This window comes from Lacinutrix sp. WUR7, assembly GCF_016864015.1.
Lineage (GTDB): Bacteria > Bacteroidota > Bacteroidia > Flavobacteriales > Flavobacteriaceae > Oceanihabitans.
The window spans coordinates 2,987,399-3,045,069 of record NZ_CP045067.1 but is presented as its reverse complement, the minus strand read 5'-3'; the positions used below and the strand labels follow the sequence as shown (position 1 = coordinate 3,045,069).

Here is a 57,671-nt window from a genome sequence, read left to right as displayed (position 1 = left end):
CAGAAGGTGGTGCCATTTGCTTAAACCTACCTAAACCTTTTGTTAACCAAGAAGAATATAACTACTTACGCTGTTTCTCCTTAAACGGACAAACAAAAGATGCGTTTACAAAATCTAAAGCTGGTGGTTGGAGATATGATATTATTTATCCTGGATTAAAAATGAATCTTCCAGATTTACTTGCTGCTGTTGGCGTAGCGCAGTTACCCGAATATTTTGAAACTATTTTAGGAAAACGAAAAGAAATCTTTACATTTTACCAAGAGTATTTTGCAACCAAAGAATGGGCAGTATTACCGCCTTTTCAAAACGATGAAAAAATATCTTCTTGTCATTTGTATGCCTTGCGAATTAAAGATGCTTCCGAAGCACAACGCGATGCTATTATAGATAAAATTTCTGCAAACGGTGTTGCTGTCAATGTACACTTTCAGCCATTGCCGTTATTGACTTTATTCAAATCTTACGGTTATAAAATAGAAGATTACCCAAAAGCCTTTAATAATTACAAAGCAGAAATATCTTTACCTATTTATCCGCAGTTAACAGAAGAAGAATTACATTATATTATAGCCACAATTGCAAATGCTGTAGAAACCACACTATGATAAAAAGAGTATTCGATCTATTTTTTTCTCTATTAGGATTAGCAATACTCCTACCAATATTAGTGGTAATTGCGGTTTTAATCCAAATAGAATCTAAAGGTTCCATTTTTTACAGACAAACAAGAGTTGGTAAAAATAGTCAAGATTTCAAGATTTTTAAATTTAGAACCATGTTTGTAGGATCCGACAAAAAAGGACTATTAACCCTAGGTGACAACGATTCTAGAGTAACAAAAGTTGGCTATTTCTTGCGAAAATATAAGCTAGACGAAATGCCACAACTCATAAACGTTTTACAAGGCTCCATGAGTTTTGTTGGCCCGAGACCAGAAGTTCGTAAATATGTAGATTATTATTCTAAAGATGATTTACAAATACTTCAAGTAAAACCAGGTATTACAGACTATGCCTCTATTGCATTTAGAGACGAAGCAGAACTTTTAAAGGATACAGATAATCCCGAAAAGCTTTATATTGAAGATATTATGCCGAAAAAAATCGCGCTAAACAAGAAGTATATTGCTAATCCTTCGGTATTTACGGATGTAAAAATTATTCTGAAGACATTTCAAACCATATTAAAATGAAACTAGATCAAGGACATTTAGTGATTTCTTTAGACTTCGAATTATTTTGGGGTGTTTTTGATGTTCGTACGCTGGAAAGTTACAAATCACAATTAGAAAAGGTTTCCGAAATTGTTCCAAGATTACTACAACTAAGTGACACCTACAATATCAAACTAACCTTTGCTACTGTTGGGTTTCTATTAGCAAAAAATAAAGAAGAATTACTTCAGTATAGCCCAAAAAAGAAACCGAATTATAGCGATGCCAATTTTAGTCCGTATAGATTATTTGATGCTATTGGGAACAACGAAACCGAAGATCCTTATCATTACGCAACGTCATTAGTAGAACAAATTAAGCAAAATGACAATCACGAAATAGGAAGCCATACTTTTTGTCATTACTACTGCAACGAAGTAGGACAAACAGCAGAACAATTTGAAGCAGACTTGCTAGCCACTATAAACATTGCGAAACAACAAGACATAAATATAAAAAGTATTGTTTTTCCTAGAAACCAAATAAACGAAGTCTATATTAAAATTTGTGCAAAACACGGCATCTTAAGTTATCGAGGCATTGAAAACCACTGGATGTACAACACCAACGACACCAAACAATTAGGAAACACAAAACATAGAATATACAGATTACTGGACGCGTATCTCAATATATCTGGACATAATACGCATGATCTACAAATGCATCATGGATTGGTGAACATTGCATCTAGTAGATTTCTAAGACCTTACAGCAGTAAACTACGTTTTTTAGAAAACTTAAAAATAAACAGAATAAAAAAAGGAATGACATATGCCGCAAAGCAAAAACAAGTTTATCATTTTTGGTGGCATCCTCATAATTTCGGACAAAATACAGAGGAAAATTTCAAAGCATTAGAAGAGCTATTTAACCATTATAAAACGTTAAATAAAACGTATAATTTCAATAGTAAAACCATGACAAACTTAGTACAATACTTTTAAGTATAATTAAATCGAAAAACACGTAAACAATTTAAATACAACCACTTACTATGCTTTATTTAGTTTTTTAATTCAAATAACACATTTAACAATAATTCTTCAGGAATTGAAATTATTCAACACAAAAATTATTCATCTAAAAATAAAAACACATGTACCAAATTGAAGTAAAAGTGTTTAAAAAAAACTGGACATTCTTTACAAAACAATTAATAGCTTCCACGAAACAACTCCTTTAAAAAACATATCGAAACTAGTCACCTCATAAAAAACAAAAACAAGTAGCTATATTCTTATATTTTCGTATATTTAACTACATCTATAACAAACAGTTATACACACCTTCCCCTAACACTTTGATCTAGCAAAAAGTAATTGAAAATTTTTACAATTGTTATATAAATAATTTAACCTTAAAGCGTGTTTAAATTTAGATAAAACTTAATACCTTTATTAATTAAATCAAAGAACGTTTAAATGGGTTCTTTGTCGTATTTTTTTGATTTATACTCTAAAAACAACAATATTTATATGGCTATTAATGAATCTAAACTGAATTCTAAAATCTGGTTATCTCCACCGCACATGAGTGGACACGAACAGGAATTCATTACAGAAGCATTTAAATTAAATTGGATTGCTCCCTTAGGACCAAACGTAAACGGCTTTGAGAAAGATATTGAAACATATCTAAGTCAAGAAAGCTACGCAACGGTTTTAAGCTCTGGCACCGCAGCAATTCATCTTGCATTAACCCTTTTAGGAGTTAAACAAGGTGACGAGGTTATATGCCAAACAAAAACGTTTGTAGCATCTGTAAACCCAGTGGTTTATTTAGGAGCAACACCTATTTTAGTAGATAGCGAAGAACAAACATGGAACATTTGTCCTGTGTTATTAGAAAAAACAATAAAAGATAGAATTAAAAAAGGAAAAAAACCAAAAGCTATTATAGCTATTAATTTATACGGAATGCCATATAATGTAAAACAAATTCAAGCAATATCTAATCAATACAACATTCCTGTTGTAGAAGATAGCGCGGAATCATTTGGCAGTCAGGTTAATGGTCAGAAATGTGGCACATTTGGTGATTTTTCCATTCTTTCGTTTAACGGAAATAAAATAATAACAACCTCTGGTGGTGGCGCTCTAATTAGTAAAACCGAAGCTTTAAAGAAAAAAGCAATTTTTTTAGCTACACAAGCAAAAGAAGACGGCATAGAGTACGAACATAAAAACATTGGCTACAATTACAGAATGTCAAATATTATTGCAGGAATTGGCCGAGGACAAATAAAAGTTCTGGACAACTATGTCGCTTTAAGACAAAGAAACCATAGCTATTACCACAAACAATTACAGCACATTGATGCCATTACATTTTTAAAAGAACCAGAAGGATACACTTCCAACAGATGGTTAACCTGTATTTTACTAGACACAAAACAAACAAGAGATAGCTTACTAGAATTATTAAATAAAAACAACATTGAAGCAAGACCTTCATGGAAACCAATGCACTTACAACCTTTATACAAAGATGCTCCTGCGTATTTAAACGGAGTTTCTAATAATTTATACGAAAAAGGTTTGTGCTTACCAAGTGGATCTTGTCTTACAGAAGTAGATTTAAACCGAATAACAAAATTAATTATATCACACTTTGATTAATTATAACGACATATTAAGAAAACTAACAGATAGATACGCATCCAAATGGCTTGTGTTACTGTTTGATTCTTGTATTGTGCTCCTCACCTTCTTTATAGCGTATATAATTAGATTCAATTTTGAAATAGATTTTAATTTTTACACTTTCTTAAAACAACTTCCATTTGTATTTGCAGCAACCGTAATTAGTTTTTTAATAGTTAGCTCACATAAAGGTGTTGTACGTTTTACAGGAGTAAAAGATGTTGTAAATGTGGTAATTGGCTTAAACATCTTAGCAACCATACTAATTGTCACCACCTACATAAGTAGAAAATATAATTTTGATAGTGTTTTTGATATTCCTGGATCTATTATATACATCCATTTACTACTAAATATCTTCTTTTTAATAGGTGCGAAGTTTTTTATTAAACACATGTATAAAAGCTTGTTCCATGATTTAGAAAGTTTAAAAACGGTACTTATTTACGGCGCAGGAAACTCCGGAATGGTAACTTATGATGCTATTACAAATGATGCTAAAAGTAATATTAATGTTTTTGGATTTTTAGACGATAAAGAAGGTAAAATTGGAAAAAAAATAAACATGCTTAATGTTTATAATCCAAAAAAAATAGACAGAGCATTTGTAGAAAAAAACAACATAGACGAAGTAATTATATCCATTCAAAACATAGATTCTAGCAGACTTTTAGAAATCTCAGGTTCGTTCTTTGCTTTAAATTTAAAAGTAAAAATTGTTCCAGATGTACAACATTGGATTGATGGCGACTTAAGTATTGGTCAAATTAAAGATATCAAAATTGAAGACCTCTTAGGAAGAGAGCCAATCAGAATTGATAATCCGTTATTAATAGACGAATACAACAATAAAGTGCTCTTAGTAACCGGAGCTGCAGGGTCTATTGGTAGCGAGTTGGTTAGAAAATTAAGCAATTTCCAATTTAAAAAACTAGTAATTATAGATAATTCTGAATCTGCTTTATACGATTTACAGCAAGAACTCAAAAGAAACAACATAACAAAGGTTGAGACGATTATTGCAGACGTAAGAAACAAACAGCGATTAGATCAAATTTTCAACACATATAAACCTGAAATTATATTCCATGCCGCAGCATACAAACACGTACCTTTAATGGAGAACAATCCATTCGAAGCTGTCAGTGTAAATGTTTTTGGCACATATAATACAGCAGAACTTGCCATGAAACATGGCGCAGAAAAATTCATATTAATATCTACAGATAAAGCCGTAAACCCAACCAATGTAATGGGAGCAACAAAGCGAATTGCCGAAATATGCATCTTCTGTCAAAAAAACATAGTAAAGGGAAAAACGAAATTTATTATCACAAGATTTGGTAATGTTTTAGGATCTAACGGCTCTGTAATTCCATTATTCAAAAAACAAATAGAAACTGGAGGGCCTTTAACTGTAACACACAAAGATATTATTCGTTATTTTATGACTATACCAGAGGCTAGTCAATTAGTACTAGAAGCAGCTGCAATGGGGCTAGGTGAAGAAATATTTGTTTTCGACATGGGAAAACCAGTTAAAATAATAGACTTAGCCAAGAATATGATAGCGCTTTCTGGATTAAATTACCCAGAGGATATTGATATTAAGATAATTGGACTTCGACCTGGTGAGAAAATCTTTGAAGAATTGTTAATAGATGGTGAAAACACAAAACCAACTTATAACGAAAAAATAATGATTGCCCAATGTAGAAACGTTAATGCAAGTCAATTAGAAAAAATTAAAAAATTACTAATGCTAGACTCTACTTCTTCCAATATAGAAATAGTATCTTTAATAAAGGACATAGTACCAGAATACAACCCTAACAATACCAAATACGATGTTTTAAACATAAAATAAATTTAAAAACGCTATTAATCATGAAACCAATTTTTAACCAACCAAAAACTAGTATTGTTGCTGCGCTATTAGCAATTTTTCTATTTGCATCTTGCACATCAACACAAGAAATAACTTACTTTCAAGACGAAACACTTGAAAACTATGAGCCTATCGATTTTAATACTGATGTAGTTTATAAAACGAACGACAAGATATCAATAATTGTGTCGTCACTAGACCCAGAAGCAGCAAGACCATTTAACCTTCCTACAATATCTGAAGGTCAATCTGCAATTGTAACACAAGGAAGCACCAAAATGCAGACTTATTTGGTAGATAAGTATGGTAATATTGAATTCCCTGTGCTAGGACAAATAAAAATAGGAGGCTTAGGAAGAACAGAAGCAACCGAATTACTAAAAACTAGATTAAAAGAATACTTAAAAAACCCAATTGTAAATATTAGACTAATAAACTTTACAATCACAGTTTTAGGAGAAGTTCGCAATCCAGGAACATTTGTTCTAGAAGACGAAAAAATATCATTATCTGAAGCTTTAGGTTACGCCGGAGATTTAACTATTCACGGAAGAAGAGATAATGTTTTACTAATTAGAGACAATAATGGTACAAAGCAGTATTCTAAATTCGATTTAACATCTATTTCTGTATTAAACAATCAAAGCTATTACTTGGCTCAAGATGATGTTGTATACATATCACCAAACAAAGCTAAAGTACGCTCTTCATCATACAATCAAAACACTGCAGTTGTAATTTCTGCACTTGCAGTAATAGTTTCATTAACTGCAATTATTGTAAATTAAAAAACCTACAAATGAATAATAACGCTGCAAATCAAAAAGAGCATTTTAGAGATTTAGTAGATCCATATTTAAGTAAATGGAAACTAGTAATCTTTTGCGTAATTGCCGCATTCGCATTAGCTCATTTATACTTGAGATATGCTACCTACCAGTACAAAGCAAGCGCAACAATACAAATAAAAGACGAAAGACAAAGTACAAAACTACCCGAGATTTCTTCTTTGCAAAATTACGGTTTATTCAAAAAAGATCTTAATAATGTTTTAGATGAAGCCGAAATTATTGGATCCAGAGAATTAATAGAACAGGTAGTTAAAGATTTAAAATTCAATATTCAATATTATGTAGAAGGTAGAATTCAAAATCACGAAGTTTACGCTAACCCTCCTTTAAACTTAAATTTTAGCGCACCAGATTCTATTCTCTTTCTAGCAGACACTATAATGAATGTGAAAATACATTCAAAAACACAATTCCTACTTAAAGGAATAACAGAAGGTGAAAAAATATGGAAATCTAAAGACCAAAATATTGAAGACCAAGGTACACTACACAGTTTTGGCCAACCTATAAAAACAGGCTTTGGTGATATTATTATAACTCCAAACCTTGGACAATATGCAGCTAAAATTGGATCTAATATTACTATCCAAATTTCTCCAATCAGTAAAGTAACCGGAATTTTTAAAGGCGCTTTACGTATTGAAACAAAAGAATACTCTAGCATCATCAAATTATCTATCACAAATAACAATAGAGAAAAAGCATCTTTGTTTTTAAGTAGACTAATAGAGGTTTATAACAATGATGTTGTTAAAGATAAACAGCAAGTAGTAGAAATTACTTCCGACTTCATTAACAGTAGACTTGAAATTGTTTCCAGAGAATTAGGTCAAGTAGATTTAACAGCAGAAACCATTCAAAAAAGAAACAGATTAACAGATTTAGCAACCCAGTCTAATATCTTTTTACAAACAGAAAGAGATAATGAATCCCAGATAGTAAACACAACGAATCAAATTCAGCTAATTGATTACATGAAAGATTTCGTGGATGAAAATAGTGAATCTTCCGATTTATTACCGGCAAATATTGGTATTGCGGAAAACTCCATTAGCGAAATCACAAGAAGACACAATGATCTCGTTATAGAAAGAAACCGATTATTAAAACACTCTAGTGAGAAAAACCCAACCGTTGTAAATCTAACTAATCAGATTGATGAGCTAAAAGGGAATCTAAACCAAAACTTGAATAACATTAAATCTTCTAATGAAATTACATTAAATGCACTAAGTGAAAAAGCAAGTAAGATAAGCGGTAAAATTTATACGACACCTACAAAAGAACGACAGTTTAGAGACACACAAAGACAGCAAAACATAAAAGAATCCCTTTACCTATATCTACTTCAAAAACGTGAAGAAGCAGCTATTTCTCATGGCATCTCCTCTCCTAACGCTAAAATAGTAGACAAAGGATATGCTGGCGGAAAACCAATTTCACCTATAAAACCAATTATATATCTATCCGCACTTATTTTAGGAGCAAGTTTACCTATTGGATTAATCTATTTATTCCAATTACTAGATTCTAAAGTACACACAATTAAAGACATTAAAAAGAATATTGACGTACCATATTTAGGAGATATACCGAAATCGAACAACCGTAAAAAGTTAATCGATAAAGTAGACTACTCTTCAAAAGCAGAAGCCTTTAGAATGGTAAGAACCAATATAGATTTCATGCTTCAAGACATTACAGATAGAGCTAAGATTATTTTTGTAACCTCTACAACAAGTCAAGAAGGAAAGTCGCATACCTCAATAAACTTAGCTTCTTCCCTCTCATTTTCTGAAAAGAAAGTGCTTTTAATTGAAACAGATATTCGTGTACCAAAAGCTACTAATTACTTAAAAATTAAAAACGACATAGGAATCACTAATTTTATTGGCAACAAACAGCTTACCGCTAGTGAGGTAACAACAAAATTAGAAGACAATCCTTTTTTAGATGTAATTCCGTCGGGCGTTATACCTCCTAACCCTTCCGAGTTATTAATGAGTGATCGTGTTGGAGAATTATTTGAATCTGTTAAAAACAAGTATGACTACATTATTGTAGATACTGCTGCTGTTGGTTTAGTTACAGATACACTACTAATTAGTAAGTATGCAGATATGTTTGTGTATGTAGTGCGAGCTAACTACATCGATAAACGTCAATTACATATAGCACAAACCATGTACACAGAGAAACGCCTACCAAATATGGCTATTTTATTAAACGCTGTGGACCACAAAAAAGGTGGAAGTTACACCTATGGCTATGGCAAAGATCCTTCAAAGAAAAAATGGTGGAAAAGATCTAGCTAACACCTAATATGTCATAAAAAACCCCGAAAATTAAAGTTTTCGGGGTTTTTAAATTTATAATTAGAATCAGTAATCCAACGACCTAACCCTTTCTTCGTTGTTTTTCCTTCTTCAATAAAGTAAGTTCACGACCTGTTTGCCCTGCAACAGAGGTGTTTTCTTCTGCTCTACGAATAAGGTAAGGCATCACATCTTTAACCGGCCCGAAAGGAATATATTTTGCTACATTATAGCCATAATGCGCAAGATTATAACTAATATGATCACTCATACCATAAAGTTGCCCGAACCAAACTCTAGAATCATTATTCACTATGTTTTTGGCTTTCATTAAATCCATAACCAAATAACTACTATCTTCATTGTGTGTTCCTACAAAAACAGACATAATATCTAAATGATCTAAGGTATACGCAACAGCTGTATTAAAGTTTTCGTCTGTCGCTTGTTTACTAGCACAGATTGGCGTAGTATATTTTTTCTTTTCTGCTCGCTCATTTTCTTTTTCCATGTAAGCGCCACGAACCAATTTATAACCAAGGAAGTAATTGTTAGCTTTAGCTAAATCAGTTTCTTTTTTCAAAAAAGCCATTCTATCATGTCTATACATCTGTAAAGTATTATAAACAATAGGCTTTTCGGTATTGTACAATTGCATCATTTGGGTAACCAAATCATCTGCTGCGTCTTGCATCCAGCTTTCTTCACCATCAATTAAAACAACAACATCTTTTTCTTTTGCTGCTTTACACACGGTATCAAATCTTGCGACTACTCGATTCCATTCCTCTTGCTCTTCTGAAGTAAGCGTTGCTCCTTCTCCTAATTTCTGGTATAAATGAAATCTTCCAAAACCAGTTGGTTTAAAAACCACAATTGGCATGCTTTCTTTTTCATCAGCAAAATTTACAATTTTCAATATTTTCTGCATTGCTGCATCAAATTCTGCTTCACTTTCTTTTCCTTCCACCGAATAATCCAAAACAGAACTCACCCCTTTGGTATACATGTTCTCTATAACAGACAAACAATCTTCTTCGTTTACACCACCACAAAAGTGATCAAAAACAGTAGAACGTATCAAACCTTCAATTGGCAGATGCGCTTTTAATGCAAAGTTTGTAGCTGCAGTACCAATACGAACCAAAGGCTCATTAGAAATCATTTTAAACAAAAAATAAGCACGTTCTAATTGCGTATCTGTTTTTAACGCGAAAGCAATTTCTGTGTTTTCAAATATTTTACCTGTATGCATGATGCGATTATTAAATTTTATAGAACAAATATAATTGAAGTCTACCAAATTTGATTAATTTCTCCTTATTTTTACCCTAAAATAATTCTATAGTTAATGACACCTATTACCACCCAAGATTACAGTATCTATTTTAATGAAAGCGCTTATACTTCTTTAAATGAACACTTAAAAGCTTCAAATTATTCTAAAATTTTCTTTTTAGTGGACGAAAATACAAATGCAGATTGCCTCCCTTTTGTATTAGCAAATATAGACGCTGAAATAACGTATGATGTTTTAGAGATAGAATCTGGAGAAGAAAACAAGAACCTAGATATATGTTTAGGTCTCTGGGAAGCTTTATCCGAATATGGAGCGGACAGAAAAAGTTTAATGATCAATGTTGGTGGTGGTGTAATTACAGACTTAGGTGGTTTTGTGGCTTCTACATTTAAACGCGGTATTTCTTTTATAAATATCCCTACATCTTTGCTTGCCATGGTGGACGCCTCCATTGGCGGTAAGACCGGAATAGATTTAGGACATCTAAAAAATCAAATCGGAGTTATAAATACTGCAGAAATGGTGCTAATAGACACCGCTTTTTTAGCAACATTACCAGAAAACCAAATGCGTTCTGGCTTAGCCGAAATGCTAAAACACGGATTAATTTCAAACCAAACATATTGGAGCAAATTTCTAGATCTTTCTAAACAAACAACTAAAGATTTAGACGTGCTCATTTACGAATCTATAGTCATTAAAAAAGATATTGTAGAGCAAGATCCTCACGAAGAAAACGTTAGAAAAACTTTAAACTACGGACATACGCTAGGTCACGCTATAGAATCTTATTTCTTGAGCAATGCAGACAAAGAACCACTACTTCATGGGGAAGCAATTGCTGTCGGTATGATTTTAGCAAGCTTTATTTCCACCAAACTGGTTGGTCTTGATACGACTATAAACGAAGAAATAAAAGCAACAATCACAAGCGTTTTTGGTAAAGTGATTTTTAACGAAAAAGACTACACTCCTATCATTGAACTACTTATATATGATAAAAAGAACGAACACGGTAATATCAACTTTGTTCTTCTTGAAGCTATTGGAAAACCAAAAATCAACTGTAAAGTTTCAAACGAATTAATACTAGAAGCATTTAATTTTTACGCTTCGTAACTTTTTGGTTTAAAATTTTGTAACTTTAATTCGCTTGAATAAGAAAACACTATAGATTTATTAACTTAAATACTCTAGTTATGCGAAGAATAATTGTAAACTACAAAAAGTTAACTCCAGAACTTCTGGATTTGTTAACACAAAAATTTCCTGATGGTTATGGAGATAACGATATTATCGTTTTTGATAACCATAAAAATGAAACTATTGAAGCTGTTGAGGTAAAAACTGAAGACGCTATTTACCTTGTTAAGGTAAATAGCAAGCTACATTATACGATGACCAATTTTGATATTAATGATGACGTGCTTTTAAATGATTCTGGACACATCATCATTGATGAAGAAGAATAATTACAGATACCTCTCTTTAATTACTTGGCAATGATGCTTTTCATGACCTATATTAATAAAGCCAATTGCTCTAACAGACATATTTCCTCCACTTGCTTTACCGCTTTGTAAAAGCATATCGTTAGTAAGACTCTCAAACAAACTTATTGTCGATTTTCTAACATGCGTATATTCTTCTATAAGCGACGCCTTCGTTCTTCTGTTTGCTTCACTAGATGGTGTATATGCATCCTGATCATAACCTGGTAATTCGGTTTTGTCATTTCTAGAAAAACGCAAAGCACGATATGCAAACACACGTTCTGTATCTATTATATGCTGCACCACCTCTTTAATACTCCACTTACCTTCTGCATAAGCGAACTCCATCTTGTCTTCTGGTAAATTATTAAAGAAACCCAGTGTTGTATTAAAACTTTCATTTAAGCCATCTAACAAGCTTAAATCACCAGCCTTACCAATATAAGTGCCATAATAAGAATTGTATTCTGAAGGATTTAAATCTTTTACTTTCATAATTTTAAGGTATAAAAAAAGCCCTTTAAAAAAGGGCTTAATAAGTATCTATATGACTTCTATAATTCACTAAAAATAGAATGCATTAATCGTTTTTTATCGTTTATACTTTCCTCTAAAGAAATCATCGATTCTGTTCTGTAAATACCTTCAATATCATCTAATTGAAAGATAATATCTTTTGCATGCTCTGTGTTTTTTGCTCTAATTTTACAGAAAATATTAAATTTCCCTGTAGTAATATGTGCGACAGTTACATTTGGTATTTCGTTGATACGCTCTAATACAAATTTTGTTTGTGATGTATTTTGTAAAAACACGCCAACATAAGCAATAAAGGAGTAACCAAGTTTTTTATAGTCTAAAGTTAATGAAGAACCTTTTATTATTCCTGCATCTTCCATTTTTTTAACTCTTACATGCACAGTTCCAGCAGAAATTAATAATTTTTTTGCTATATCTGTAAAAGGAACTCTCGTATTTTGAATCAACATATCTAAAATCTGATGATCTATTTCGTCTAATTTAAACTTAGCCATTTTATTGTATTATTAAATTTTCTTCAAAAATAATACATTTTTATTGATTTATATATACTAAATTTCAAGATTTTGTTATTTTTAATGAAATTTCTTCATTTTTTAACTTTACTAAATCGTTTTCGTAACCTATAATTATTGCCTCTTTTTCCACCGTTTCTACCACACTTCCATTCGCTTCTATTTCTCTATGCGCAAAAAACTGATTTCGGCCTGTAAATTTTTCTATTTTAGGTATAAATTCAATAGTATCTGTAATTAATCGTTCTTGATACTGAATGGCTATATCCAATAAATCACCTCCTTGAACTACTCTAGCATTTCTAATAATAAGATCATAAAAGCACTTTTGGTTTTCTGGAATATCTAAATAAGGAAGATAAGCATCACCAGAAACCACATTGTTAGTTATATAGTTTAACGAAACTAACAAAGACTGAAAAATATACGCTCTCACATTTTCTCTTGCGTAGTCATCCTTATAATGACCAGCTTCAAAAAGAATTGTTGGAATATTTTGGGTCTGAAAGGTATCACCAACGCAATTAATATTAAAAGCATCATCATAAACACCAACTTGATTTGGTATTTGTTGCTGTAAATTAGCATTCATAACCGCAATAACTTCCATTGCTCTCTTTCTATTAGGAGTAATAGTACAGATTTCGTCTTGTGCTGGAGCTAAAAACGAAACTGTAGCAACGTTATCTGTGTTTCCTGCACTAAAAATAGTCCGTTGCCCATGTAGATTATAGCAAAAATGAGGTTTAAAACTCTCAAAACAGGTTTTAAGAATAATACTTTCTGGCTGCGTAAGATCTTGAGCATCTCTATTTAAATCCACCTGATTCGCATTAACACGTGTATATGCTTTTGCGCCATCGGGACTTAAAATAGGTATAATTTGTATCGTGCAAGTCTTTAAAATAGCTTCTGAAACTTCTTCACCACTTAATAAAAGGTTTATTAAATCGAAAATCGCCTTCGTTGTGGTACTTTCATTTCCGTGCATTTGCGACCACATTAATATTTTTTTCGATCCAGATCCAATGGTAATAGTATGAATATTTTCTTGAAGAACAGATTTTCCTACCACTAAAACTTCGCATTTTTCAGCTAATTTCTCCAGTAGAGGAGCTATGCTTTCCGAGTGAATATATCGTCCAAAAAGCTGTGCTTCTTTGTGTTCTTTATATAATGATTTTAAGGTTTCTAATTCCATATGTAACTTGTATTGATTACAAAGGTAAACAATTGATAATTTACAATTGTAAACAAGATTACACCGCTCTTTTGGTTACATTGTTAAACAAAAACAACAGCGTTTACAAGACGAAACATAAAACCGCTTAGAAAAATTTAACATAATTTAAATTTAACAATCAAATATCTTATTTTCAGTTAATTAACACATATTATATGAAGTAAAAAATCAACTATAATCAAATATAACAAGTAAATACAATAGTACTATCAAAATAATGTTTACATTTGTAACGTTATAAAAACAAAACAACTTGTTTACAATGATAAACATCGAAGGATTTACAAAAAGACTACAGAAAGTCATCGATTTTTACGGAGAAAGTGCTTCCTCTTTTGCAGAGAAAGTTGGTGTGCAACGCTCTACTATTTCGCATATTCTTTCCGGCAGAAATAAGCCTAGTTTAGATTTTGTAATGAAGGTACTCTCCCATTTTCCAGAAGTAGAATTATATTGGTTGATGAATGGAAAAGGAGTTTTTCCAAATGAAAATAAAACCGAAGAAAAAATTCCAGAAACTCCGAAAGTGGAAAAAGTGGAAAAAAAAATACTCCCTCCTAAAAATGAAAATGTAGGAATTCCGAATCCATCTTCTTCTAATTTTTCCTTAAACACTTCTTCCGAAAAAAAAATAGAACGCATTGTAATTTTTTATACCGATGGTAGTTTTCAAAATTTTAACAATTCATAAACTAGTGCCTAAAATTTTCAAATAAACGATTCTTACGACTTTTCATAAAAAGGTGTATTATAACAGAAAAGATTATTAATTTTGTACAAAAGATTTTTAATGAGATATTTTTTGATTGCCTTAGTACTTTTAAGTTTTTCTAGTTGTTACCAAGTAGAAAGAAATTGTACAGATTACAAAACAGGTAGTTTTTATAGCGAAGTTATAATTGACTCTGTGGTTTATAAATCTGATTTTACAAGAACTAAAGATTTACAAATAGAAGTGTACCAAGGTAAAACAGATTCTGCACAAGTACGATGGATTAACGACTGCGAGATGATCTTTAAGACCATTAATCCTAAAAACATGGCAGAACGTAAAGATGTGCATTTAAAAATCCTTACAACAACAGATAGCTCATATACTTTTGAGTATTCTTATGTTGGCGAAAAGTTGAAACAAAAAGGGAAAGCTTTTAAGAAATAGTTTTCTATCCCAATGTGCTCGACACATTGAGAAATAAATAACAAATAAATATGTTAGATTTTTTACTTACTAGTGATGCGTTATTCGCACTATTAACCTTAACGTTTTTAGAAATTATTTTGGGTATAGATAATATTGTATTTATATCTATTGCTGCAAATAAATTACCAGAAGAGCAGCGTAGCAAAGCAACAAACATTGGTTTACTACTAGCCATGGTACAACGTATTATATTGTTGTTCTTCGTTTCTTTTTTAGTTGGTTTAAGTAAGCCCTTTTTTCATTTTGAAAGTTCCTGGTTACAAATAGCAATAAGCTGGCAAAGCATTATACTGTTTGTTGGAGGATTATTTTTAATTTATAAAAGCACATCAGAGATTAGAGAAAAAGTAGAAACACCAAGTCATGATGAAGACGAAATAAAAGGAAAAAAGATAACCTCTTTATGGCAAGCCATTACGCAAATAATAATTATAGATTTTATTTTTTCAATAGATTCTATATTAACTGCTGTTGGTATGACAAATGGATTACATGAAAATCATTATTACAACCTAGTTTTAATGATTATTGCTGTTGTAATATCTATTGCAATTATGATTGGTTTTGCAAACCCAATTCGCAAGTTTATAGATGCACATCCAAGTATACAGATTTTAGGATTATCCTTTTTAATACTAATTGGTTTTATGCTAATTACAGAAGCAGCTCACCTTTCGCACACTAATTTATTCGGAAAAACGGTTGGAGCAATACCTAAAGGATATCTTTACTTTGCCATTGCATTCTCATTAATGGTAGAGTTTATTAATTTTAGAATTACTAGGAAGAAATAAAACATTCTTAAAGCAAGTCTAGATTTCCTGACAAACTTGAAATAAGTACATACTAAAAATGTCATTCCGGAACCAATCAAGGAATTTTAATAATAGATTTCTCGATGACACTCGAAATGACATTTTGATTTAAAAGGTCAAATATTTTTTTATCAATGTTGGTGTTTTCTACCAACAATAGCAGATGCATTATAATTATATAGATTCTGAAAACAAGTTCAGAATGACATAATATTAAAACAACGTTATTTGTCCGTCTCCTCCTTCCGGAAGCTCTTTATCGTCTTTAGGTTTTTCATCTTCCTTTTTAGAATCTTCTTTTTTGGAATCTTCTTTTTTAGGATTTTCTGGTTTTGGACTTTCCGCTGCTTTTTTTTCTATTTTTTCGTCTTTAGGCTTTTCCTCTTTAACTTTTTCAGCAACCGGTTCTTCGGCAACATTTTCTTCTTCTACAACTTCAATTTCTTCGGCTGGAACTTCTTCAGGAGCTTCATAAGGCAAAGGATCTAATAAACTTATTTGGTTTACTTTGTCTTTGGTAAGTTGATTTCCTAAAGCAGAAATTCCTTTTACTGCAATAAATTCTTCTAAATTTATTTCTACATTATCTTTTCTATCTTTTCCTCTTTCTTTTTTAAACTCAATATCTGCCATTGGTTTCCAATCTGTAGAAACAATTTCCAATTGCGATTTTGGGTGTTCTGAAATAAAGCTTTCTTCCTTGCCTTCGGTTTCAATTAAAAAACGTTTCACATAATAGCGTTCTTTTTCGCCATCAAAATAAATTGCCGAAATTGGTTTTTTAGGAATCCATTTTTCCAACACAATCATGTCTTCATCAAAATGCGCTGTGATTTCTGGAAGTATGGTTTTTACCACTCCAGATTGTGTGATGATTAACAACCTATCTTCTCCTCTAAATTCCCCAATCAATTCTCCTCTTCCATCCACGTTTAATCGTTGCACGGTATCATCGAACCAAATTTTACGAGGTTTTAAAGTAGAAACCCCTTTTTCTTTGAGCTCAATTTTCTTAACTGCATGTTTGGTAACGACGTTTCCTTTAGAAGCTCTTCCTTTTATTAATACATCTGAAAAATCTAAATCCCATTTCAGCTTTTTAACTCCTCCAACTTGACGTAATATTATGGAAACCACTTCTGCTTCTCCATTTGGATTTGCAGAAAAATATAAGGCTACGGAATTAGAATTTCCGTTGGTTAAATCATACTCTCTATCACGAGTTGTGCTAGTAACGGCAAATCGTTTTACATAAGAAGGTCCGCCTTTACCATCGCGATAAATCATATTATAAATAGTACGTTTATCTTTCTTTTTAAAGATGGCAACGTGAATAATATCTTTACCAATAAAAGTTTTGCTATCTACTTTGGTAACCATCATTTTACCCGATTTGGTAAAAACAATAATATCATCAATATCACTGCAATCGCCAACATACTCGTCTCTTTTTAACGAAGTACCAACAAAACCTTCTTCTCTATTGACATACAGTTTTGTGTTACGAATAATTACTTTTGTAGCATCAACGTCATCAAAAATTCTGATTTCTGTTTTACGCTCACGTCCTTCACCATATTCCTTTTTTAATCTTGTAAAATATGCAATAGCATAGTCAATAAGATTTGCAAGATGATGTCTTACTTCTGCAATTTGTTCTTCAAGTGCATCAATTTTTTGTTGTGCTTTATCGATATCAAATTTAGAAATACGCTTGATTCGAATTTCTGTTAAACGCGTAATATCTTCTACAGTAATAGCACGTTTTAAATGTTTTATATGTGGCTGAAGTCCTTTGTCAATGGCTTGAATTACACCATCCCAAGTTTCTTCTTCTTCAATATCGCGATAGATTCGTTTTTCGATAAAAATACGTTCTAACGAAGCAAAATGCCATTGTTCTTGAAACTCGCCAAGTTTAATTTCTAATTCTTGCTTTAAAAGCTGTACCGTATTATCTGTACTACGACGAAGCATTTCTGAAACACCAACAAAATAAGGCTTGTTATCTTCAATAACACAACCTAAAGGTGAAATAGAAGATTCACAATTGGTGAATGCGTATAGCGCATCAATGGTTTTATCTGGTGAAATACCGGAAGGCAAATGCACCAAAATTTCTACATTGGCAGCGGTATTATCTTCAATTTTCTTAATTTTTATTTTTCCTTTTTCATTCGCTTTTAATATAGAATCAATTAAAGACGAGGTATTGGTTGCAAAAGGAATTTCTGTAATTACTAATGTGTTTTTATCATATTGAGAAATTTTTGCTCGTACGCGAACTTTCCCTCCTCTTAAACCATCATTATAACTAGTAACATCTGCAATTCCTGCAGTAGGAAAATCTGGAAGAATGGTAAATCGTTTTCCTTGTAAATGTTTTACAGAAGCATCAATTAACTCGATAAAATTGTGTGGTAATATTTTGGTCGATAAACCAACTGCAATTCCTTCTCCTCCTTGCGCCAAAAGCAACGGAAACATTACCGGAAGATTTACTGGCTCTTTTCGTCTACCATCATAAGAAGCTTGCCATTCGGTGATTTTCGGATTAAAAACAACATCCAATCCAAATTTAGAAATACGCGCTTCAATATAACGAGAAGCTGCCGCTCTATCTCCGGTTAATATATTTCCCCAGTTTCCTTGCGTATCTATTAGCAAATCTTTTTGTCCGATTTGCACCATAGCATCTGCAATACTTGCATCTCCATGCGGATGGTATTGCATGGTATGCCCAACAATATTTGCTACTTTATTGTAACGTCCATCGTCTAGATCTTTCATGGAGTGCATGATTCTGCGTTGTACAGGTTTAAAACCATCTTCAATTGCAGGAACCGCACGCTCTAAAATAACATACGATGCATAATCTAAAAACCACTCTTTGTACATTCCAGTAACTCTGGTAATGGTTTCTTGCGGTTCTTGACTTTCGTTTTGTTCATTAATCAAATCGTCATTTTCTTCTATCATGAACTAGCTAATTTTTTATTGTTTTTAATCATTTTAGTTAAAGATTGTTTGATGTATTTTCGTTTCTTTTTAGAAACCAAAGTAACATTAAATCGTTCTTTTTTAGAAGTACCACTTTTATCCTTTACTAGCAACACCAAAGTATTGTACACTACATAGTTATTAAACTTAAAACCTTTTAAATCGGCTTTATTAAACTCTACAGTATGCTCTCTATAATTAAACCTATCAGACAATAATAAACCTTTATTAGTAACCACTACCTTCATGCCATCACTATCATACTCAAAAAATTTGGAGATAGAATGTACTGCAAAAAATAGTAAGCTAAAACTTAATACAATAATTAAGAAAACGACTAAAGGATTACTACTAATTTCATTAAACATTCTAAACATTATAGCAGAGATAATAGCAAATATTACAAGTATAAAATATATAGAAACTATGAAATTTTTTGTTTTATGATTGTTTGTTCTCATTTATGATTTTCTGTTTTAATGTAGAAATTATGCCTTATCTTCTTCTATAATATCTAATTCTACTTTAAGATTTTCGATAATAAACTCTTGTCTTGTTGGAGTATTTTTCCCCATGTAAAAACTAAGTAAATCTTCGATAGACATATCCTTATCTAGCATCACAGGATCTAAACGAATGTCTTCACCAATAAAATGAACAAACTCATCTGGTGAAATTTCACCAAGTCCTTTAAATCGAGTAATTTCAGGTTTCGGTTTTAGTTTTTCTACCGCATCCCTTCTTTCTTGTTCCGAATAGCAATACGCAGTTTCCTTTTTATTTCGGACTCTAAACAATGGTGTTTGTAAAATATAAAGATGGCCTTCTTTTATTATTTCTGGGAAGAATTGCAAAAAGAAAGTAATTAATAACAAACGAATATGCATACCATCGACATCGGCATCTGTTGCAATTACAATATTATTATAACGTAAATCTTCAATAGACTCTTCAATATTTAAAGCGGCTTGTAGTAAGTTAAATTCCTCGTTTTCATACACGATTTTTTTACTTAGTCCGTAACAGTTTAACGGTTTCCCTTTTAAACTAAATACTGCTTGCGTATTTACATCTCGTGATTTTGTAATACTACCAGATGCAGAATCTCCCTCGGTAATAAACAAGGTGCTTTCTAGGTTTCTTCCGTTTTTAATATCGCCAAAATGTACTCTACAATCTCTTAATTTTTTGTTGTGCAAACTCGCTTTTTTAGCTCTATCTTTTGCGAGTTTACGAATACCAGAAAGCTCTTTACGTTCGCGTTCTGCTTGTAATATTTTACGCTGAATACTTTCTGCTACATCTGTATTTTTATGTAGAAAGTTATCTAGGTATTTTTTCAGGAAGTCGTTAATATACGTTCGTACCGTTGGAAGCTCTCCTCCCATATCTGTAGAACCAAGTTTGGTTTTGGTCTGACTCTCAAAAACGGGTTCCATTACTTTAATAGCAATGGCGCAGACTACCGATTTACGTATATCGGAAGCTTCGTAATTTTTACCAAAATACTCTCTTATGGTTCGCACTAATGCTTCTCTAAAAGCAGCAAGATGCGTTCCTCCTTGCGTGGTATTTTGTCCGTTAACAAAAGAGTGATATTGTTCGCTATATTGTGTTTTACTATGTGTAAGGGCTACTTCTATATCGTCACCACGTAAATGAATAATTGGATAGGATCTATCGGTTTCGTTGATGTTTTCAGAAAGTAAATCTTTTAAACCATTTTCACTGTAGAATTTTTCGCCATTAAATACAATAGTTAAACCAGGGTTTAAGTACACGTAGTATTTCAGCATTTTTTCTACATACTCACTTCTATATTTGTATTTTTTAAATATAATTTCGTCTGGAACGAAAGATACTTTGGTTCCTTTTCGTCTTGAGGTATCTTCTAATAAATCTTGATTGATAAGGTTACCTTGTGCAAATTCCGCGGAAGCGCTTTTATTATCCCTTGTAGATTCTACTCTAAAAAAGGAAGACAATGCATTTACAGCCTTGGTTCCAACTCCGTTTAAACCTACCGATTTTTTAAAGGCTTTAGAGTCGTACTTCCCTCCTGTATTCATCTTAGAAACTACATCTACTACTTTTCCTAAAGGAATACCACGACCATAATCTCGAACAATAACCTTAGTACCATGAATAGAAATCTCAATGGTTTTACCGGCCCCCATTACATATTCATCGATGGAATTATCTAGTACCTCTTTTAAAAGAATATAAATACCATCATCTGCCGAAGAACCATCACCAAGTTTTCCAATATACATTCCTGGACGCATACGAATATGCTCTTTCCAGTCTAGTGAGCGTATATTATCTTCGGTATATTTGGTTTCTTGAGACATAGTTGAATAAAAATAGGATAAGTTGCTAAGATAGTATTTCGCAGGAAAAAATGAAATACAGAAGGCACAAAGTAATTAACAAGTTATTAGAAAATAAAAAGGAAGAGGTCATCGGTTTTTAATACGATGCGATTTCAGGAATTATTCAAATATTATGAAATAAAAAAGCGAGATGAAAATTCATCTCGCTTTTATTCTTTACTCTATTTTATCTATTCTTTTTTACACATTAAATAAGAAATGCATAACATCGCCATCTTTAACCACGTAATTTTTTCCTTCTACACGCATTTTACCAGCTTCTTTTACTTTCGCTTCACTACCATAAGTAACAAAATCTTCGTAAGCAATAACTTCTGCTCTAATAAAACCTTTTTCAAAATCGGTATGAATAACTCCAGCAGCTTGAGGTCCGGTTGCTCCAACATTAACTGTCCAAGCTCTTACTTCCTTCACTCCTGCAGTAAAATACGTTTGTTGTTTTAATAATTTATAAGCAGAACGAATTAATTTTGCAGCTCCAGCTTCCTCTAATCCTATATCTTGAAGAAACATTTGTCTTTCTTCATAATCATCCAATTCATTAATATCTGCTTCTGTACCAACTGCCAATACTAAAACTTCCGCATTTTCATCTTTTACAGCTTCTCTAACTAGTTCTACATAAGCATTACCAGAAACAGCAGACCCTTCATCTACATTACAAACATACATTACTGGTTTGTCTGTAATAAACTGACTAGGCTTTACAAATTCTAAGTAATCTTCATCGCTAAATTCTAAAGCTCTTACCGAAACACCAGCCTCTAAGTTTTCTTTTATTTTTAATAAAACAGCTTCTTCTTTTTGCGCTTCTTTATTTCCTGTTTTTGCAGCTCTTTTTACTTTATCTAATTTTTTATCTACAGTTTCTAAATCTTTTAACTGCAGTTCCATATCGATAGTTTCCTTATCTCTAATCGGATTTATATTACCATCCACATGAATAATATTATCATTATCAAAACAACGTAACACATGTAAAATAGCGTCGGTTTCTCTAATATTTGCAAGGAATTGATTTCCTAAACCTTCTCCTTTACTTGCTCCTTTTACTAAACCTGCAATATCTACAATCTCTACAGTTGCTGGTTGTACACGAACTGGATTTACTAGTTCTTCTAATTTTTCTAACCTAGGATCTGGTACATTTACAATCCCAATATTAGGTTCAATAGTACAAAACGGAAAGTTTGCACTTTGTGCTTTAGCATTAGATAAACAATTAAATAAAGTTGACTTTCCTACGTTTGGTAATCCTACAATTCCTGCTTTCATATTTGTTTTTCCGCGAATGCGGAAATCTTTAAATTAAACTTCTTTTTCCTGCTAAAGGAATGCACCTTTCCAGAAACTAATTTTTATTAGCGATTGCAAATATAAATTATACTTCTCAGTATTGATTAATTTTTAATAAATAAGTTAATAACTTAAAAACAAAACATCACTTAAATGTTTAATTTCCATATCTTTAAAATAACTAATCAAAAAAAATAGAACAAATGAAACACTTATTTTTATTTATGCTATCCCTTTTTAGCATCAGTTTTGCTATAGGACAAACCGTAACAGGTAATATTACAGATGCAGAAGGCTTGCCTTTACCCAATGTTAATATTATTGAAAAAAATACTTCTAATGGTGTTACCACCGATTTTGATGGAAATTACAGTATTGAAGTAAGTGAAAATGCGACACTTATTTTTAGCTATGTTGGCTATGACTCTCAAGAATTAGAGGTAAACGGACAATCTTCTATTCATGTTACCATGTCTGAAGGCGTAGGTCTAGATGAAGTGATTATTGTAGGATCTCGTAGCCCTAAAAGAACCGCTTTAGACACCGCTGTTCCTGTAGACGTTCTTGATGTTGCTGGAATTGCATCTACAACAGGAAAAGTCGAAGTTAATGAAATACTTCAATATGCGGCACCTTCCTTTAATGCCAGTAAACAATCGGGATCTGATGGTGCCGATCATGTGGTTCCTGCCTCTTTAAGAGGTTTAGGCCCAGATCAAACACTGGTTTTAATTAATGGAAAACGAAGACACCAATCTTCTTTGGTAAATGTCTTTGGAACAAGAGGTCGTGGAAATTCTGGTACCGATTTAAATGCTATTCCTGCTTCTGCAATTAAAAGAATAGAAGTTTTAAGAGATGGTGCTTCTGCGCAATACGGATCCGATGCCATTGCTGGTGTAATTAATATTGTACTTAAAGATAATACAGATGGTGTTTCTGGAGGTATTACTTATGGTGCTTATAGCACAGCCGTTGGAGATGGTTGGGAAGAAAAATCTGGAGAAACCTTATACAATGTAGAAGGAGAAAACAGATTAGATGGAAAAGACAGAAAGTATGATGGCGAAACTGTTAAAATCGATTTAAACTATGGGGTATCCTTAGGTGATAATGGAGGTTTTGTAAACTTTACCACAGAATTATTATCGAAAGACAACACACTTCGTCCTGGTTTTTCTTGGAGAAAAGGATATGGTAGTGCTGGTGTAGACGGATTTAATTTTATGGTAAATGCGGCAATTCCTGTAGGGGATAAAACTGAAATTTATGCTTTTGGTGGTCGTAACTTTAGAGATACCAATGCTTATGCTTTTTCTCGTGATGGTGAAGGAGATGATAGAACTGTCTTAAGTTTATATCCAAACGGATTTACACCTAGAATAACATCTAATATTACGGATGTTTCTGTTTCCGCTGGTGTAAGACATGAAATGAGTAACGGATGGCATTTAGACTTTAATAATACCTATGGTAAAAACAACTTCCATTATTATGTAAAAGATAGTAATAATGCTTCTATGCAAGATGGTTCTCCTACAGATTTTGATGCTGGTGGACATTATCTTTCTCAAAATACAACTGGAATAGATTTTAATAAGTATTTTGAAGATGTAGCTTCTGGATTAAGCATTGCATTTGGTATAGAATATAGAACCGAAAACTTCGGTATTTTTGCAGGAGAATTAGCTTCTTATTCTGTTTATGATGGTTCAGGTGCTGTCAATAATCCTTATGATGATATTGTTAGAGATGAAAATGGAGATCCAGTTTTAGATGGAGATGATGAACCGATAACGAATCCAAATGAAGATTTATTACCTGCCGGACCAGGAGGTTCTCAAGGTTTTCCGGGGTATAGCCCAGCTAATGAAATAGATAGAAGTAGAACCAATTATGGTATTTATTTTGATTCTGAAATCAATATTAGCGATGATTTTTTAATTGGAGGTGCTTTACGTTTTGAAAACTATAGTGACTTTGGAAACACTTTCAACTTTAAAATAGCAAGTAGATATAAATTACTAGACGATGCATTAGCAATAAGAGGTTCTGTATCTACCGGTTTTAGAGCGCCTTCTTTAGCGCAATTATATTACAACCTTATTTTTAATAATATTGTAGCTGGTGAATCTGTTCCTTCTTTATTATCTGCAAACAACAGTACAGTAACTAAAGCATTTGGTATTGAAGCATTAAAAGAAGAAAAAGCATTTAACGGAAGCTTAGGTTTTACCTTTAAGAAAAGCGGATTCTCTGCAACTATAGATGGTTATTTAATTAATGTAGACGACAGGATTATATTAACAGATAATTTTACAGATCAAGCCATTTTAGGCCCTCTTAATGTAGATGCTGCACAGTTTTTTGCAAATGGTGTAGACACACAAACAACAGGATTAGATATTGTTTTAGGTTATGAAATGTCTTTTGGAAAGGATAGTAAAGTAAATATAGGGGTTATAGGAAACATTAATAAGTTAAAAATTAAAAACATTAATACTCCAGAATTTGAAGGAAGTAGCATGACAGATGAAGAAGCAGAATTAAGATTTTTCGGTCCTTTTTCTCAAGCATATTTGCAAGCTGCTGCTCCAGATTATAAATTTGGCTTAAATCTTGGTTATACTAAATCTAAATTCAATGCCTTAGTATCTATTACTCGTTTTAGTGAAGTACAACTTCAAGATTTTCAATGGGTAGATTCTCCTCCTGTAACTTTTGCAGAAGCGGATGCTTTAAAACTAGTTGCAACAGATACCTATGAAGCAAGAAATATAGTAGACTTAAGTTTAGGATATAAGTTTACAGAAAGCCTGAGTTTAACTTTAGGAGCAAATAACTTATTTAATGAATATCCAACTTCTCAATTTGATGGCTGGACAGACCAAGGAGGATTAGCAGATTCTGTTCAAATGGGTTCTGATGGTAGATATATTTTTACAAGATTAGGGTTTAATTTCTAAAGTATTAAAATACAAAACAAAAAAAACCGAGCAATTGCACGGTTTTTTTTATTAAAATTATATGTAATATTTAATCTTCTGGATGCATAAATTTTTGCTTTCCTAAAAGTACTTCTTTGGTTTCTACGTGATCATCATCCGGTACACAACAATCTACAGGACATACTGCAGCACATTGTGGCTCTTCATGAAAACCTACACATTCGGTACATTTATCTGGTACAATGTAGTAAATCTCATCACTTATAGGTTCTTGTGCTTCGTCTGCATCTACAGATTTTCCGTTAGGTAAAACTAATTTACCATCTAAACTCGTTCCATCTTTGTATCTCCAATCGTCTGCACCTTCATAAATTGCTGTATTTGGACATTCTGGTTCACAAGCACCACAATTGATACATTCGTCTGTTATTATAATTGCCATAGCGTAATTTTCAATTTAATTTAATAGTTTTTAAAAACGATGAAAATTCTATAAAATTAAGAATTATTTGAAATTTAATTTAATCCTTTTAAAAAAATAGGTTTAAAAAAATTTCGTTCATTTCATTTTTCTAACTTTGCGCAAAAATAACGCCAAAAGTATTCATAACCAAATACAAGATGAATTTAGACCAAAGAATTAACGCTTTTGCAAAATTAGGAGACTTTTTAAGCCAATTTACTTCTGAAAACTTTCAGAAAAAAGATAATGTAGAACACAATGAACTATTTTTTGAAGGATTTAAACACCAAATAAAACTAGCACAAGAACATAACGGATGGTTTACTAAAAAAAACCTAGTCTTTACTTTTAATAGTTGGTCTAATGCTTTAACAACTAAAAATTTATCAACTTGGTTAGAAACGTATGACTTCAACAAAGTAAATACACAAAAAGTTGCTATTATTATGGCGGGAAACATTCCGTTAGTTGGTTTTCATGATTTTCTATCTGTTTTAATTTCCGGACATGAAGTGCTAGTAAAACAATCTAGTAACGACAAACACCTACTTCCTTTTATAGCAAAATATTTAGAACATGTGGAACCTGCTTTTAAGGGAAAAATAACGTTAACCGATCAAAAACTAGAAAATTTTGATGCGGTTATTGCAACAGGAAGTGATAATACTGCACGCTATTTTGAATACTATTTTAAGAATAAACCTTCTATTATAAGAAAGAATAGAAACTCTGTTGCCATTTTAACAGGAAACGAAACCGAAGAAGAGCTAATGGCTTTATCGGAAGATATTTTTAGATACTACGGTTTAGGATGCAGAAACGTATCGAAGCTATTTGTACCAAAAGATTACGATTTTCAGCCCTTTTTTAAGGCAATGTACCCTTGGAATGCGATCATAAACGAAAGCAAATACGCAAATAACTACGACTATAATAAAGCGGTATATTTAATGAGCGAATTTGATATGTTAGAAAATGGCTTTTTAATGATCAAAGAAGACACTAGTTTCGCTTCGCCAATTGCAACCGTTTTTTATGAATATTACGATAGTACGGAAGCACTTAAAACGTATATAGACACTAACCTAAACAACATTCAATGTATTGTATCTAATGGCTTTAACGAAAACGAAATAGTATTTGGTAAAACCCAACAACCAGAACTTTCCGATTATGCAGATGGGGAAGACACAATTGCATTTTTGTTAAAAATTTAGTGGATAAATTATCATTTTAATAACATAATTCCATTCAAAAATTAGCACCTTTGTAACTGTTTTAAAAATAAAGATTTCCGGTTTTCGGAAATGCAAAATAAATTTTTCGATGAAAAAACATAATTTTAGTGCAGGACCAAGTATTCTTCCACAAGAAGTATTATTAAAAGCTTCAGAAGCTGTAATGGATTTCAACAATGATGGCTTATCCTTATTAGAAATATCACACAGAAGTAAATCTTTTGTAGATGTTATGGAAAAAGCAAGATCGTTGGCTTTAGAACTTCTTGGTTTAGAAGGCAAAGGCTACAAAGCTTTATTTTTACAAGGTGGAGCGAGCTCACAATTTTTAATGGTTGCACTAAATCTTTTAGAAAAAAGAGCAGCTTATTTAAATACTGGAACTTGGAGTGATAAGGCAGTAAAAGAAGCCAAAATATATGATGATATTTTAGAAGTAGCTTCTTCTAAAGACGCTGGTTATAATTATATTCCTAAAGGATATGATATTCCTAGTGATCACGATTACTTCCATTGTACTTCCAATAACACCATTTTTGGTACACAAATGAAAGCTTTCCCAAACTCTCCTATTCCTGTGGTTTGTGATATGAGTAGTGATATATTTTCAAGAACTTTAGACTTTACTAAATTCGATTTAATATATGCAGGAGCTCAAAAAAATATGGGACCAGCAGGAACTACACTAGTAATAGTGAAAGAAGATGTTTTAGGAAAGGTATCTCGTAAAATTCCGTCTATGATGGATTATAAAGTACATATTAGTAAAAGCAGTATGTTTAATACACCTCCTGTTTTTGCAGTATATACATCTATGTTAACCTTAGAATGGTTAAAAAATCTTGGTGGAATTAAAGCTATTGAAGAAGTTAACGAAATGAAAGCTCGTGTCATGTATTCTGAAATAGATTTAAACCCATTATTTAAAGGATATGCAAATAAAGAAGACCGTTCTAACATGAATGCAACCTTTACCCTTGCTAATGAAGATCTAAAAGAAACTTTTGAAACCATGCTTAAAGAAGCAGGAATTAGTGGTTTAAATGGGCATAGAAGTGTTGGTGGTTATAGAGCTTCCATGTACAATGCATTACCTTTAGATAGTGTAAAAGCACTTGTAGAAGTAATGAGTGAATTAGAAACAAAAGCATAAATTAATTTTAATTTAAAGCGGAAGTATAAATCGTTCAAACAACATTTAACTTTCTACTTTAAACATAATACATAAAAAATGAAAGTATTAGCAAATGACGGAATTTCTCAAAGCGGAGTTAAAGCTTTAGAAGAAGCAGGTTTTGAAGTTTCAACTACAACAGTAGCACAAGAACAACTAATAAACTACATAAACACAAATGAAATAAGCACACTATTAGTTAGAAGTGCAACAACGGTACGTCAAGATTTAATTGATGCTTGCCCTAGCCTAAAAATTATTGGTCGTGGTGGTGTTGGTATGGATAATATTGATGTAGAATATGCACGTAGTAAAGGTCTAAACGTAATTAATACGCCTGCTGCATCTTCACAATCTGTAGCAGAATTAGTTTTTGCGCATTTATATGGAGGTGTTCGTTTTTTACATGACTCGAATAGAAATATGCCTTTAGATGGAGATTCTAAATTTAAAGCATTAAAGAAAAACTACGCAAAAGGAATTGAGTTACGTGGAAAAACAATTGGTATTATTGGTTTCGGACGTATTGGTCGTGAAGTAGCAAAAATAGCGTTGGGTGTAGGTATGAAAGTGATAGCTGCAGACATGTTTATTGAAAATGCAGAAATTACTCTTGACTTTTTTGATGGACAATCTGTTAAATTCGATATCGCAACACAACCTCTAGAAGATGTTTTAAAACAAGCAGATTTTATTTCGTTACACGTTCCTGCACAAAAAGACTATGTTATAGGTAAAGCACAATTTGACTTAATGAAAGATGGTGTTGGTATTGTTAATGCTGCAAGAGGTGGTGTTATTGATGAAGTTGCTTTAGTAGATGCTTTAGAATCTGGAAAAGTTGCTTTTGCAGGTTTGGATACTTTTGAAAATGAACCTACTCCAGCAGTTAAAGTTTTAATGAACGGAAGAGTTTCTCTTACCCCTCATATTGGAGCTGCAACTAACGAAGCACAAGACAGAATTGGTACTGAACTAGCAGAACAAATTAAAAACATACTTATTAACGATAAAAACTAACCGTTTGTCGATGATTTAACATGTTTTATTAAAAAAAAGTCTTAACAAAAACGTTAAGGCTTTTTTTTTGTAAATTGTGGTAGGCATTATGCAAATGCGATAACATATTAATTATTAAACATATAACAAACAAATGGCAGGAATTTTAGATTTATTAGGTAGTGATTTAGGTAAGACAATTATAAACGGTGTAGCTGGATCTACTGGTAATGATAGCAATAAAACAGCTGGTTTATTAACTATGGCTTTACCAGTATTAATGAAAGCAATGGAACGTAATGCCGCAACACCAGAAGGTGCTGAAGGCATAATGGGAGCTATAAATGGTAAACATAATGGAAGTATTTTAGATAACCTTGGAGGTTTATTTGGTGGTGGAGTTAATGACGAAGTAACCAATGATGGTGATAAAATTTTAGGACACGTTTTAGGTGATAAAAGACAAAACGTTGAAAAAGTATTAGGAGAGAAATCTGGTTTAGACATGGGTTCTGTTGCTAATATTTTAAAAGTAGCTGCTCCAATTTTAATGGGAGTTATTGGTAAACAAGCTTCGCAACAAAACGTTAGTTCTTCCAATGGTATTGGTGACCTTTTAGGAGGATTACTTGGTGGTGCTAGTAGTGCTGGTGGTGTAACACAAGAACAAACTTTTCTTGAGAAAATGTTAGATAGTGATGGTGATGGTAGTATTATTGATGATGTAGCTGGAATGGTACTAGGTCAAGCAACAAAAGGATCTGGTGGACTTGGTGGTTTACTTGGTGGACTTTTTGGAGGTAAATAATGTAACTTCCACATATTTTAACTTAAATGCCAAACCTTTGTTTGGCATTTTTTGTATTTTTAATAGCTAACACATTTTAAAATGAAATCCTTTCTTTACGCAATACTTGTATGTGTATTATTAGTAGCTTGTAATTCAACTAAAAAGAATACGATGGTTGAAGAAACAAAACCTAGTATACCCAATGACACCATAAGTATTGTAAATGAAGAACTAGAATACCAAATAATAATTATTGAACCAGGCTTTAGTACTTGGTTTGTAACTAGAGCAAAACCTGAAGGATTTTATACCCAAAGTTATTTAGAAAACAAAAACAGACTATTTGTAAGTGCATGGAACACTCGGGTACTCAATCCTAGTCAGTTTGATCCTAATCTTTACGATATGCAAATAAATTATGACTATGGTACAGATTACGGTTATGACGTTAATTATAAACTATATAACTATTTTATATACTTTCAATTAAAATATAAACAACAATTAACTGGTTTTATTCCTAGAAATTAAACACTGTTCTGTATTTTTGCATCGAAATAAAATTTGATGGAAAAATTTAAACTACGTTGGGAAATTCAAAAAAATTGGCAATTACTATTTCCTATTCTTGGTTTATTAGTAACGTTTTATTCTGCTTATAGGCTTTCTAATAGGTTTGCTAACGAACTTCATTTTAGTATTCAAATAGTATTAACTATTATTATTTCTTATGCACTAGTACGCTTTTTCCTATTTCTTTTTACCAAAGTAGAAAAACGATGGAAAGTAACCTATCGCTGGGAAATGATTGCTATATTCATTGTCTTTGCATTAACAGGCTCTTCGTCATTATTTGTGGGAAGACCACTCATGAAATGGATTGGAATTACTAAAGAAAACTTAAACATAATTGTTTATTGGATCCTTTTTATTATCATTGGCCTAATTTTCTATCAAATACTACTCGTAGCATTTGGTTGGCTATTTGGTCAACATAAATTCTTTTGGGAATTTGAAAAAAAGATGATTAGACGATTCGGCTTAGGTCGATTTTTATAAAACATGAAATCCATTCAAGAACATAGCGTCTTTAAATTTGTAACTATACTCCTTATAGTTACTATACTTATACCTAGTATAGTGAAGCTTGGTCATGTTTTTGAAAATCATACACACGATTTTTGTACAGATAATTTAAGTCAAACACACTTACACACCTTAGATGTAGACTGTGAGTTTTATAAATTTAAAATCAATAAACCATTTGTTTTTAAAACCGTAGCTGTTCGTTTCGTTCCTATAGAAAATAACCACAAATTACATACTTCACAATATCAATTTATTTCCGAATATCAACGCCTATCCTTTGCGTTACGTGGTCCTCCACAATTAGTTTAATGACGTTACACCAAGTACACTTCAAAATAGTCGATTAAATTCGTTTCTATTTCCTTTCTGTTTTTATGAAAATAAAACTGTAACTTAGGTTATACTTTTGTTTTTTATGGCATCTAAAGAAAATACAATTCCAATTTACTATCTGTTATTTTAAAACGCATTTGGTATTAGAGCTGAAAACACTTCAGTACCATACCCATTAAATTAATTATACAATGAAACAAATTATAAAACTATTGTTGCTTTTTTTGGCAACCAACATATACGCACAAAACAGTATTAACGGAACTGTTTTAGATAGCGAAACCAATCAATCTATTGCTTTTGCAAACATTTACTTTCCGCAATTAGAAAAAGGTACAACAACAAATCATGATGGTAATTTCACATTAAACAACTTACCTACTGGAAACTATAAAATATTAGTTTCGTATGTTGGTTTTGAAACTTTTTCGCAAACCATTACTATTCCTTCTTCAGAAAATTTAGAGATTCGTTTGCAATCTTCCGCAATTGAAATGGAAGAAGTTATTGTCTCTACTCCTTTTCACAAATTACAAAGTGAAAACGTAATGAAAGTCGAACAACGTAAAATTTCCGATTTAAAAAATAAAGGAGCCATTAATCTAGCGCAAGGTATTACCAATATCCCTGGTGTGGAAGGTATTTCCACGGGAATTGGTATTTCAAAACCTGTAATTCGCGGATTAAGTTCTAATCGTGTTTTAGTGTATACACAAGGTATCCGACTAGAAAATCAGCAATTTGGTAGCGAACATGGTCTTGGTGTTAATGATGCAGGAATAGAAAGTGTAGAAGTTATAAAAGGTCCTGCTTCCCTACTCTATGGTAGTGATGCACTTGGTGGTGTTTTATATTTAAATCCCGAACGTTTTGCTCAAGAAAATGAAAGTGAAACCAATGTGAATTTGCAATATTTTACTAATACCGAAGGATTAAGTACTAATCTTGGCTATAAAAGTTCTGGTGAAAAGTTTAAGTTTTTAATTCGAGGAAGTTTTGCAGAACATGCCGATTATAAAACCGAAGACTATAGAGTTACCAATACACGTTTTAACGAAAAAGATTTAAAAGCAGGCTTAGGGTATCAAGGTGTAAACTTTAAAACCGAATTGCGTTATAATCTGAATGCTTCTAAGCTCGGTATTCCGGAAGAAATAGGGATTCAAAGTTTAAAAAACTATCCGTTATTACCTTATCAAGACATTACAAATCATATTTTTAGTTCTAAAACTGTAGTGTTTTTTAAAGATTCTAGTTTAGATGTAAACCTCGGATTTACGTACAACGACAGAAAAGAATTTGAAGAAGAACACCATCACGAAGAACTTGAAGAAGATCATGAGGAAGACCACGACGATCATGAGGATGAAGATGCTCATGAAGAAGTTTTACATCCTGCATTACACATGAAACTTAAAACTTTTAATTATGACGTAAAATATCATATGCCAAAAATTGGCAAGTTTGAAACTATAGTTGGTGTTCAAGGTATGAACCAAACCAATACGAATTATGGCGAAGAAGAATTAATCCCTAATGCAACAACTAACGATTTTGGTATTTTGGCTACTTCGCATATTCATTTTGAAAAAATAGATGTACAATTAGGAGCTAGATTTGATACTAGAAATGTTAATGTTGAAAACGCTTTAAACAAAAATTTTAATAGCTTTAATGGTGCTTTAGGTTTTAAAACCAATCTTGCTAAAAACATAGTAGCTAGATTAAATGTAGCTTCCGGATTTAGAGCTCCAAACCTTGCAGAGCTTACTTCTTATGGTTCTCATGAAGGAACCAACCGTTTTGAAATTGGAAACGAAAATTTGAATAATGAACAAAACTTTCAAACCGATTTAGCTTTAGAATATAAAACAGATCATTTAGAAGTTTTTGCTAATGGTTTTTATAATGTAGTAAATGACTATATCTACTTATCTCCTAACGGAGAAAGTATTAATGAAGATCCTGTTTATTTATACCTTCAAGAGGATGCTGCACTTTATGGTGGAGAATTTGGTTTTCATATTCATCCGCATCCTTTAGATTGGTTACATATAGAAAGTAGTTTTGAAACCGTTACGGGAAAACAAAATGGTGGTGCATATTTACCATTAATTCCTGCAAACAAAATAAACAATACATTACGTGTCGAGTACAATCTAAAACACCTAGAAAAAGGGAATGCATTTATTACTTTAAGTACTGCTTTAAAACAAAACAACACTAGTGTTTTTGAAACAGAAACTGGAGGATACAGCTTATTAAGTGCTGGATTTGGTGGAGAAATTAATGTGTTTAAAAATGCTTTACAGTTTCAAATTACAGGAACTAATTTAACCAATAAAAAATATATAAACCATCTGTCTAGATTAAAACCAGATGGTATTTATGATATTGGAAGAAATCTTAGCTTTTCGGTGAGTTATACTTTGTAATTTTAAACAAGTCGAAAGATTATTATCATTGGTACTTGTTCCTCTCTTTAGTTAAAGAGTGGTGATTCTTTTAGGAATCGGAGAGTTTGACATAAAATGCGAAGCCATTTTAAAACCTCATAAATTTAAAATGCAATCTCCTCCTTTAAAAAGGGAGGAGATTTTTTTTATTCATTATATCTACTCAATACTTATTCCGCATCTACTTCTATAATAGTATCTTCTGGTTTCTTTTTTTTAATCACTTGCGTATAAAACCACATGATGGTAAATGTTGGAATAAAGTCTAATCCAGGAATAGCTTCTTCAATAAAGGTAATAACCCCAGCTATTTTTCCAATCTCACCTTTATATAATCTTGTCATAATATAACCCGAAAGTGGTGCCCAAACAAGATCAATAAATGGAATTAAACCAATGACATCTAACAAGATGCTTATGGCTAATAATTTGTATTTGTTTTTAATTTGTAAATTCATAGTGCTTATATTAAACAAAAAAAGTGCCAAGATTAACGGACACTTTATTAGTATAAAATTTATACTATATGTTACAATTAGCCTAGCGTTAAGAAAGCTTCGTGCTAATTAATTTTAAAAATTCGTTTCTTGTTTCAATTTTTTCAAATTGTCCTCTAAATCCAGAAGTTGTTGTAACCGAATTCTGTTTTTGTACGCCACGCATCATCATACACATGTGAGAAGCTTCAATAACAACGGCAACTCCTTGTGGTTTTAAAGTATCATTAATACAATCTAATATCTGGTGTGTTAAACGTTCTTGTACTTGCAATCGTCTAGCAAAAACATCTACAATTCTTGGTAGTTTACTTAAACCAACAATTTGTCCGTTTGGTATGTATGCAATATGTGCTTTTCCGAAGAAAGGAAGTAAATGATGTTCGCATAAAGAATACAATTCAATATCTTTTACAATTACCATATCCTTGTAATCTTCTTTAAACATAGCGCTTTTAAGAATTTCTTCCGGATTTTGATCATAACCTTGCGTCAAAAACTGCATCGCTTTTGCTGCACGTTCTGGAGTTTTAAGTAATCCATCCCGTTGGATATCTTCCCCTAAGTCTTCAATAATATTTTTAAATTGTTTTTTTATACCTTCGGTTACGTCAATATTATACTCTTCAAATTGTTTGTATGGCATCGTATATAAATTAATTCTATAAAAATAAGCAAAAAAAATAAGTCGAAACCTATTAAACCTAGTTACTATACATTAATAAATTCTTCCTATTTTTACTTTCATTAATGAAAAAAAAAAAGTATTTGAATTTTAGATTTGACAGATTTCTGTAACATTTCATTTTTTTTGTTGTCTTTAATCTATCCATCAAAAACTAAACACGAAACCAAATGAGACATTTCATCATTTTCTTTCTTGCAATGGTTACTGCTATTACTTTGCAAGCTCAAGAAAAAAAATCATTAAACATTAAAAGAACAGACCAAGCTCCAAAAATTGACGCTGTTTTAGACGATGCTGCATGGCAAAATGCAGAAATCGCTGGAGACTTTATTCAATTTAGACCAGATGTTGGTGCAACCGAAAAGGAACATCAAAAAACAGAAGTAAAAGTTACTTATAATGATAATGCTATCTTTTTTGCTGCATACTTACACGATACTCCTGAAGCTATTATTAAACAGTTTTCGCAACGTGATAATTTTGGGATTTCAGATTTCTTCGGGATTGTTTTAAACCCGAATAACGATGCACAAAATGATGTTGAGTTTTTTGTTTTCCCTACCGGACATCAAGCAGATGCTATTGCAAATCCTACTATTGGAGAAGATTTTGGGTGGAATGCTGTTTGGGAAAGTGCTTCTAGAATTGTAGATGACGGCTGGATTGTAGAAGTAAAAATACCTTATGCTGCTTTGCGTTTTTCTAATCAAGAAGTGCAAACTTGGGGTTTACAATTTCATAGAAGATTTAGAACAGACAACTCACAATACGCATGGAATCCTATAGATGTTACCAAGGGATACATAGGTTTATATAATGGTGAAATTAAAGGAATTGAAAACATTGAACCTCCTACTCGATTAAGCTTTTATCCGTTTGCTTCTGCTACCTATAATTCCAGTGAAAACCCAGACTATGGTGTTGGTATGGACGTGAAATACGGAATTAGTGAAAACTTTACATTGGACGCAACCTTAATTCCCGATTTTAGTCAGTCAGGTTTTGATAATGTACAATTAAATTTAGGTCCTTTTGAACAACAGTTTTCAGAACAAAGACAATTCTTTACCGAAGGTGTTGATTTATTTTCTAAAGGAAACTTATTTTACTCTAGAAGAATTGGAAGTGCTCCTGTTGGAGAAGTTGCTTTAAGTGATGATGAAGAATTTGTAGACTATCCTGAAAAAGTAAACATGCTTAATGCGATTAAAGTTTCTGGTAGAACCAAAAACGGATTAGGTATTGGTGTTTTTAATGCCATTACCGAAAAAACAAAAGCACATATAAAAGATAATGTTACCAATAGTACTCGTGAAGAAGTGGTAGAGCCTATGGCTAATTACAATATTCTTGTGGTAGACCAGCAGTTTAACAAAAATTCTTCGGTAAGTTTAATCAATACCAATGTCACTAGAAATGGGCATGCAAGAGATGCCAATGTAACGGGTTTACTTTTAGATCTTGTAAACAAAAAAAACACCTATGGTTTTATTGCGCAAGCGAAAAGAAGTGATATCAATCTACCAGATGAAGACAATCAAGTTGGTTATAGTAGTAGAATAGGTTTTGGTAAAAATAGTGGGAAATATCGTTTTTCCGTTGAGCATGAAGCTGTAGACAAAGAATACGATATTAATGATATGGGAATATTATTTAGAAATAACTTTAGTAATTTTTATGCTAACGGAAGTTATAGAATTTTTGAACCTACTAAAATCTTAAACAATTTTTATTTATATGTAAATGCCAATATAAGCTACCTTTTTAAACCTCATACATATACCGGTAAAAACTTTAATGTAAACTTTAGCGGAAACTTAAAAAAGAGTCTGATGGATTTTGGTGGTTTTATAGCGATACAACCAGGAAAACAATACGATTACTTTGGACCAAGAGCTGAAAACCGTTACTTTATTTCTGAGGATTGGTTGAATATGAATGGTTGGATTTCTTCAAACTACAATAAAACGTTTGCCTTAGATGCTAACTTTGGCTATGAAACTCTTTTTGAAAGCGGAAGAGATTACACCAGTTACTTCTATGGGGTATCTCCAAGATTAAAACTTGGTGATAAATTTATCATGCAATATTCTTTTGATTATGATATGGAGAAAAAAGAACGCGGTTATGTACAAACGCTAGATAATGACGACATTATTTATGGGCAACGTGATCAAGAAACAATAATTAATAGTATTTCTGCAAGCTATAACTTTAACTCTTTTCATGCGCTAAATCTAACCTTTAGAAATTACTGGAGTACGGTAACTTATGAAAATGATTTATATGCACTACAAGAAAACGGACGTTTAAACCAAGACGACGGTTATACCAAAGTAGATATAGATAATCCTGATGTAAATTTTGATGCTTGGAATTTAGACCTATCCTACTCTTGGCAATTTGCTCCTGGAAGTCAGCTAACTGCATTATACAGAAATAGATTGTATAACGATACAAACGCATCTAAAGACGATTATTTTACAAGTTTAAACGATTTGTTTAAAGAAGATATAAACCATGTTTTTTCTCTTAGAATGGTTTATTATATAGATTATAATAATGTGAAAAACATCTTTAAATCGAAACCTAAAAACATTTAAACTTGCTGGATTAAGCATAAAGTAGTACTTTCATAGCTTGATAAAAAGATAATGATTCAAGCTAAAAATATTCATAAATATTACGAAGATTTACACGTATTGAAAGGTGTAAATCTTCATATAAAAAAAGGAGAAATTGTATCTATTGTTGGTGCTTCTGGAGCAGGAAAAACAACACTTTTACAAATTCTTGGAACTTTAGATAAAGCTTCCAAAAAAGAAGAATCTAGCTTTCAAATTAAAGGAACAGAAATACTTTCGTTAAGTGATAAAGCATTAGCTAAATTTAGAAATGAAAATATAGGTTTCATCTTTCAGTTTCATCAACTATTACCAGAATTTACAGCTGTAGAAAACGTTTGTATTCCTGCATTTATTAAAGGAACAAAACCTGCGGAAGCAGAAAAACGCGCGAAAGAACTTTTAGATTTTTTGGGTTTATCCCATCGATACAAACACAAACCAAACGAACTTTCTGGTGGCGAACAACAACGTGTTGCTGTTGCTAGAGCTTTAGTTAATAATCCAGATTTAATTTTTGCAGATGAACCTTCTGGAAACCTAGATAGTGCTTCTGCCGAAAACCTACACAATCTCTTTTTTAAATTACGGGATGAGTTCGGACAAACCTTTGTCATTGTTACGCATAACGAAGAATTAGCAGATATGGCAGATAGAAAACTCACTATGGTAGATGGGAAAATAGTTGGTAATGATTAGTGTTCCGTGTTATAAATGAAACTTAATGTCATACGGAGCTTGTTGAAATATCTCTTTTTTTGGAATTATATCAAATTATCATATGGAGAGCAGTCGAAATAAATCGTAATGTCATACGGAGCTTGTCGAAGTTTCTTTTTCTTTTTGGAATTTAGTTTTTTTTGGAATTTGAATTTATATAAATAGTATGCTACTAATCCTCCTTTCCTGGCTTTACATTCTTACAATAAGCAGCATTATTGGCGTTAGCATAAACCGTGTCTTACAATCACAAAAACAAGATAGCATCATAACTATCTTTTTTGGCTTTTTCGGAGTTACATTACTTGCTAGTATTTGGGCTATTCCGTTTGCTATTAATGGATACTTTCATATTGTTTTAATTAGCATTACAATCCTTTTAGCATTTCTAAATAGCAAAGAAATAGTTGCTTTTTGGCAGCAACTAAAAACAGAATTACTTGGGCTATCTACGTTTTTTAAAATCGTTTTAGGGCTTATAAGCATCCTTATTTTAGCACAAAGTGCTTCTCCTCCATTTGTTATCGATAACGAATCGTATTACATACAAACCATTAAATGGCTTAATGCATATGGTTTTGTAAATGGCTTGGTAAACTTGCATGTTTTTTTAGGACAAACCTCTGGTTGGCACATTTTACAAAGTGCCTTTAATTTTAGCTTTATTTACAACAGATTTAATGATTTAAGTGCTTTAGCATTAATCCTTGGTAATGTATACGCTATTTTTAGACTGCATGATTATATCTCTAAAAAAGACACTTCAAAAGGAAATCTCATCTTTGGTTTATTCCCAATAGCCAATGTGTTTTTCTTCCAATTTATATCTGCGCCATCACCAGATATTGCGATTTATGTCTTAAGTTTTATACTTTTACATCAATTCATACTATGCTATTCTAGCTATACAAAACACGCTTTTCTTGCAGTAGTAATGCTTTCGTTTTTTATGGTTTTTATAAAACTAACCGCATTACCATTTTGCCTTTTTGCTCTAGTATTGTATAAACGTTATTTCATTTTTACAAGAAGCACAAGCTCTATTATTGTTTTATTTGGAAGTCTAACCTTGCTCCTATTTGCCATTAAAAATATAATAGTTACTGGTAATTTATTGTTTCCTTTACAAGGAATAGAAAGTTTAAAAACGTCTTGGAGTTTACCCACAAGTATAGAAACCTATTTTGCGAATTACACCAAACCGTATGCATACCATTTAACTGCCGAAGCATTTGAAAACGCGTCCTATTTAACAAAACTAAAAAGCTGGCTACTAGCACCTAGTTTACATGGAATTTTTAATAAATTAATGATAGTCCTTTTGGCTGTGGTTCCATTTATTATTGCAAAATCTAAAAACAAAAAAGCGTTTTATATTATTTATACGGTTGCCGTAATCACGATGGTATTTCTATTACTAACGTCGCCACAATATCGCTTCTTCTTTCCGTTTATATTGTGTTTTAGTTTACTTATAGCTTCCAAGCTATTGATGCATAGAAAAAGCATTCAGGTTGTTCTAATTATGTCGGTTATACTTGCAGCAATACCTTTATTTTTTAAGATAAATAATCAGCAAATTAGCAACAATAAACAGCTTGCCGTTTCTAGTACTTTTTCTTCGGAATACCTTATAACTCCGTATAAAAATTCTAAATATTCGGAAAAATATGAAACGCTTTCGTTACAAAACACAAGTATTCACACGCCGAATAATGTGGACTTCTTTTGGGGAACAGGAAATATTCCGCTACCTGCTTTAAACCAAGAACAAATTGATTTTTTTAAAACGTACTTTAAGGTAATTCCGCAACAGCGTAGTGAAAATTTAAAGGATGGTTTTTATTCTAAGGAACTAGAGTAAAAAATATTGCACTTAACTATTTAAGAATCTATAGAATATTTAAGCGTCGCAAATAATTTATTTGGAAGTATTCCTCTTAATTAGCTTTTTAAGTTCTATTATAAATAGATGCTCTTTTGATAAATATTTTTCCGCAATTTGTAACGCTTTATTATAATTATTCCATGCAGCAACCCGGTCTTTAGATGTTTTTAAAACCAGATCTCCTTGTAATTTTAATATATAGGATTCGTAAATCGTTTTTTCGTTTGGAAAACAATTATTAGCTGTGATTGAGGCTTTTTCCAAATATTTATCACTATTTAAAAAGTCTTTTTGATATAGCTTTGATTTTGCTAAATTCAGATAATTAATGGTCTGATTCATATTTTGATTGCTTCCGTAAAAGGCTTCCAATTGGTTTTTTCCTTTCAATAATAAAGAATCTGCTTTTGGGTATTTTTTTAAATAAAGATTATTTATTCCTAAACCATTATATGCAACTCCTATTTTAGGGAGATTTTTAAGGTTATATTTTTTATGAATAGCAAGTGTTATGTGATATAGAGAATCTGACAATTTTATATTAGAACCAGTATTGATACTAGCTAAATCATTATGCATCATTGTCAAACTTGGCGTAGTGGACTCGTAAGTAGACAATAAATCTAAAACCTTCTTGTTAATTAATTGTAGGTTATTTTTAATTCCTAATTCATCATTTAGTAAAGCAATCTTTAACTCAATTATTATCTTTTTATAATTATCATATTCATTTGCATCTCTATAATAGTTCAAGGATTGTTGATAATAATATTTAGATTTAGTAAAATCGCCCTTCAGTCTGTAATAGTATCCTAAGGTATTATTAATTTTAGAGATATTTGACTCTTGATTATATGTCTGAGGAACTAATGATTTTATTCGCTTTAAATTCTTTTTAAAACTCACATAATTTGAGTTTTCCAGTGCTATTTGAGAAAGATTTAAATATGCTCTAAATTGATTATTTGGATTAGGTTTGTTTTCACTATCTATACATTCGCACGTTTTTTTAGCATACTCCAAAGCTTGTTTGATATTTACTTTCTTAAAATACAAGGAATTGTAATACAGTATTTTACAATCATTTACATCGGCAATTTCAGAATATTTATCTAAGTAAATTTTAGCATTCTTTAAGCTATCCGTTACTAAATAATTTTTAGCTAAATTTAAATAGGTATCTCTATAATTCGGTAAATTATTTAAACTATCCTTTTTTAATATACTTAAGGAAAACTTACTCAAACGAATAGATTCATCTAAGACGTTACGCTTGGCATAATTACTAGCTACGTTTTCCACGATACGGAAATAGTCTAAATCAATAGTATCTTTAACCTTATGGTAATTAGTTAATAAAAAATCAATTTCCTTATCATAGTTTTCAAAATCATTGAGTCTGTCATAAGTTTTTCCAAGATTCCATCTATTCCAATATATGTGTGATTGCGTTGCCTTTGGATATTTAGGTATATGCTCTTTATGTTTTAAAACGCTATCTGCAGATTTATAATTTTTTAATGCGGATAGATAATCCCTATTAGTATATAATTTGTTTCCTCTTTGGATATATGCTTTTGAAAGAAATTCATAAGTACCTGAGAAATCCTCATAATAAATAGTATCATACTTTCTCCATTTTTTGCCATACTCCACAGATTTCTTGGCAGAATTAATGGCCTCTAGATAATTTTCATTATCCATAAAAGCATCATAATTTTCTATTTCATCAAACATTAACAAATTATAGGTTAAGCTTGTATTTTTACCACTTATCTTTTTTAAGAAAAATCTATTTTGTGAATTATGAACCGATGCGTAAGCAAAAAAACTAGTTATTAATGCTATAAGAACGGACCTAAAAAATATCATCCTTTTTTCTTTAGAAAAGCCTTGTTTCTTTATCAACCAATTTAAAATTAAAGCTATAGAAAAAAGAATATTAATAGCTACAATGGTTTTCAATAGTACTCCTTTTGGCATATCTAAAACAAAAAGTAATGTTCCCAATGTAATTCCAAGTATAGCTCCAGAGAGCACTCTAAAATAAGAGTTTCCATCTTTTATTTTAAAAAGAGTGAAACCAAATATTAGATAACTAAAACTTAATAAAGTCACACTTAAGAAGAAAAAGAGGCTAGAAATCTTAGAGTTCAAGAATAAAGTACCTAAAAAGCATACTAAAACAATAGATATTGCAATTTTTTCGAAAATTTTCATAGATAATGGTTAATTAAATCGCAACATTTTGTTTTAATACTGTATGGCAAATCAAAGATAAAAATCGGTTGATTATTTTGCATTCACAGTGATGCCAAGTTAGTATTTTTGAATAACAAATCAAGAACACTTTATATATCTTTATCAAAAAATTACAGAATATTCACGCAACCAAATTGAAAAACCTGCATCTATTAATAAACTACTTATGATCAAGAAAACCATTCAATCTTTTGCCTTTTTCGCCCTTTTTCAAGCGGTACTATTTTCTTGTTGTTCTGAAGATTATAACACCTATTTTGATTCCTTATATTTTATTGCCAAAGATCAAGTCGATGGAGACGCAACAGCAGTAACTTCTTCAGATTTAGTCTTAAACCTAGATCCCGTATTTGACAACATAATTGCTTCCAATTTTAAAGAATTAAAAAAGTTCTCTCCTGCCGCTTATGCAACTACTTGCGATGAAGATTATACATTAAAAGAGCATGTTTCCGAAATCCTAATTACTGCAAACACAGATATATTGGGTATTCCTACTGGAAATTCTCTAAACAGCAAACTGTCGTATAGAAATCCGGAAACACTAGATAATGAAGTTTTAGAAAACGTTATTGAAGTTTTAAATAGAGAGAGTGAATATTATTATGGTAGAAATGAAATGGTTTTAAACGAACCAATTCTGGCAGGAACTTCCCTTACATTTACCGTTACCATTATTATTGAAGAAAACGGAAGAATGCTAGAAGCCACAACAGAAACTATTACAATAGAATAAGTATCTTTGTTCTTGTGAAAAAACTAAACCAAAAAGACCTCAAAGAATTTCTAGATGCGAAAGTCGTAGCATACAATAATGTAAAATTTATTGATAGCGATCCTATTCAAATTCCGCATACCTTTTCTAAAAAGGAAGACATAGAAATTTCAGGATTTCTAACGGCAACGATAGCTTGGGGAAATAGAAAAAGCATTATTAACAATGCCAAACGCATGATGCAAATGCTAGATCACGCGCCATACGATTTTATTCTAAACCATCAAGAAAGCGACTTAGAAGCCTTAGAAACTTTTGTACATAGAACGTTTAACGGCTTAGATTTCATAACATTTATAAAGGCTTTACAGCATATTTATGTAGAGCATGAAGGTTTAGAAGCCGTATTTGCTAATCATGTAGAAAACGATTCGTTACAGAAGGCTATTCACAACTTTAAGCATACCTTTTTTGAAATTGAGCATTTACAAAGAACTCAAAAACATGTAAGTGATCCGCTTAAAAATTCGGCAGCTAAACGTATTAATATGTATTTACGTTGGATGGTAAGAAACGATAATGCTGGAGTCGATTTTGGCATTTGGCAAAGCCTCTCTCCTAGTCTGTTATCTTGTCCGTTAGATGTACATTCTGGAAACGTAGCGCGAAAATTAGGAATTCTTACGCGCAAACAAAACGACGGAAAAGCATTGTTAGAACTAGATACCGCCTTGCGTAAACTAGACGCTAAGGATCCAGTGAAATACGATTTTGCTTTATTCGGACTTGGAGTTTTTGAGGGGTTTTAAACTACTCTCTACGTCTTTGGAGTTTTCTATATAAAACGACATTTAACTTGTCTTGGCTTTCATAAATTTTACCGCTAAAGCCAATACATTCACCTTCCTTTAAATAGAATTTATCTTCATTTTTTAGTCTATAACCTCCATTAGGATACACTATAGTTCCGTTATTTAACTTTATTATTTTCTCTAGCAAAACGACTTCTCCATTCTGGTGTTTAAAAACTTTTCCGTCTACCGCAACACAAAAATTAGCATCTTCAATTTCGTTTTTATCTTGAGCACAAAGACTTCCTGTTGCAAAAAATATGAGAATTAATAACAAAAAAATATTTTTCATGATGTTAGATAATTGATTAATAGCAAAATAAATATAGCCTTTTTTCTATTCATTTTCAGTGCTTTGGTAAAATAAAAATGCCTGATGTATTTTATACATCAGGCATTTTTTTATTGAAATTCTAAATTCTCTATCCTTTTAACCAAGCATTACGTAAAGCATTTTGTGCTGCTGTAGCATCTGCTTTTGGTTGTAATTTTTTTCCTGTTGTAAAAGACTGCGTAAGTGTTGTTTTAATAACAATTTCTTTACCATCTCTTTCTAGTACAACGTTAATTTCTTTTCCTGGTTGCCATGCATACATACCACCAATAATTTGTTGCGCTGTTTGCATATTAAGTTCTACGCCATCAACAGATTTTACAATATCACCAGCTTTTACACCATTGTCATTCCAGAAACTATTATTAGCAACTGCTGGAGAAAAAGCAATAGTTTGCGTTTCTCTATTTGGCGCAAATATAAATTCACCATCGTTTTGAATGTAATTTGTTTTCACCTTGCTTTCTTGTAACTCTAAACCAACTTTAGCAAAAAACGCGTTATAATCTATTGGTGTAGTTCCTTCCACATGTGTGGTTAAAAATTCCCCAACAGATGGATATGTCATTGCTGTAATTTCTTCTATAATAGTATCATCATTAAAAGGCTTATTTTTTCCATATTTAGCAGAAAGTTCTTTCATTAAAGAAAGCATACTTCTGTTTCCGTTACTTTCTTCACGCATTAAAATATCAATACACATCCCAATTAAAGCTCCTTTCATATACACATTATAATATTGTGGTGCATAAGGTTCCTCTAATACGTTTTCACTCATTTCAGTAAAACTCATCGTATCATTCATGTTAGCAGCAGTTTTAATTTTGCTTAACATCGTTGCATAAAACTCATCTTCTGACATTAAACCTTCATATACTTGAAAGTGTTGTGCAAAATATTCTGTTACACCTTCATACATCCATAAATGTTTTGAGAATGTTGGTTGGTCATAATCAAAATAATGTACATCATCACTGTGTACACTTAAAGGAGTTACAATATGAAAAAACTCATGAGCAACAACATCTGTCATACTTTTTGCTAAACCATCTGCAGGAGAACTTTCTGGCATTACAACAACTGTAGAAGTATGATGCTCTAAAGCACCAAATCCTTTAGGAGAATCTTCTTTACCTTCACTTAAATAAAGAAAGATATCATAACGAGGTGTTGCATTCACATCTCCTAGATATGCTTTTTGAGCTTGCATCATTTTAAACATCGTTTCTTTTAGTGATGCCGCTGTATGTACTTTGTTTGGAGAATATACGCTTAATACTACTTTAATATCTCCTACTTGAAATTCTTCAACATCTAAATCACCATAAAACATTGGGTTATCTGTAATATCAAAATAACGAGGTGCAAAATAACTTGTAGTTGTAGTATTTCCATCTTTACTTGTTTCTGATCCTACTTCTTGAATAGCAGAAGAACGTTTAAAACTTGTTGGCGCAGTTACATCTAATTTGTATTGTGCGTTTTTTAAAGAATCAAAATAACCAACAAAACCGTGTAAGTTTAAAACATAGTTTGTAGGTTCAATATTTGTACCTGCTGGTGAAAAAGGATTTTCTCCTCCAATTCCTCCAGAGCTTTCGGTGTCAAAAGTATCATTAACATAATACGTAATCTTGTCTAAGTTTGTTGCATTTGCAATAGTCCAAGAATTATCATCTAATTTAGTAGTAGCGATTTCATTTCCTTTGTAATCAAAAGCTTTAAAATCGTCTACATACTTTCCAAAATCACTAACAGAATACGTCCCTTGTACTACTCTTGGTAATCTATACGTTACCGTTTCTGCTGTAAAACGTCCTGGATTAATAGTCACAGGAACTTTATCATTAACAACCTTAGTTAAATCTAAAGCAGTTTCAATTGCTGTACTTGTTGCTAAATCGTTGGACCCTGTTTTGGTAGTAGTTCCACAAGCAACTAACAACGTACTTAATCCAATAATGGCTAATACTTTTTTCATAAATTAATAGTTTAATATTCTCTCTTTTAGGAGAAATTGGTTTTAGTTTGATTAATTGACGCTCAAAAATACAATGTGTTACAATTTAATCCCTTAACTTTTTGTTAAAATGAAGATTTGCTATATTCGCTTCATGCAAAACCCACTTATTAGTATTATTACTCCTTTTAAAAACACCGAAGTTTTTTTGTCGGATTGTATACACTCTATTACACAACAAAGCTATACCAATTGGGAACTTATTATTGTAGACGATGGATCTACAGATGCTAGTTATACCTTAGTTTCTAATTTTGCGAAAGCAGAACCTAGAATAAAACTGTTAAAAAATGATGGCGTAGGAATTATAGATGCATTACAACTTGCTTTTAAAAATAGTACAGGATCTTATATCACTAGAATGGATAGTGATGATATTATGCATCCCGATAAATTGCAAATCCTACTTACTAGTTTGCTAGAAAATGGCAAACAGCATGTTGCGGTTGGTTTGGTACAGTATTTTAGTGACGAAGGCATTAGCAATGGTTATGCACGATATGAAAGGTGGCTGAATGATTTAACTATTACAGGAAGTAATTATTCTGAAATTTATAAGGAATGCGTAATCCCCTCTCCTTGTTGGATGTTGCATCGGGATGATTTTATTACAGCAGATGCTTTTAATCCCAACCGTTATCCCGAAGATTATGATTTAACCTTTCGATTTTACAAGCATAATTTTAAATGTATTCCTTGCAATCAAGTATTACATCAATGGCGAGATTATAGCACCAGAACTTCTAGAACGCATGAACATTATGCACAAAATTATTTTCTAGATATCAAATTGCATTATTTTTTAGCGTTAAATTATGATCCTGAAAGACCAATAACTATTTGGGGAGCAGGAACGAAAGGAAAGAATATTGCCAAAGCTTTAATTGAAAAAGAAATTCCTTTTTATTGGATTTGCGACAATAAGAAGAAAATTGGTAAACATATATATAATCAAGAATTACATAATTTTGATTATTTAAAACAAATTAAAAATCCGCAATGTATTGTAACCGTTGCTAACACCGAAGCACAGCAGGAAATAACAACCTATTTTGATACACATAAAATGAAACCAATGACCGATTATTTTTTCTTTTGTTAAAACAAAAACAATTGCTTTCAAATTACTAATCATTTTTTATCTTTGACCAATCTAAAATAATATGCAGTTTAAACACCCAGAAATTCTTTACGCATTATTTGCACTGCTTATTCCTATTATTGTTCATTTATTTCAGCTTCGTAAGTTTCAAATAGAAAAATTCACCAACGTTGCTTTTTTAAAACAAGTCAATTTACAAACCCGTAAGAGTGCGATTATAAAAAAATGGTTAACCTTACTTACAAGGTTGCTTTTATTGGCTGCCGCAATTATTGCTTTTGCACAACCGTATACTTCTAAAACCAATCGCTTAACTACCAAAACCGAGACCGTTATTTATTTAGATAACAGCTTTAGCTTACAAGCAAAAGGTACGCAAGGTCAACTACTTAAAAGAGCAATACAAGATATTATTACTGAAGTTCCCGAAGACGAAAACATATCTATTATAACCAACAACCAAACGTTTAAAAACACGACTTTAAAAGCGATTAAAAACGATTTATTGCAGTTGGAATATGCGCCAAATCAATTAAGCTATGACGCGATTCTTTTAAAAAGTAAAACCTTATTTAATAAGTATACCAATAGCATAAAGAACTTAATTTTGATTTCCGATTTTCAAGAAAAAGAGAAAAGCTTCCAACCTAAAACAGATTCGCTAATACAAATTCACGCAGTGGCTTTAAAACCAGTAAACATCAATAATGTTTCTGTCGATAGTGTTTACATTTCAAAAACCACTGCAACGAATTTAGATATCAGTGTACGATTAAAAAACACAGGAATTGCTATTGAGAACCTTCCGGTTTCCTTACTAAACGATGGAAAACTTATTGCAAAAACAGCTGTTGCTTTACAAGGCGAAGCAATTACTAGTTTTACTATTCCTGCAAACGAAAATATAAATGGAGAAATCACTATTGAAGACACACAACTTCAATTTGATAATAGTCTATTTTTTAACATCAATAAAGCTTCAAAAATTAATGTGTTAAGTATTGATAATGCCAACGATGCTTTCTTAAAACGAATTTTTACAAAAAGCGAATTTAACTATACCAGCACAAAACAAAATCAGTTAAATTATAGTGTATTTGACAAACAAAATCTTATTGTTTTAAACGAATTAAAAGAAATACCAAACGCGCTATCCACTGCACTTACTGCTTTTACAGATAATGGCGGATTCTTAATTGTAATTCCTAATGAAGAGATTACGCTTTCCTCCTACAACAATTTATTATTACAAGCAGGATTAGCCTTTAATACCAAAAAGGCTTCCGAAAAGAAAATAACGACTATTAATTATTCGCATCCTTTATATACCAATGTTTTTGATAAGCGCGTGGCTAATTTTCAATATCCGAAAGTAAATAGCTATTATACCTTCCAAACAAAAAACGCTTCGAAAGTATTACAATTTGAAGATGCTAAATCCTTTTTAGCAAACCACAAAAATGTATTTGTATTTGCTTCCGCGTTAAACGCTAAAAATTCCAATTTTATAAACTCGCCTTTAATCGTTCCTACTTTCTATAATATAGCAAAACGTAGTTTACAAATCCCTGATTTATACTATACCATCGGAAAAGAAAACAAATATGATATTGCTATTACCCTGCAACAAGATGCTATTTTATCTTTGGTCAAGGAAAACGTAAATATGATTCCGCAACAGCATTATTTTAATAATAAAGTTTCTATAATTACCAACGAAACACCAAACGAAGCAGGAATTTATACGGTAAAAAATAAAACCGAAAGCATAGAAAACGTAAGCTATAACTTAGATAGAACCGAAAGTAATTTGGTGTATCAAGATATAAGCAACCTAGAAAACATACAAACAAGTGAATCAATAACCCAATTATTTAATACTTTAAAAAGCGACTCTAAAATTAACGAGCTATGGAAATGGTTTGTTATTTTTGCACTGCTATTTTTAGTTATTGAAATGGCCATCTTAAAATATTTGAAATGAACATACTCATAAAATCTGCTACAATTATAGACTCTAAAAGTGAGTTTCATAATACGGTTCAAGATATTTTAATAGAAAAAAGTGTGATTAGCAAAATTGCTGAGAACATTAAAAACACCAATAATTATAAAGAAATTAATCTGGAAAACCTGCATATATCGCAAGGTTGGTTTGATAGTAGTGTTTGTTATGGCGAACCAGGTTTTGAAGATAGAGAAACCATAATTCATGGTTTACAAACGGCAGCACTTTCTGGTTTTACAACGGTTGCTATGAACGCAAATACAGAACCCGTTTTAGACTCTAGTTCTAACATTGCTTTTGTAAAAAGTAAAGCCAAAAATCACGCAGTAACATTATTACCAATTGGCGCTTTAACCAAAGACAGCAAAGGAGAGCATCTTGCAGAAATGTACGATATGAAAAACGCTGGAGCCTGCGCTTTTCAAGATTTTAAAAAACCAATCGAAAATGCCAACATGCTTAAAATTGCATTGCAATATGCTAGCAATTTTAATGGTTTGGTATACTCCTATCCGCAAGATAATTCGATTAGCAGAAATGGCGTAGTAAATGAAAATATTACAAGTACGACTTTAGGCTTAAAAGGAAATCCGAATCTTGCCGAAGCACTTCAAGTTGCTAGAGATTTATTTTTACTAGAATATACCAACGGAAAATTACATATTCCAACGATTTCTACAGCAGAATCGGTTGAACTTATTCGTGAAGCGAAAAAGAAAAAATTAGACGTAAGTTGCAGTGTTGCTATTCATAACTTATTTTTTACAGACGATGTACTAACTACTTTTGATACAAACTTTAAAGTGCAACCTCCTTTACGAATTCAGAAAGATGTAGATGCTTTAATAGAAGGTGTAAAAGACGGTACGATAGATTTGGTTACCAGTGATCATAATCCGTTAAACATTGAACTTAAAAATATTGAGTTCGATTATGCCGACTACGGAACTATTGGCTTAGAGAGTGCTTTCAGTGCATTAAACACACTATTCTCTGTAAAGAAAACGGTAAGTATTTTAACGAAAGGAAAAGAACGCTTCGGACAAGAAAGCACAACAATTTCGGAAGGGAATAAAATAAACGCAAGTTTATTTAATCCCAATGGTAAATTTACTTTCGATACATCCAACATACATTCAAAATCTAAAAACAGTATATTTTTAAACACGCCATTAAAAGGAAGTGTTTATGGTATAATTGCAAACAATAAAATGATTCTTAAATAATGACAGAACAAACTGTAGAAGAAGGAAAAAAATTAGCCATTGTAGCGTACATTACTATATTTGGACCAATAATAGCTTACTTTTTAAATAACGATAAGAAAAACGATTTCTCTTCTTTTCATATTAGACAAGGACTTGGTTTATGGATTATGTTTTTATTATTAGGAAGAGTAATTAATTCTTTTGATAGCTGGCCAATCACCTCTAGTTTTTGGGTGTTTTTTGCTGTATTATTTATTTACGGTATTTCTTCTGCTATTTCTGGTAAAATGCAACAAGTACCTTTGGTTGGTGCTTTCTTTCAAAAATTATTCTCAAATATTGGTAAATCTGATTCTAATTAATAATGACTACACAAAACCTTTCCCTGCATCATATCGTTCGCGAATCTTCTTTAAAAGAAAATGCTCCTTTACTTATTCTACTTCATGGATATGGAAGTGATGAAAACGACTTATTTTCTTTTGCTGCCGAATTACCAGAAGAATTATTTATCATTTCTGTTAGAGCGCCTCAAGCCATGCAACCTTATGGAAACGCTTGGTACACTATTGATTTTGATGCTACTGGTGCAAAATGGAGTGATGACGAAGAAGCAAAACAATCGAGAGATCTTATTGCCAAATTTATAGATGAAGCAACCGCCGCTTATCCCGTAAATAAAGATAATGTATCCCTTTTAGGATTTAGTCAAGGAACCATTTTAAGTTATGGTGTAGCATTAACCTATCCTAAAAAAGTAAAAAACATCATTGCTTTAAGTGGTTATATAAATCCGGCTATTTTACCTGAAGATGTAGAAACTAAAGATTATAGTAATCTTAATTTTTACTGTTCTCATGGTAGTGTAGATCAAGTTATTCCTGTAGATTGGGCTAGAAAAGCACCAGTGTTTTTAAAATCTTTAAACATCAAACACCAATACAGTGAATTTCCTGTTGGTCATGGTGTTGCTCCTCAAAATTTTTATGCGCTAAAAGAGTGGTTAAACAAGTTGTTATAAAACTTTTGGGTAACATTTAATATATACAAGGAACATCTTTATAAAAAATAATAGTTTCCCTACATTTTTTTGTACCTTGAAATCACTTAAAATCACATTTTGATAATAAAATTTACCTACACTTTTCTTTTATTTTTATATAGTAGTTCTCTACTATCTCAAAATGAGTTTTCTAAAGAAAAACATTATACAGTTTATGATTCTATAATTGGTATTGAGAGTTTAAATTTACTTAATGGAAAATTATTTATTGACTATTTTAAATCTAATAAAGAGGAGCATCGTTATTTTCAAAGTTTTCAATATTATAATGGATTAGTAGTTAGTGAAGGGCAACCTTATTTTAATTTATCTCTAAAATATGATCTACTTGAAGATCAATTAATCTTAAATCCTAATACAGAAAAAAACTTCCTGAATATTAAATTAATTTCCGAAAACATTAGTCGTTTTACTATTGCTAATCATGAATTTTTCAACTTTTATAATAATGATAAATTAAAGAAAATTGGTTTTAACGGATTTCTAGAACCTGTTTATAAAGGAAACCTTATAAATCTCTATAGTAAACATTCAAAAGATAAAAAGGAAAAAATAAGAGGAAATAAAACCTATTTTATATTTAATAAGTATGCTATTTATCTCCTACAATATAATACAGATTTTTATGAAATAAAATCCAGGAAAAGTTTACGCAAAATTTTTCCAGAAATGGAAACGCTAATTAATGAATATTATAAAAAAAATACGGTTCTCTTAAAAAGAAATCCAAACCAATTTTATAAATTATTAATTAATCAAATTGACAATCAACTTTAAGAATGTATACCAAATTTAGAATATGTTAAAAAAAATTTACATAATATGTTTTTTGTTTTTGTTTATACAAACAGTATTTGGACAAACTAATAATAAAATTTCAATCCAATTAGAAAACAATACACTCAGAGAAGCTATTAAAAAAATAGAAACCAAAACTAGCTTTAAGTTCTATTTTCAAGAAGATTGGTTTTCTAATGCAACTTTAAATAAAAATTATAAAGATGCCACAGTAAATTTCATTCTAACTGATTTATTGAAAGAAACAACACTCAATTTTTTTATTCAAAATAACAGCGTGATTCTTACAAATAATACTGTAATTAATAATAGCATAGTTAATAACATTTTCAAACAAGACAGTGTAAAATTAAATTCAAATAATACCATCCAGTTTTATAATAAAAATGAAGACGCTAATAAAAAAATAGTCATTATTGGAAAGCAAACAAAGAACAATAAAGCTTTTTATATAATTTCTGGAATTGCAAAAAATGAAAACAACAATGAGCCTATACAGAATTTAGTAATAAGTATTAAAGATAAAAATATTAATACAACAACTAATAGTAAAGGATTTTACACTGTAGAAATTCCCGCAGGATTTAATACAATAGAAACAAAGTTATTTGGTTTTGAAGGAACTTTAAATGATATTATGGTCTATAACAATGGTAGTTTAAACTTAAATATTCCAGAAGTAGCAGAAACTTTAGATGAAGTAATTATTGATGCTAAAAAAGATGCAAATATTAAAGAAGCTGTTGTAGGGGTTACAACAATTGATGTTGTTGGATTAAAAACAATTCCTGTTGTATTAGGCGAACGTGATGTTTTAAAAATAGCAACAACATTACCAGGTATTAAATCTGCAGGCGAAGGATCCTCAGGGTTTAATGTTAGAGGTGGTCGTACAGATCAAAATTTAATTTTATTAGACGATGCTGTAATATATAGTCCATCGCACTTTTTAGGTTTCTTTACTGCTTTAAACCCTTTTACAACGGGCAGTGTCAATATTTTCAAAGGAAGTATCCCCGCAGAATTTGGAGGTAGATTGTCTTCTGTTTTTGATATTAAAACAAAAGACGGAAATATTCAAAAATTTTCGGGTGAAGGTTCTATTGGCCCAGTAACTGCAAACTTAGCATTAGAAGTTCCAATAGTAAAAGAAAAATCTTCTTTAGTCACTGGGTTTCGTTCTACTTATTCTGATTGGATTTTAAAAGCCATAGACGAAGACGATTTAAAAAATAGCGAAGCTTCTTTTTATGATTTTATTGTAAAGTATAAACATAAAATTAATAAGAATAATGATATTCAAACTTCTGTATACTATAGTAAAGACAAATTTAGTATTACTTCAGATTCCTTATTCAAATACAGTAACCTTGCAGCATCTATAAAGTGGAATCATACATATAATGACAAACATAAAAGTGAAGTTATACTAGTAAATAGTCAGTATAAATTTGATATTGGTTTTGAAGGAGATTCTAACTTAAACTTTGATTATGGTTACAAAATCAATGAGTCTCAGTTTAAGTTAAATATGAAATATTTACACAGTAAAAAACATAAGTTTGATTATGGTTTAAGCACAAAACTTTATAATATAAATCCAGGAGAAATAAACCCAAATGGTGAAAAATCAGATGTAATAGCATTAACTATAGACAAAGAAAGAGCATTAGAATCTGCTTTATATATTTCAGATAAGTTTGAAGTTAATGACAAGCTTTTAGTAGATTTAGGAATACGTTATTCCTTTTATGCAGCATTAGGTGCATCTACTCAAAACGTATATACAAGTGGTGGTCCAAGAGATGAATCAACTATTGTAGAAACTAGAGATTATGGTAAAAATAAGTTTATAGAAACTTATGGTGGACCAGAATTTAGAATATCTTTAAGGTACTTCCTATCTCCTAGCCTTTCTATAAAAGGAAGTTATAATAATACTATACAGTACATACATCTATTATCCAATAATACTACAGAATCACCAACAGATACTTGGAAACTTTCCGATTTAAACATAAGTCCACAACGTGCAAATCAATTTGCAATAGGATTATATAAAAACATAATAGATAGTGACTTAGAGATAAGCTTAGAGGGTTATTATAAAAAAATGAATGACATATTAGACTATAAAATTGGAGCAAACTTAAGTCTAAATGAAAATATTGAACAAGAATTATTACAAGGAGAAGGCAAAGCTTATGGTGTAGAACTTTTAATAAAAAAGAAAAAAGGAAAACTTAATGGATGGTTATCTTATAGTTATTCTAGATCTTTAATAAAATTGGATAGTCCAATAGATCAAGAACGTGTAAATAATGGTAAATACTTTTCTGCCAACTTTGATAAACCGCATGATTTTTCACTTATAGCAAATTATAAATTAACACATCGTTTTAGTTTTTCAGCAAACGTTACCTATCAAACCGGAAGACCAGTAACTTTTCCTATTGCCAAATACACTTTTGCTGGAGAGGAACAAGTAGTATATAGTGATAGAAACAAATTTAGAATACCTGATTATTACAGATTAGATTTGGGGTTAAATATAGAGGGAAACCATAAAATTAAAAAATTAGCACACAGTTTCTGGAATATTTCTGTGTATAATGTATTAGGTAGAAACAATCCATATTCTGTGTTTTTTGTTAATGAAAACGGTAAAATTCAAGCCTATAAAACGTCTGTTTTTGCAGTACCAATTCCTACAATAACATATAACTTTAAGTTTTAATTATGAAAACAAAAACATATAGTCTTTTCGGGTTAGCAATACTTCTAATTGTTTTTGCATGTAGAGAACCCTATGAAGTAGAAACCTTAACTTTTGAAGATATTCTAGTTGTAGAAAGCACTATTACTAACGAATTAAAACATCAAGTTGTAAAATTATCTAGAACATTCATTCTTGAAGAAAGCGAACCAGTAACTGAAGAAAATGCCACAGTTTGGGTAGAAGATAGTAATAATAATATATACTCATTTTCTCAAAATACTGAAGGGCAATATATTTCAAACATACCTTTTCAAGCAATTAATAACTTAGAATACTCACTATATATTAGTACCCAAGATGGAAATGAGTATAAATCTAAACCAAGTATTTTGACAGCAGAATCTGAAATAACTAATCTCTATTCAGAACTTCTAACTAATGATGATGGTGAGGAAGGTATTCAAATATTTTTAGATAGTGAAAATCAAAATAGCGACACTAGATATTTTAGATATGAATATGAAGAAACATATCAAATTATAGCACCTAACTATGTAAACGAAGAGGCCTATATATTTAATTATAGTGCAGTTCCTTTTGGTGGTAACACTTTAGTTGATTTTAGTTTTTCTTTTCCTAATAGAACTCAAGAAGAGCGTGTTTGTTATGGCTTTAACAATTCTACTGGAATTTTACAAGCCTCTACTAATGATCTTATTTTTAATACTGTTTCAAAGCTTCCTGTTCATTTTATTAACAAAAACAATGGTGTTCTTAGAGACCGCTATAGTATTCTTGTAAAACAGTATTCACAATCAATCGAGGCCTATACTTTTTATAAAGTAGTAAATGAATTAGGAAATATTGGAAGTGTCTTATCACAAAACCAACCTGGATATGTTACTGGTAATATAGAATCTACAACTAACCCTAACTCAAAAGTTATCGGTTACTTTTCGGTAGAATCAATTGCAACAAAAAGAATATATTTTAGTCATAATGATTTTGCAATACTTAGACCCGACTATTTATATAAATGTGAAAAAATAGCCTTAGATGGTTCAGATAACACTCTCAGTGACCGCACACCTAATCAAAGAGCAGAAATATATAGACTTTTAACCTTAAATGCAGATATAAATTTTAACTACAGTATCACTTATAATTTATCTAGTTCTGAATTACCTAATAACATAAATGATTATTGGATACTTACAAATCCAGAATGTGGAGATTGCACATCAGTTGGGTCTAATATACAACCAGATTTTTGGGAAGATTAATTATGAAGAAAAAAATAACAATATTATTAATTATTTGTGTGAATTCTTTGTTTTCGCAAATAAACACGCAAGAATTTGACTTATTAAAAACACAAATCCCAGAAGAATCTGTTCAATTACTAGTCAATTCTAACACACTATTAGTGGGAGAGTTTTTATATTATAAATCCTATCATATCATCCCAGAAAACTCTAGTTTAAGTGATATCAGCCTGCTAAATTATGTGGTATTATTATCTAGTGATAACCACGTGGTTTTTAATCATAAATTACATGTAAAAAACAGTATAAGCTCCGGTGAATTCTTTATTCCTTCAACTGTAAAGACAGGACATTATAAACTTATTTCTTATACAAATTGGAGTAAAAATAATATTGAAAATAGTTTTTCTGAGCAAGACATATTTGTTATAAATCCGTACAATACAGAAACAACTAATAATGCAACAAATATTAGTGAAAAGAAAGTAGAAATAATAAAAACAAAAACTCTAAACAAGAATGTTATAACTGATACATACCTTGGTTTCAAATCTAATAAAACCAGCTACACTTCAAGAGAAAAAGTAATAATTACTGTTACAAACAAATATTCAAATTTAAAATCCTCTTCTATTTCTGTAAGAAAAATAGACTCTGTTAATATTATAAATAACATTAAAAACAAAGAAGTCACAACTACCTATAAAC

General features: G+C 31.3%; 49 protein-coding genes (2 of these 49 running past the window's edge). 35 read left to right on the top strand and 14 right to left on the bottom strand.

Annotation, left to right across the window (positions count from 1 at the left end):
* From FG167_RS13335 to FG167_RS13305, 7 genes are all read left to right on the top strand, one after another.
* Positions 1-608: the 3' portion of a DegT/DnrJ/EryC1/StrS aminotransferase family protein gene (locus FG167_RS13335; protein ID WP_203458731.1), read on the top strand. It extends 598 nt beyond the left edge of the window; the window shows 608 of its 1,206 coding nt (coding positions 599-1,206); the start codon falls outside the window, past its left edge; the stop codon is at positions 606-608.
* On the top strand, positions 605-1,195 hold the full coding sequence (locus FG167_RS13330) for a sugar transferase (protein ID WP_203458730.1): 591 nt from the start codon (positions 605-607) through the stop codon (positions 1,193-1,195). The genes FG167_RS13335 and FG167_RS13330 overlap by 4 nt, the downstream gene beginning before the upstream one ends.
* Positions 1,192-2,163: a polysaccharide deacetylase family protein gene (locus tag FG167_RS13325; RefSeq protein ID WP_203458729.1), complete on the top strand. Its 972-nt coding sequence runs from the start codon at positions 1,192-1,194 to the stop codon at positions 2,161-2,163. Before FG167_RS13330 ends, FG167_RS13325 begins: the two co-directional genes overlap by 4 nt.
* Before the next feature lie 531 nt (positions 2,164-2,694).
* Positions 2,695-3,837, top strand: coding sequence for an aminotransferase class V-fold PLP-dependent enzyme (locus FG167_RS13320; protein WP_305067838.1), 1,143 nt, complete (start codon positions 2,695-2,697; stop codon positions 3,835-3,837).
* Positions 3,830-5,728, top strand: coding sequence for a nucleoside-diphosphate sugar epimerase/dehydratase (locus FG167_RS13315; RefSeq protein WP_203458728.1), 1,899 nt, complete (start codon positions 3,830-3,832; stop codon positions 5,726-5,728). Before FG167_RS13320 ends, FG167_RS13315 begins: the two co-directional genes overlap by 8 nt.
* A gap of 20 nt (positions 5,729-5,748) precedes the next feature.
* Complete coding sequence (locus FG167_RS13310) at positions 5,749-6,537, top strand: polysaccharide biosynthesis/export family protein (protein WP_203458727.1); 789 nt, start codon at positions 5,749-5,751, stop codon at positions 6,535-6,537.
* An 11-nt stretch (positions 6,538-6,548) separates the two neighbouring features.
* Positions 6,549-8,915 (top strand): polysaccharide biosynthesis tyrosine autokinase, encoded by a 2,367-nt coding sequence (locus FG167_RS13305; protein ID WP_203458726.1) that lies wholly within the window; start codon positions 6,549-6,551, stop codon positions 8,913-8,915.
* 82 nt (positions 8,916-8,997) lie between these two features.
* Here the strand turns inward: FG167_RS13305 and FG167_RS13300 are convergent, their stop codons facing one another.
* On the bottom strand, positions 8,998-10,170 hold the full coding sequence (locus tag FG167_RS13300; RefSeq protein ID WP_203458725.1) for a proline dehydrogenase family protein: 1,173 nt from the start codon (positions 10,168-10,170) through the stop codon (positions 8,998-9,000).
* 96 nt (positions 10,171-10,266) lie between these two features.
* Here FG167_RS13300 and aroB point away from each other — a divergent pair, with 96 nt between their 5' ends.
* Positions 10,267-11,334, top strand: coding sequence for a 3-dehydroquinate synthase (gene aroB, locus FG167_RS13295; RefSeq protein ID WP_203458724.1), 1,068 nt, complete (start codon positions 10,267-10,269; stop codon positions 11,332-11,334).
* An 80-nt stretch (positions 11,335-11,414) separates the two neighbouring features.
* Positions 11,415-11,687, top strand: coding sequence for a hypothetical protein (locus tag FG167_RS13290; protein WP_203458723.1), 273 nt, complete (start codon positions 11,415-11,417; stop codon positions 11,685-11,687).
* Here the strand turns inward: FG167_RS13290 and FG167_RS13285 are convergent, their stop codons facing one another.
* From FG167_RS13285 to FG167_RS13275, 3 genes are all read right to left on the bottom strand, one after another.
* The gene (locus FG167_RS13285; protein WP_203458722.1) at positions 11,688-12,203 is read right to left on the bottom strand and encodes a DinB family protein; all 516 of its coding nucleotides are present in this window, start codon (positions 12,201-12,203) and stop codon (positions 11,688-11,690) included. It lies immediately after the preceding gene.
* 59 nt (positions 12,204-12,262) lie between these two features.
* Positions 12,263-12,742: an Lrp/AsnC family transcriptional regulator gene (locus FG167_RS13280; RefSeq protein ID WP_203458721.1), complete on the bottom strand. Its 480-nt coding sequence runs from the start codon at positions 12,740-12,742 to the stop codon at positions 12,263-12,265.
* Between the two features lie 64 nt (positions 12,743-12,806).
* Positions 12,807-13,964, bottom strand: coding sequence for a M14 family zinc carboxypeptidase (locus tag FG167_RS13275; protein WP_203458720.1), 1,158 nt, complete (start codon positions 13,962-13,964; stop codon positions 12,807-12,809).
* A 304-nt stretch (positions 13,965-14,268) separates the two neighbouring features.
* Here FG167_RS13275 and FG167_RS13270 point away from each other — a divergent pair, with 304 nt between their 5' ends.
* The 3 genes from FG167_RS13270 (at position 14,269) to FG167_RS13260 (ending at position 16,001) form a co-directional block, all read left to right on the top strand.
* Positions 14,269-14,697 (top strand): helix-turn-helix transcriptional regulator, encoded by a 429-nt coding sequence (locus FG167_RS13270; protein ID WP_203458719.1) that lies wholly within the window; start codon positions 14,269-14,271, stop codon positions 14,695-14,697.
* A 99-nt stretch (positions 14,698-14,796) separates the two neighbouring features.
* Complete coding sequence (locus FG167_RS13265; protein WP_203458718.1) at positions 14,797-15,165, top strand: DNA topoisomerase IV; 369 nt, start codon at positions 14,797-14,799, stop codon at positions 15,163-15,165.
* A gap of 50 nt (positions 15,166-15,215) precedes the next feature.
* The gene (locus FG167_RS13260) at positions 15,216-16,001 is read left to right on the top strand and encodes a TerC family protein (RefSeq protein ID WP_203458717.1); all 786 of its coding nucleotides are present in this window, start codon (positions 15,216-15,218) and stop codon (positions 15,999-16,001) included.
* A gap of 234 nt (positions 16,002-16,235) precedes the next feature.
* Here FG167_RS13260 and FG167_RS13255 read toward each other — a convergent pair whose 3' ends face one another.
* The 4 genes from FG167_RS13255 to ychF form a co-directional block, all read right to left on the bottom strand.
* A complete protein-coding gene (locus FG167_RS13255) occupies positions 16,236-19,001 on the bottom strand; it encodes a DNA gyrase/topoisomerase IV subunit A (protein ID WP_203458716.1) in 2,766 nt (921 codons plus the stop codon).
* The gene (locus tag FG167_RS13250) at positions 18,998-19,483 is read right to left on the bottom strand and encodes a hypothetical protein (protein ID WP_203458715.1); all 486 of its coding nucleotides are present in this window, start codon (positions 19,481-19,483) and stop codon (positions 18,998-19,000) included. Before FG167_RS13250 ends, FG167_RS13255 begins: the two co-directional genes overlap by 4 nt.
* Before the next feature lie 27 nt (positions 19,484-19,510).
* Entirely contained in the window at positions 19,511-21,373 is a 1,863-nt protein-coding gene (locus FG167_RS13245; RefSeq protein ID WP_055444724.1) for a DNA topoisomerase IV subunit B, read from the bottom strand.
* A gap of 222 nt (positions 21,374-21,595) precedes the next feature.
* Positions 21,596-22,690: a redox-regulated ATPase YchF gene (gene ychF, locus FG167_RS13240; RefSeq protein WP_055444723.1), complete on the bottom strand. Its 1,095-nt coding sequence runs from the start codon at positions 22,688-22,690 to the stop codon at positions 21,596-21,598.
* Positions 22,691-22,914: 224 nt separating this feature from the next.
* On the opposite strand from ychF, the gene FG167_RS13235 reads away from it, so the two are divergent.
* Positions 22,915-25,677: a TonB-dependent receptor gene (locus tag FG167_RS13235; protein ID WP_203458714.1), complete on the top strand. Its 2,763-nt coding sequence runs from the start codon at positions 22,915-22,917 to the stop codon at positions 25,675-25,677.
* A gap of 70 nt (positions 25,678-25,747) precedes the next feature.
* On the opposite strand, the gene FG167_RS13230 is transcribed toward FG167_RS13235, so the two are convergent.
* A complete protein-coding gene (locus FG167_RS13230; protein ID WP_203458713.1) occupies positions 25,748-26,101 on the bottom strand; it encodes a 4Fe-4S dicluster domain-containing protein in 354 nt (117 codons plus the stop codon).
* Positions 26,102-26,280: 179 nt separating this feature from the next.
* Here FG167_RS13230 and FG167_RS13225 point away from each other — a divergent pair, with 179 nt between their 5' ends.
* The 8 genes from FG167_RS13225 to FG167_RS13190 all read left to right on the top strand — a co-directional run bounded on the left by FG167_RS13225 (position 26,281) and on the right by FG167_RS13190 (position 34,180).
* On the top strand, positions 26,281-27,339 hold the full coding sequence (locus FG167_RS13225) for an acyl-CoA reductase (RefSeq protein ID WP_203458712.1): 1,059 nt from the start codon (positions 26,281-26,283) through the stop codon (positions 27,337-27,339).
* Between the two features lie 109 nt (positions 27,340-27,448).
* Positions 27,449-28,513, top strand: a complete 1,065-nt coding sequence (gene serC, locus FG167_RS13220) for a 3-phosphoserine/phosphohydroxythreonine transaminase (RefSeq protein ID WP_203458711.1) — start codon at positions 27,449-27,451, stop codon at positions 28,511-28,513.
* A 78-nt stretch (positions 28,514-28,591) separates the two neighbouring features.
* Complete coding sequence (locus tag FG167_RS13215) at positions 28,592-29,554, top strand: D-2-hydroxyacid dehydrogenase (protein ID WP_203458710.1); 963 nt, start codon at positions 28,592-28,594, stop codon at positions 29,552-29,554.
* Positions 29,555-29,687: 133 nt separating this feature from the next.
* Complete coding sequence (locus FG167_RS13210) at positions 29,688-30,341, top strand: DUF937 domain-containing protein (protein ID WP_203458709.1); 654 nt, start codon at positions 29,688-29,690, stop codon at positions 30,339-30,341.
* A gap of 81 nt (positions 30,342-30,422) precedes the next feature.
* Positions 30,423-30,854 (top strand): DUF6146 family protein, encoded by a 432-nt coding sequence (locus FG167_RS13205; protein ID WP_203458708.1) that lies wholly within the window; start codon positions 30,423-30,425, stop codon positions 30,852-30,854.
* A 36-nt stretch (positions 30,855-30,890) separates the two neighbouring features.
* A complete protein-coding gene (locus FG167_RS13200) occupies positions 30,891-31,382 on the top strand; it encodes a DUF6787 family protein (protein WP_203458707.1) in 492 nt (163 codons plus the stop codon).
* A gap of 3 nt (positions 31,383-31,385) precedes the next feature.
* Positions 31,386-31,721: a hypothetical protein gene (locus FG167_RS13195; protein ID WP_239004393.1), complete on the top strand. Its 336-nt coding sequence runs from the start codon at positions 31,386-31,388 to the stop codon at positions 31,719-31,721.
* A 215-nt stretch (positions 31,722-31,936) separates the two neighbouring features.
* Positions 31,937-34,180 carry a TonB-dependent receptor gene (locus FG167_RS13190; protein ID WP_203458706.1) on the top strand — a complete coding sequence of 748 codons (2,244 nt, stop codon included), beginning with the start codon at positions 31,937-31,939 and terminating at the stop codon, positions 34,178-34,180.
* Positions 34,181-34,371: 191 nt separating this feature from the next.
* On the opposite strand, the gene FG167_RS13185 is transcribed toward FG167_RS13190, so the two are convergent.
* Together FG167_RS13185 and folE are read right to left on the bottom strand one after the other, a co-directional pair.
* Positions 34,372-34,659, bottom strand: a complete 288-nt coding sequence (locus FG167_RS13185; RefSeq protein ID WP_203458705.1) for a hypothetical protein — start codon at positions 34,657-34,659, stop codon at positions 34,372-34,374.
* An 88-nt stretch (positions 34,660-34,747) separates the two neighbouring features.
* Positions 34,748-35,344: a GTP cyclohydrolase I FolE gene (gene folE, locus FG167_RS13180; RefSeq protein WP_203458704.1), complete on the bottom strand. Its 597-nt coding sequence runs from the start codon at positions 35,342-35,344 to the stop codon at positions 34,748-34,750.
* Positions 35,345-35,553: 209 nt separating this feature from the next.
* On the opposite strand from folE, the gene FG167_RS13175 reads away from it, so the two are divergent.
* The 3 genes from FG167_RS13175 (at position 35,554) to FG167_RS13165 (ending at position 40,594) form a co-directional block, all read left to right on the top strand.
* Complete coding sequence (locus FG167_RS13175) at positions 35,554-37,989, top strand: DUF5916 domain-containing protein (protein ID WP_203458703.1); 2,436 nt, start codon at positions 35,554-35,556, stop codon at positions 37,987-37,989.
* 51 nt (positions 37,990-38,040) lie between these two features.
* Positions 38,041-38,709: an ABC transporter ATP-binding protein gene (locus FG167_RS13170; RefSeq protein WP_203458702.1), complete on the top strand. Its 669-nt coding sequence runs from the start codon at positions 38,041-38,043 to the stop codon at positions 38,707-38,709.
* Between the two features lie 187 nt (positions 38,710-38,896).
* Entirely contained in the window at positions 38,897-40,594 is a 1,698-nt protein-coding gene (locus FG167_RS13165) for a hypothetical protein (protein WP_203458701.1), read from the top strand.
* 57 nt (positions 40,595-40,651) lie between these two features.
* Here the strand turns inward: FG167_RS13165 and FG167_RS13160 are convergent, their stop codons facing one another.
* Positions 40,652-42,838, bottom strand: coding sequence for a lipopolysaccharide assembly protein LapB (locus tag FG167_RS13160; RefSeq protein WP_203458700.1), 2,187 nt, complete (start codon positions 42,836-42,838; stop codon positions 40,652-40,654).
* Between the two features lie 208 nt (positions 42,839-43,046).
* Between FG167_RS13160 and FG167_RS13155 the strand changes: the two genes are divergently transcribed.
* Positions 43,047-43,616, top strand: a complete 570-nt coding sequence (locus FG167_RS13155) for a hypothetical protein (protein ID WP_203458699.1) — start codon at positions 43,047-43,049, stop codon at positions 43,614-43,616.
* A 14-nt stretch (positions 43,617-43,630) separates the two neighbouring features.
* Positions 43,631-44,404: a TIGR02757 family protein gene (locus tag FG167_RS13150; protein ID WP_203458698.1), complete on the top strand. Its 774-nt coding sequence runs from the start codon at positions 43,631-43,633 to the stop codon at positions 44,402-44,404.
* A gap of 1 nt (position 44,405) precedes the next feature.
* On the opposite strand, the gene FG167_RS13145 is transcribed toward FG167_RS13150, so the two are convergent.
* Positions 44,406-44,738, bottom strand: a complete 333-nt coding sequence (locus FG167_RS13145) for a DUF6799 domain-containing protein (protein WP_203458697.1) — start codon at positions 44,736-44,738, stop codon at positions 44,406-44,408.
* A 130-nt stretch (positions 44,739-44,868) separates the two neighbouring features.
* Entirely contained in the window at positions 44,869-46,761 is a 1,893-nt protein-coding gene (locus FG167_RS13140; protein WP_203458696.1) for a peptidase M61, read from the bottom strand.
* Positions 46,762-46,894: 133 nt separating this feature from the next.
* Between FG167_RS13140 and FG167_RS13135 the strand changes: the two genes are divergently transcribed.
* From FG167_RS13135 to FG167_RS13095, 9 genes are all read left to right on the top strand, one after another.
* On the top strand, positions 46,895-47,902 hold the full coding sequence (locus tag FG167_RS13135; protein ID WP_203458695.1) for a glycosyltransferase family 2 protein: 1,008 nt from the start codon (positions 46,895-46,897) through the stop codon (positions 47,900-47,902).
* Positions 47,903-47,963: 61 nt separating this feature from the next.
* Positions 47,964-49,886 (top strand): BatA domain-containing protein, encoded by a 1,923-nt coding sequence (locus tag FG167_RS13130; protein WP_203458694.1) that lies wholly within the window; start codon positions 47,964-47,966, stop codon positions 49,884-49,886.
* Positions 49,883-51,136, top strand: coding sequence for a dihydroorotase family protein (locus tag FG167_RS13125; protein WP_203458693.1), 1,254 nt, complete (start codon positions 49,883-49,885; stop codon positions 51,134-51,136). Before FG167_RS13130 ends, FG167_RS13125 begins: the two co-directional genes overlap by 4 nt.
* A complete protein-coding gene (locus FG167_RS13120; protein ID WP_203458692.1) occupies positions 51,136-51,480 on the top strand; it encodes a hypothetical protein in 345 nt (114 codons plus the stop codon). Before FG167_RS13125 ends, FG167_RS13120 begins: the two co-directional genes overlap by 1 nt.
* 2 nt (positions 51,481-51,482) lie before the next feature.
* Positions 51,483-52,139 (top strand): alpha/beta hydrolase, encoded by a 657-nt coding sequence (locus FG167_RS13115; protein ID WP_203458691.1) that lies wholly within the window; start codon positions 51,483-51,485, stop codon positions 52,137-52,139.
* A gap of 99 nt (positions 52,140-52,238) precedes the next feature.
* Positions 52,239-52,958 (top strand): hypothetical protein, encoded by a 720-nt coding sequence (locus FG167_RS13110; protein WP_203458690.1) that lies wholly within the window; start codon positions 52,239-52,241, stop codon positions 52,956-52,958.
* Between the two features lie 58 nt (positions 52,959-53,016).
* Positions 53,017-55,716: a carboxypeptidase-like regulatory domain-containing protein gene (locus FG167_RS13105; RefSeq protein WP_370568380.1), complete on the top strand. Its 2,700-nt coding sequence runs from the start codon at positions 53,017-53,019 to the stop codon at positions 55,714-55,716.
* A 2-nt stretch (positions 55,717-55,718) separates the two neighbouring features.
* Entirely contained in the window at positions 55,719-56,981 is a 1,263-nt protein-coding gene (locus FG167_RS13100; RefSeq protein ID WP_203458688.1) for a DUF4249 domain-containing protein, read from the top strand.
* A gap of 2 nt (positions 56,982-56,983) precedes the next feature.
* Positions 56,984-57,671: the 5' portion of a hypothetical protein gene (locus FG167_RS13095; RefSeq protein ID WP_203458687.1), read on the top strand. The gene runs 1,049 nt beyond the window's last position; the window shows 688 of its 1,737 coding nt (coding positions 1-688); the start codon lies at positions 56,984-56,986; its stop codon lies beyond the right edge, outside the window.

Excerpts from the sequence above, each read along its gene's own strand:
- FG167_RS13330 (WP_203458730.1), top strand. The coding sequence starts at position 605 with ATGATAAAAAGAGTATTCGATCTATTTTTTTCTCTATTAGGATTAGCA.
- FG167_RS13325 (WP_203458729.1), top strand. The coding sequence starts at position 1,192 with ATGAAACTAGATCAAGGACATTTAGTGATTTCTTTAGACTTCGAATTA.
- FG167_RS13320 (WP_305067838.1), top strand. The coding sequence starts at position 2,695 with ATGGCTATTAATGAATCTAAACTGAATTCTAAAATCTGGTTATCTCCA.
- FG167_RS13310 (WP_203458727.1), top strand. The coding sequence starts at position 5,749 with ATGAAACCAATTTTTAACCAACCAAAAACTAGTATTGTTGCTGCGCTA.
- FG167_RS13305 (WP_203458726.1), top strand. The coding sequence starts at position 6,549 with ATGAATAATAACGCTGCAAATCAAAAAGAGCATTTTAGAGATTTAGTA.
- FG167_RS13300 (WP_203458725.1), bottom strand. The coding sequence starts at position 10,170 with ATGCATACAGGTAAAATATTTGAAAACACAGAAATTGCTTTCGCGTTA.
- aroB (WP_203458724.1), top strand. The coding sequence starts at position 10,267 with ATGACACCTATTACCACCCAAGATTACAGTATCTATTTTAATGAAAGC.
- FG167_RS13290 (WP_203458723.1), top strand. The coding sequence starts at position 11,415 with ATGCGAAGAATAATTGTAAACTACAAAAAGTTAACTCCAGAACTTCTG.
- FG167_RS13285 (WP_203458722.1), bottom strand. The coding sequence starts at position 12,203 with ATGAAAGTAAAAGATTTAAATCCTTCAGAATACAATTCTTATTATGGC.
- FG167_RS13280 (WP_203458721.1), bottom strand. The coding sequence starts at position 12,742 with ATGGCTAAGTTTAAATTAGACGAAATAGATCATCAGATTTTAGATATG.
- FG167_RS13275 (WP_203458720.1), bottom strand. The coding sequence starts at position 13,964 with ATGGAATTAGAAACCTTAAAATCATTATATAAAGAACACAAAGAAGCA.
- FG167_RS13270 (WP_203458719.1), top strand. The coding sequence starts at position 14,269 with ATGATAAACATCGAAGGATTTACAAAAAGACTACAGAAAGTCATCGAT.
- FG167_RS13265 (WP_203458718.1), top strand. The coding sequence starts at position 14,797 with ATGAGATATTTTTTGATTGCCTTAGTACTTTTAAGTTTTTCTAGTTGT.
- FG167_RS13260 (WP_203458717.1), top strand. The coding sequence starts at position 15,216 with ATGTTAGATTTTTTACTTACTAGTGATGCGTTATTCGCACTATTAACC.
- FG167_RS13255 (WP_203458716.1), bottom strand. The coding sequence starts at position 19,001 with ATGATAGAAGAAAATGACGATTTGATTAATGAACAAAACGAAAGTCAA.
- FG167_RS13250 (WP_203458715.1), bottom strand. The coding sequence starts at position 19,483 with ATGAGAACAAACAATCATAAAACAAAAAATTTCATAGTTTCTATATAT.
- FG167_RS13245 (WP_055444724.1), bottom strand. The coding sequence starts at position 21,373 with ATGTCTCAAGAAACCAAATATACCGAAGATAATATACGCTCACTAGAC.
- ychF (WP_055444723.1), bottom strand. The coding sequence starts at position 22,690 with ATGAAAGCAGGAATTGTAGGATTACCAAACGTAGGAAAGTCAACTTTA.
- FG167_RS13235 (WP_203458714.1), top strand. The coding sequence starts at position 22,915 with ATGAAACACTTATTTTTATTTATGCTATCCCTTTTTAGCATCAGTTTT.
- FG167_RS13230 (WP_203458713.1), bottom strand. The coding sequence starts at position 26,101 with ATGGCAATTATAATAACAGACGAATGTATCAATTGTGGTGCTTGTGAA.
- FG167_RS13225 (WP_203458712.1), top strand. The coding sequence starts at position 26,281 with ATGAATTTAGACCAAAGAATTAACGCTTTTGCAAAATTAGGAGACTTT.
- serC (WP_203458711.1), top strand. The coding sequence starts at position 27,449 with ATGAAAAAACATAATTTTAGTGCAGGACCAAGTATTCTTCCACAAGAA.
- FG167_RS13215 (WP_203458710.1), top strand. The coding sequence starts at position 28,592 with ATGAAAGTATTAGCAAATGACGGAATTTCTCAAAGCGGAGTTAAAGCT.
- FG167_RS13210 (WP_203458709.1), top strand. The coding sequence starts at position 29,688 with ATGGCAGGAATTTTAGATTTATTAGGTAGTGATTTAGGTAAGACAATT.
- FG167_RS13205 (WP_203458708.1), top strand. The coding sequence starts at position 30,423 with ATGAAATCCTTTCTTTACGCAATACTTGTATGTGTATTATTAGTAGCT.
- FG167_RS13200 (WP_203458707.1), top strand. The coding sequence starts at position 30,891 with ATGGAAAAATTTAAACTACGTTGGGAAATTCAAAAAAATTGGCAATTA.
- FG167_RS13195 (WP_239004393.1), top strand. The coding sequence starts at position 31,386 with ATGAAATCCATTCAAGAACATAGCGTCTTTAAATTTGTAACTATACTC.
- FG167_RS13190 (WP_203458706.1), top strand. The coding sequence starts at position 31,937 with ATGAAACAAATTATAAAACTATTGTTGCTTTTTTTGGCAACCAACATA.
- FG167_RS13185 (WP_203458705.1), bottom strand. The coding sequence starts at position 34,659 with ATGAATTTACAAATTAAAAACAAATACAAATTATTAGCCATAAGCATC.
- folE (WP_203458704.1), bottom strand. The coding sequence starts at position 35,344 with ATGCCATACAAACAATTTGAAGAGTATAATATTGACGTAACCGAAGGT.
- FG167_RS13175 (WP_203458703.1), top strand. The coding sequence starts at position 35,554 with ATGAGACATTTCATCATTTTCTTTCTTGCAATGGTTACTGCTATTACT.
- FG167_RS13170 (WP_203458702.1), top strand. The coding sequence starts at position 38,041 with ATGATTCAAGCTAAAAATATTCATAAATATTACGAAGATTTACACGTA.
- FG167_RS13165 (WP_203458701.1), top strand. The coding sequence starts at position 38,897 with ATGCTACTAATCCTCCTTTCCTGGCTTTACATTCTTACAATAAGCAGC.
- FG167_RS13160 (WP_203458700.1), bottom strand. The coding sequence starts at position 42,838 with ATGAAAATTTTCGAAAAAATTGCAATATCTATTGTTTTAGTATGCTTT.
- FG167_RS13155 (WP_203458699.1), top strand. The coding sequence starts at position 43,047 with ATGATCAAGAAAACCATTCAATCTTTTGCCTTTTTCGCCCTTTTTCAA.
- FG167_RS13145 (WP_203458697.1), bottom strand. The coding sequence starts at position 44,738 with ATGAAAAATATTTTTTTGTTATTAATTCTCATATTTTTTGCAACAGGA.
- FG167_RS13140 (WP_203458696.1), bottom strand. The coding sequence starts at position 46,761 with ATGAAAAAAGTATTAGCCATTATTGGATTAAGTACGTTGTTAGTTGCT.
- FG167_RS13135 (WP_203458695.1), top strand. The coding sequence starts at position 46,895 with ATGCAAAACCCACTTATTAGTATTATTACTCCTTTTAAAAACACCGAA.
- FG167_RS13130 (WP_203458694.1), top strand. The coding sequence starts at position 47,964 with ATGCAGTTTAAACACCCAGAAATTCTTTACGCATTATTTGCACTGCTT.
- FG167_RS13125 (WP_203458693.1), top strand. The coding sequence starts at position 49,883 with ATGAACATACTCATAAAATCTGCTACAATTATAGACTCTAAAAGTGAG.
- FG167_RS13120 (WP_203458692.1), top strand. The coding sequence starts at position 51,136 with ATGACAGAACAAACTGTAGAAGAAGGAAAAAAATTAGCCATTGTAGCG.
- FG167_RS13115 (WP_203458691.1), top strand. The coding sequence starts at position 51,483 with ATGACTACACAAAACCTTTCCCTGCATCATATCGTTCGCGAATCTTCT.
- FG167_RS13100 (WP_203458688.1), top strand. The coding sequence starts at position 55,719 with ATGAAAACAAAAACATATAGTCTTTTCGGGTTAGCAATACTTCTAATT.